Annotated in this window: 48 protein-coding genes and 1 rRNA gene; 39 read left to right on the forward strand and 10 right to left on the reverse strand. The window is 55.1% G+C overall.

Going from position 1 to position 56,513, the window contains the following annotated elements:
- Nucleotides 1-73 (reverse strand): 16S ribosomal RNA (locus ASD58_RS16585); the annotation flags it as partial.
- A 555-nt stretch (nt 74-628) separates the two neighbouring features.
- Between ASD58_RS16585 and ASD58_RS16590 the strand changes: the two genes are divergently transcribed.
- The 10 genes from ASD58_RS16590 to ASD58_RS16635 are packed head-to-tail and all read left to right on the forward strand — an operon-like array spanning nt 629 to nt 9,824.
- A complete protein-coding gene (locus ASD58_RS16590; RefSeq protein WP_229210010.1) occupies nt 629-2,023 on the forward strand; it encodes a B12-binding domain-containing radical SAM protein in 1,395 nt (464 codons plus the stop codon).
- A gap of 46 nt (nt 2,024-2,069) precedes the next feature.
- Nucleotides 2,070-3,191 (forward strand): ABC transporter permease, encoded by a 1,122-nt coding sequence (locus ASD58_RS16595; RefSeq protein ID WP_057262285.1) that lies wholly within the window; start codon nt 2,070-2,072, stop codon nt 3,189-3,191.
- Nucleotides 3,191-4,030, forward strand: a complete 840-nt coding sequence (locus ASD58_RS16600) for an ABC transporter ATP-binding protein (protein ID WP_057262286.1) — start codon at nt 3,191-3,193, stop codon at nt 4,028-4,030. The genes ASD58_RS16595 and ASD58_RS16600 overlap by 1 nt, the downstream gene beginning before the upstream one ends.
- Nucleotides 4,031-4,040: 10 nt before the next feature.
- Nucleotides 4,041-4,979, forward strand: coding sequence for an MlaD family protein (locus ASD58_RS16605; RefSeq protein WP_057262287.1), 939 nt, complete (start codon nt 4,041-4,043; stop codon nt 4,977-4,979).
- Between the two features lie 9 nt (nt 4,980-4,988).
- On the forward strand, nt 4,989-5,591 hold the full coding sequence (locus ASD58_RS16610; RefSeq protein ID WP_057262288.1) for an ABC-type transport auxiliary lipoprotein family protein: 603 nt from the start codon (nt 4,989-4,991) through the stop codon (nt 5,589-5,591).
- A 3-nt stretch (nt 5,592-5,594) separates the two neighbouring features.
- The gene (locus ASD58_RS16615; protein WP_057262289.1) at nt 5,595-6,785 is read left to right on the forward strand and encodes a VanZ family protein; all 1,191 of its coding nucleotides are present in this window, start codon (nt 5,595-5,597) and stop codon (nt 6,783-6,785) included.
- Between the two features lie 27 nt (nt 6,786-6,812).
- Nucleotides 6,813-7,133 carry a ferredoxin gene (locus tag ASD58_RS16620; protein WP_055932001.1) on the forward strand — a complete coding sequence of 107 codons (321 nt, stop codon included), beginning with the start codon at nt 6,813-6,815 and terminating at the stop codon, nt 7,131-7,133.
- Nucleotides 7,133-7,765, forward strand: a complete 633-nt coding sequence (locus ASD58_RS16625) for an alpha/beta hydrolase (protein WP_057262329.1) — start codon at nt 7,133-7,135, stop codon at nt 7,763-7,765. Before ASD58_RS16620 ends, ASD58_RS16625 begins: the two co-directional genes overlap by 1 nt.
- 38 nt (nt 7,766-7,803) lie before the next feature.
- Nucleotides 7,804-8,949, forward strand: coding sequence for a D-alanyl-D-alanine carboxypeptidase family protein (locus tag ASD58_RS16630; RefSeq protein ID WP_057262290.1), 1,146 nt, complete (start codon nt 7,804-7,806; stop codon nt 8,947-8,949).
- A complete protein-coding gene (locus ASD58_RS16635) occupies nt 8,949-9,824 on the forward strand; it encodes an aldo/keto reductase family oxidoreductase (protein ID WP_057262291.1) in 876 nt (291 codons plus the stop codon). The genes ASD58_RS16630 and ASD58_RS16635 overlap by 1 nt, the downstream gene beginning before the upstream one ends.
- A gap of 68 nt (nt 9,825-9,892) precedes the next feature.
- Here the strand turns inward: ASD58_RS16635 and pssA are convergent, their stop codons facing one another.
- Nucleotides 9,893-10,675 (reverse strand): CDP-diacylglycerol--serine O-phosphatidyltransferase, encoded by a 783-nt coding sequence (gene pssA, locus ASD58_RS16640; protein WP_057262292.1) that lies wholly within the window; start codon nt 10,673-10,675, stop codon nt 9,893-9,895.
- 113 nt (nt 10,676-10,788) lie between these two features.
- Here pssA and ASD58_RS16645 point away from each other — a divergent pair, with 113 nt between their 5' ends.
- The gene (locus tag ASD58_RS16645; protein WP_057262293.1) at nt 10,789-11,751 is read left to right on the forward strand and encodes a CAP domain-containing protein; all 963 of its coding nucleotides are present in this window, start codon (nt 10,789-10,791) and stop codon (nt 11,749-11,751) included.
- A gap of 48 nt (nt 11,752-11,799) precedes the next feature.
- The gene (locus ASD58_RS16650) at nt 11,800-12,399 is read left to right on the forward strand and encodes an Hpt domain-containing protein (RefSeq protein WP_082565464.1); all 600 of its coding nucleotides are present in this window, start codon (nt 11,800-11,802) and stop codon (nt 12,397-12,399) included.
- A gap of 449 nt (nt 12,400-12,848) precedes the next feature.
- On the opposite strand, the gene mnmE is transcribed toward ASD58_RS16650, so the two are convergent.
- The 5 genes from mnmE to rpmH all read right to left on the reverse strand — a co-directional run bounded on the left by mnmE (nt 12,849) and on the right by rpmH (nt 16,939).
- Nucleotides 12,849-14,228, reverse strand: coding sequence for a tRNA uridine-5-carboxymethylaminomethyl(34) synthesis GTPase MnmE (mnmE, locus tag ASD58_RS16655; protein ID WP_057262295.1), 1,380 nt, complete (start codon nt 14,226-14,228; stop codon nt 12,849-12,851).
- A gap of 169 nt (nt 14,229-14,397) precedes the next feature.
- On the reverse strand, nt 14,398-16,134 hold the full coding sequence (gene yidC, locus ASD58_RS16660) for a membrane protein insertase YidC (RefSeq protein WP_057262296.1): 1,737 nt from the start codon (nt 16,132-16,134) through the stop codon (nt 14,398-14,400).
- Between the two features lie 8 nt (nt 16,135-16,142).
- Nucleotides 16,143-16,376 carry a membrane protein insertion efficiency factor YidD gene (gene yidD / locus ASD58_RS16665; RefSeq protein WP_057262297.1) on the reverse strand — a complete coding sequence of 78 codons (234 nt, stop codon included), beginning with the start codon at nt 16,374-16,376 and terminating at the stop codon, nt 16,143-16,145.
- A complete protein-coding gene (rnpA, locus tag ASD58_RS16670; protein ID WP_082565471.1) occupies nt 16,373-16,780 on the reverse strand; it encodes a ribonuclease P protein component in 408 nt (135 codons plus the stop codon). The genes yidD and rnpA overlap by 4 nt, the downstream gene beginning before the upstream one ends.
- Nucleotides 16,781-16,801: 21 nt before the next feature.
- The gene (gene rpmH / locus ASD58_RS30585; protein ID WP_078035393.1) at nt 16,802-16,939 is read right to left on the reverse strand and encodes a 50S ribosomal protein L34; all 138 of its coding nucleotides are present in this window, start codon (nt 16,937-16,939) and stop codon (nt 16,802-16,804) included.
- A gap of 449 nt (nt 16,940-17,388) precedes the next feature.
- Between rpmH and dnaA the strand changes: the two genes are divergently transcribed.
- From dnaA to ASD58_RS16705, 7 genes are all read left to right on the forward strand, one after another.
- Nucleotides 17,389-18,780, forward strand: a complete 1,392-nt coding sequence (dnaA, locus tag ASD58_RS16675; protein WP_055931971.1) for a chromosomal replication initiator protein DnaA — start codon at nt 17,389-17,391, stop codon at nt 18,778-18,780.
- 167 nt (nt 18,781-18,947) lie between these two features.
- Nucleotides 18,948-20,054: a DNA polymerase III subunit beta gene (dnaN, locus tag ASD58_RS16680; RefSeq protein ID WP_057262299.1), complete on the forward strand. Its 1,107-nt coding sequence runs from the start codon at nt 18,948-18,950 to the stop codon at nt 20,052-20,054.
- Between the two features lie 132 nt (nt 20,055-20,186).
- The gene (gene gyrB / locus ASD58_RS16685) at nt 20,187-22,682 is read left to right on the forward strand and encodes a DNA topoisomerase (ATP-hydrolyzing) subunit B (protein WP_057262300.1); all 2,496 of its coding nucleotides are present in this window, start codon (nt 20,187-20,189) and stop codon (nt 22,680-22,682) included.
- A 281-nt stretch (nt 22,683-22,963) separates the two neighbouring features.
- A complete protein-coding gene (locus ASD58_RS16690) occupies nt 22,964-24,307 on the forward strand; it encodes a hypothetical protein (protein ID WP_156401319.1) in 1,344 nt (447 codons plus the stop codon).
- Nucleotides 24,300-27,635 (forward strand): hypothetical protein, encoded by a 3,336-nt coding sequence (locus ASD58_RS31280; RefSeq protein WP_156401320.1) that lies wholly within the window; start codon nt 24,300-24,302, stop codon nt 27,633-27,635. The genes ASD58_RS16690 and ASD58_RS31280 overlap by 8 nt, the downstream gene beginning before the upstream one ends.
- Before the next feature lie 3 nt (nt 27,636-27,638).
- A complete protein-coding gene (locus ASD58_RS16700) occupies nt 27,639-36,908 on the forward strand; it encodes an RNaseH domain-containing protein (RefSeq protein WP_082565465.1) in 9,270 nt (3,089 codons plus the stop codon).
- Nucleotides 36,909-37,069: 161 nt separating this feature from the next.
- On the forward strand, nt 37,070-38,092 hold the full coding sequence (locus ASD58_RS16705) for a hypothetical protein (RefSeq protein WP_057262304.1): 1,023 nt from the start codon (nt 37,070-37,072) through the stop codon (nt 38,090-38,092).
- A 107-nt stretch (nt 38,093-38,199) separates the two neighbouring features.
- On the opposite strand, the gene ASD58_RS16710 is transcribed toward ASD58_RS16705, so the two are convergent.
- From ASD58_RS16710 to ASD58_RS16720, 3 genes are read right to left on the reverse strand one after another with little or no spacing between them, the layout of a single operon-like run.
- Entirely contained in the window at nt 38,200-38,871 is a 672-nt protein-coding gene (locus tag ASD58_RS16710) for a hypothetical protein (protein WP_057262305.1), read from the reverse strand.
- Between the two features lie 48 nt (nt 38,872-38,919).
- Nucleotides 38,920-39,735 carry a hypothetical protein gene (locus tag ASD58_RS16715; protein ID WP_057262306.1) on the reverse strand — a complete coding sequence of 272 codons (816 nt, stop codon included), beginning with the start codon at nt 39,733-39,735 and terminating at the stop codon, nt 38,920-38,922.
- A complete protein-coding gene (locus ASD58_RS16720; RefSeq protein ID WP_057262307.1) occupies nt 39,732-40,649 on the reverse strand; it encodes a ComEC/Rec2 family competence protein in 918 nt (305 codons plus the stop codon). The genes ASD58_RS16715 and ASD58_RS16720 overlap by 4 nt, the downstream gene beginning before the upstream one ends.
- Before the next feature lie 121 nt (nt 40,650-40,770).
- Here ASD58_RS16720 and ASD58_RS30590 point away from each other — a divergent pair, with 121 nt between their 5' ends.
- From ASD58_RS30590 to ASD58_RS16830, 20 genes are all read left to right on the forward strand, one after another.
- Nucleotides 40,771-41,730 carry a YafY family protein gene (locus ASD58_RS30590; RefSeq protein WP_082565466.1) on the forward strand — a complete coding sequence of 320 codons (960 nt, stop codon included), beginning with the start codon at nt 40,771-40,773 and terminating at the stop codon, nt 41,728-41,730.
- Between the two features lie 229 nt (nt 41,731-41,959).
- Nucleotides 41,960-42,241 carry a hypothetical protein gene (locus tag ASD58_RS16725; protein ID WP_057262308.1) on the forward strand — a complete coding sequence of 94 codons (282 nt, stop codon included), beginning with the start codon at nt 41,960-41,962 and terminating at the stop codon, nt 42,239-42,241.
- Between the two features lie 76 nt (nt 42,242-42,317).
- Complete coding sequence (locus ASD58_RS16730; protein ID WP_057262309.1) at nt 42,318-43,526, forward strand: hypothetical protein; 1,209 nt, start codon at nt 42,318-42,320, stop codon at nt 43,524-43,526.
- Nucleotides 43,527-44,538: 1,012 nt separating this feature from the next.
- Nucleotides 44,539-45,327 (forward strand): hypothetical protein, encoded by a 789-nt coding sequence (locus ASD58_RS31285; RefSeq protein WP_156401321.1) that lies wholly within the window; start codon nt 44,539-44,541, stop codon nt 45,325-45,327.
- Nucleotides 45,324-45,539 (forward strand): hypothetical protein, encoded by a 216-nt coding sequence (locus ASD58_RS16750; RefSeq protein WP_057262313.1) that lies wholly within the window; start codon nt 45,324-45,326, stop codon nt 45,537-45,539. Before ASD58_RS31285 ends, ASD58_RS16750 begins: the two co-directional genes overlap by 4 nt.
- Nucleotides 45,536-47,500, forward strand: a complete 1,965-nt coding sequence (locus tag ASD58_RS16755; protein WP_057262314.1) for a Mu transposase C-terminal domain-containing protein — start codon at nt 45,536-45,538, stop codon at nt 47,498-47,500. The genes ASD58_RS16750 and ASD58_RS16755 overlap by 4 nt, the downstream gene beginning before the upstream one ends.
- Nucleotides 47,497-48,507 carry a TniB family NTP-binding protein gene (locus tag ASD58_RS16760; protein ID WP_057262315.1) on the forward strand — a complete coding sequence of 337 codons (1,011 nt, stop codon included), beginning with the start codon at nt 47,497-47,499 and terminating at the stop codon, nt 48,505-48,507. Before ASD58_RS16755 ends, ASD58_RS16760 begins: the two co-directional genes overlap by 4 nt.
- Nucleotides 48,504-50,378 (forward strand): TniQ family protein, encoded by a 1,875-nt coding sequence (locus tag ASD58_RS16765; protein ID WP_082565467.1) that lies wholly within the window; start codon nt 48,504-48,506, stop codon nt 50,376-50,378. The genes ASD58_RS16760 and ASD58_RS16765 overlap by 4 nt, the downstream gene beginning before the upstream one ends.
- Nucleotides 50,368-50,781, forward strand: a complete 414-nt coding sequence (locus ASD58_RS16770) for a hypothetical protein (RefSeq protein ID WP_057262317.1) — start codon at nt 50,368-50,370, stop codon at nt 50,779-50,781. Before ASD58_RS16765 ends, ASD58_RS16770 begins: the two co-directional genes overlap by 11 nt.
- A 67-nt stretch (nt 50,782-50,848) precedes the next feature.
- The gene (locus ASD58_RS31850) at nt 50,849-51,238 is read left to right on the forward strand and encodes a hypothetical protein (protein ID WP_057262318.1); all 390 of its coding nucleotides are present in this window, start codon (nt 50,849-50,851) and stop codon (nt 51,236-51,238) included.
- A gap of 416 nt (nt 51,239-51,654) precedes the next feature.
- The gene (locus ASD58_RS16785) at nt 51,655-52,113 is read left to right on the forward strand and encodes a 3'-5' exoribonuclease (RefSeq protein ID WP_057262320.1); all 459 of its coding nucleotides are present in this window, start codon (nt 51,655-51,657) and stop codon (nt 52,111-52,113) included.
- A 43-nt stretch (nt 52,114-52,156) separates the two neighbouring features.
- Complete coding sequence (locus ASD58_RS16790) at nt 52,157-52,531, forward strand: hypothetical protein (RefSeq protein ID WP_229210008.1); 375 nt, start codon at nt 52,157-52,159, stop codon at nt 52,529-52,531.
- A gap of 39 nt (nt 52,532-52,570) precedes the next feature.
- On the forward strand, nt 52,571-52,915 hold the full coding sequence (locus ASD58_RS16795) for a hypothetical protein (RefSeq protein WP_057262321.1): 345 nt from the start codon (nt 52,571-52,573) through the stop codon (nt 52,913-52,915).
- Nucleotides 52,912-53,199: a hypothetical protein gene (locus ASD58_RS16800; RefSeq protein WP_200951619.1), complete on the forward strand. Its 288-nt coding sequence runs from the start codon at nt 52,912-52,914 to the stop codon at nt 53,197-53,199. The genes ASD58_RS16795 and ASD58_RS16800 overlap by 4 nt, the downstream gene beginning before the upstream one ends.
- Before the next feature lie 3 nt (nt 53,200-53,202).
- Entirely contained in the window at nt 53,203-53,445 is a 243-nt protein-coding gene (locus ASD58_RS16805) for a hypothetical protein (protein ID WP_057262323.1), read from the forward strand.
- Complete coding sequence (locus ASD58_RS16810) at nt 53,442-53,969, forward strand: HAD family hydrolase (RefSeq protein ID WP_057262324.1); 528 nt, start codon at nt 53,442-53,444, stop codon at nt 53,967-53,969. The genes ASD58_RS16805 and ASD58_RS16810 overlap by 4 nt, the downstream gene beginning before the upstream one ends.
- Nucleotides 53,970-53,971: 2 nt before the next feature.
- Nucleotides 53,972-54,325, forward strand: coding sequence for a hypothetical protein (locus ASD58_RS16815; protein WP_057262325.1), 354 nt, complete (start codon nt 53,972-53,974; stop codon nt 54,323-54,325).
- A gap of 51 nt (nt 54,326-54,376) precedes the next feature.
- Nucleotides 54,377-54,697 (forward strand): DUF6678 family protein, encoded by a 321-nt coding sequence (locus tag ASD58_RS16820; RefSeq protein WP_057262326.1) that lies wholly within the window; start codon nt 54,377-54,379, stop codon nt 54,695-54,697.
- 3 nt (nt 54,698-54,700) lie between these two features.
- Nucleotides 54,701-55,495 carry a DUF5984 family protein gene (locus ASD58_RS16825; protein ID WP_057262327.1) on the forward strand — a complete coding sequence of 265 codons (795 nt, stop codon included), beginning with the start codon at nt 54,701-54,703 and terminating at the stop codon, nt 55,493-55,495.
- A gap of 8 nt (nt 55,496-55,503) precedes the next feature.
- Entirely contained in the window at nt 55,504-56,022 is a 519-nt protein-coding gene (locus ASD58_RS16830) for a hypothetical protein (protein WP_057262328.1), read from the forward strand.
- Nucleotides 56,023-56,513: the final 491 nt, after the last annotated feature.

A 56,513-nucleotide genomic window follows, 5' to 3' on the forward strand; every position in this document is an offset into this window, starting at 1 on the left:
GCTGCCGTTCGACTTGCATGTGTAAAGCATGCCGCCAGCGTTCAATCTGAGCCAGGATCAAACTCTTCAGTTCAATCTCTGTTTTTCCGATATTGCTATCGGAGGTCACTCACTCAAAATACTGACGAAATCTCATAAGAGATTTACGTTTAATTTTGTGCGAGCGTTACAACTAATATTTTGAGCTTCGAGCCCGAAGGCTCGTGGCAATATCGTCAAACGCCCACACTTATCGACTGTTGATTTTTAAAGATCGCTGCCTTGTTTATTCGACGAAGCGTTGTGTTCGTCAGCAGCAGAGAAGCGAGATTATGCGGTACAGCGTGCAACTCGTCAACCCCTTTCGACGAAGCGTTGTGTTCGTCAGCAGCAGAGAAGCGAGATTATGCGGTACAGCGTGCAACTCGTCAACCCCTTCTTTTTTCTCGTTTCGCTCTGCTGTTTTGTCAGCACTGCGTTGCGAGGGACAGAACTATAGCCGACCGTCGGCGGTCACGCAAGGGTAAAATGCATGGTTTCGTAATACCGTATTACCGCTTCCGCCATGACGATCCTGCTTTCCACCCTCAACGCCCGCTACACCCACGCTTCGCTGGGGCTGCGCTACCTGCTCGCCAATATGTGAGAGCTGCAGGCGCAGACGCGCATCCAGGAATTCGTGATCGGCGCGAAGACGACCGAGATGGTGGAACGCATCCTGTCGGCACAACCGAAGATCGTTGGTTTCGGTGTCTATATATGGAACGTCGAAGAGACCTGCCGCCTGGTGGCGACGCTGAAGCGGGTTGCGCCGCACCTCGTCATCGTTCTGGGTGGACCGGAAGTCTCTTACGAAACCGGTGAGCAGGAGATCGCGCGCCTGGCCGATTACGTTGTGACCGGCTGGGGCGACGTCACCTTCCCTAAGCTGTGCAGCGAGATCCTGAACGGCCCGAAGCCATTGATGAAGGTCCATGCTGGCGTGCAGCCGCCGATGGCGGAGATCAAGCTGCCTTACTCGATCTACTCGGATGAAGACATCGCGCACCGCACCTTATATGTAGAGGCGTCGCGCGGCTGCCCGTTCAAGTGCGAATTCTGCTTGTCCTCGCTGGACAAGACCGCGTGGCCATTCAATATCGATGCCTTCCTGGCGGAGATGGAGGCGCTGCACGCCCGCGGCGCGCGCACCTTCAAATTCGTGGACCGCACCTTCAACCTGAACATCAAGACCAGCCTGAAGATCATGCAGTTCTTCCTGGATAAGCTGGCCGCGGCGCCGGATGACCCGGTGTACGCCCACTTCGAACTGGTGCCGGACCACTTGCCGGACGCGCTCAAGGAGGGCATCGCGAAATTCCCGCCAGGGACGCTGCAGTTCGAAATCGGCATCCAGAGCTTTAACCCTGTGGTGCAGGCGAACATCTCGCGCAAGCAGGATAACGCCAAGGCTGCGGACAATATCCGCTGGCTTTGCGAGCATTCGGACGTGCATATGCACGTTGACCTCATTGCGGGCCTGCCTGGCGAAACCGTCGAAAGCTTTGCCGAGGGCTTCGACAAGCTATGGGCGCTCGGCCCGCACGAGATCCAGTTCGGCATCCTGAAGCGGCTGCGCGGCACACCGATCATCCGCCATACGCAGGAATTCGGAATGGTGTACGACCCATACCCCCCATATACGATTCTGGCGAACCGGGATATTGACTTTTCGACCATGCAGCGCCTGGTGCGGTTCGCGCGCTATTGGGACCTGGTGGCGAATTCGGGGCGTTTCACGCATACCGTGCCGGTATTACTGGGCGAATCCCCGTTTAAATCGTTTATGGCGTTTTCCGATTGGCTTTATGCCAACACCGACGCGACCCACAGGATTGCGCTGGATCGACTTGCGGTCATGGTTGGACGTTGGCTTGCGGTTGCCGGCATGGACGCCGCAGCAGCTGCCGAGCTGCTGGCAAAGGACGGCCACGGTGTGAAACAGAAGGTAGCGGCGCCAGCGAGTGCCGCACCGGCACGGCAGGTGCGGCACCTGGCCGCCTGACCCGCGCTGAGTGGCGCTACAGGCGAAACTCTTTTACACTGGTGGCATGCCTATTGCTCAAGAGCCAACGTTATCCATCAGCCCAGACGGGCGCACCGTTTCAGCCGGGGGGACCTGGCAAGTCAGTGCACTCGCCAGCAAGCGGGTAATGAAGGCTATCGACGGTTGCCTGAAGCATGTAAAAGATACCCACGCGATCGAATGGGATCTGAGCGGCGTCGAAATGCTGGACCACGTTGGCGCTCAATTGTTGTGGAGCGCGTGGGACTACAAGCGCCCGGCCAAGCTGAAACTGGTCAACGGCCAGGAGGAAATCTTCAAGCGCATCGAGGCTGCCGGCAAGCTGGAAATGCCGCGCGCGCGCAAGGAGCGTTTCGGCTGGGTGACGACGCTGGGCTTCGGCATCCTGCACTTCCTCGAACATATGCGGGGCTTCGTGCAGTTGATTGGCTCGGTAGTGCAGGATGTGGGGCTCTTTGCCACTCGTCCGCGGCGCGGGCCATGGCGCGAAATTTCGGCGAATATTTTCCATGCCGGGTTCCAGGCGCTGGGCATCACCGCGCTGGTGGGCTTCCTGATTGGCGTGGTGCTGTCTTACCTGTCGGCGCAGCAGCTTCGCAATTTTGGCGGCGACATTTACCTGGTCAACCTGCTCGGCATGTCGATCGTGCGCGAACTGGGACCTTTGATGGCGGCGATCCTGGTGGCAGGACGTTCGGGGTCGGCAATCACGGCGCAGCTGGGCGTGATGCGGGTGACGGAAGAACTGGATGCGATGCTGGTAATGGGCATCTCGCACGGCTACCGCCTGATCATGCCAAAAGTGATCGCGCTGGCGATCTCCATGCCGCTGCTGGTGATCTGGACCGACGCGGCAGCGCTGATCGGCGGCATGATCGCGGCGAAAGTGGAATTGAACCTGTCAATCCGCTACTTCATCATGAAGCTGCCGCAAGTGGTACCGCTGGCGAACTATTACATTGGCCTGTTCAAGGGCGCGGTGTTCGGCATGCTGATTGCGATGGTGTCCTGCCACTTTGGCCTGCGCATCGAACCGAATACGGAAAGCCTGGGCCGCGGCACCACGACCTCGGTGGTGACGGCAATTACCGTGGTGATTCTGGCGAACGCTGTATTTGCCATCGTGTTCAATGGAGTGGGTTACTGATGAATGACCTGCCAGAGCAAACGGACGAAAGCTGCGGCTGCCCCGAAAGCGAGAGCAAGCTGACGCTGGACGGCAGTGTGCCGGCGGTGGAAATCACCAACCTGCAAACCAAATTCGGCCGCACGGTGATCCACAATGACCTGAACCTGACCATCAACAACGGCGAAATCCTGTCGATCGTGGGCGGTTCCGGCACTGGCAAGACGGTGCTGCTGCGGCAGATGCTGGGCCTGGAGCGTCCGACCAAAGGCTGCGTGCGCGTCTTCGGCGAAGACATCACCGTTGCTTCGCAAGGCCACCTGCAGGAATTGCGCAACCACTGGGGCATGCTGTTCCAGCAAGGCGCGCTGTATTCGGCGCTGACCGTGTTTGAGAACGTAGCGCAGCCGATGCAGGAACTGGGAACCCTGCCCGCCCACCTGATCCGCGATGCTGTGCTGCTGAAAATGAATATGGTGGGCCTGGGCCCGGAGCATGCGAACAAGATGCCGAGCGACCTGTCGGGCGGCATGATCAAGCGCGTGGCGCTGGCACGGGCCTTGGCGCTGGAACCGAAGCTGCTGTTCCTGGACGAGCCGACCGCCGGCCTGGACCCGGACCTGTCGGAAAGTTTCGTATCGCTGATCAAGTCCCTGCACCGCGAGCTGGGCCTGACCGTGGTGATGGTGACGCACGACCTGGATACGTTGTTCGCCCTGTCCACGCGCATTGCGGTACTGGCGGAAAAACATGTGTTGGCGATCGGGCCGACCCGCGAGGTGATCAAGGCCGATCACCCGTTTATCAAGGAATTCTTCCTGGGCGACCGCGGCAAGCGCGCGCTGGAGGCCCTGGAATAAGGAGCAAGGCATGGAAAACAGATCACACGCTTTGATGACCGGCATCTTCACGATCACGCTGCTGATCGCGGCGATCGTGTTCGGCATCTGGTTCAACCGCGACCGGGTGAAGTATGACCCCTTCCTGATTGCGACCACGCAGTCGGTGCCCGGGCTGAACCCGCAGGCTGCGGTGCGCTATCGCGGGCTGGAAGTCGGCAAGGTGGACGATATCGATTTCGATCCGAAGCTGGCCGGCCAGATCCTGATCCACCTGAGCATTGACCCGGCTACGCCGATCACCAAGACCACCTATGCAACGCTGGGTTACCAGGGCGTGACCGGCATCGCCTACATCCAGTTGGACGACGAATCCGTCGGTTCGCCTGCGCTGGAGACCACCAAGCAGAATCCAAGCCGCATCCCGCTGCAACCGGGCCTGTTCGACCAACTGGAGAAGCGCGGCACGGCGATCCTGGAAAAGGCCGAGGAAGTCACCAAGAAGCTGGATACCCTGCTCAGTCCCGCCAACCAGAAGGCGATGCTGGGCGCTTTCAGCGACGTGAGCGAGGCAGCCCAGTCATACAAGGACCTGGCGGCCAAACTGGACCCGGCCGTGCAGAAGATCCCGGCGCTGGTCGAGCACGGCGACCGCGCCCTGCAATCGGTGGACACGCTGGCCAGTGAAACGAACAAGGTGGTACGCACCCTGCAGGGGCCGAATGGCGCCGTACAACGCATTACCGCCTCCGTCGATCGCGCCACCACGTCCGTCGAGGCGGTGGCCAGCGGCGTTGAGCTGGAAACCCTGCCTGGCGTGACCGGGCTGGCGGATGAAACCAAGTCTTCCATGCGCGCCATTCGTCGCACCATGAATAATATTAGCGATCGTCCGTCGAGCATCCTGTTCGGCGCGCCCGGGACGCCACCGGGGCCGGGTGAACCGGGCTTTGACCCTTCTGGCAAATAAGGACCAGCAATGAAGAAGAACATTCTCCTGATCGCCGTTGTTGCTGCCGCCGCCGCGCTGGCGGGTTGCGCCAGCAAGGGGCCGCAGCCGACTTCCTACGACTTCGGCCCGATGGGTGCACCGCTGCCGGCAGCCGGCCCGGCGGCAGGAACGCCGGCCCTGGTCGTGTCGGACGTGAGCGGCCCCGCCTCACTCGACACGCAACGCATGTTCTACCGCCTGATGTACGCCGACGCGCGCCAGTCGCGCCCTTACGCCTACAACAACTGGTCGGTGACGCCCTTGCAGCTCATGTCTCAGCGCCTGAAAGCCCGCATTGCCCAATCCGGCGTCAAAGTAGTGTCGACCAGCGACGCGGCAGGCGGCCTGCCGCTGCTGCGCCTTGAAGCCGACGAATTCTCGCAGAACTTCGATACCGCCACGCAGAGCAGCGCCAGCATCACGCTGCGCGCCTCGCTGTTCCGCAACCACAAGCTGGTTGACCAGCGCACCTTCAGCCGCAGCGCGCGCGCACCGAGCGCCGACGCCGCAGGCGGCGCCAGTGCGCTGGCCGAAAGCACCGACGGCATCGCCGCCGACATCCTGGCCTGGCTGGCAACCATGCCGAGGTAAATCATGAGCGAAGAAGCGCCCGCCCCAGCCCATGCGCCGCCTCCCGCCCCGGCTCCCAAGCCGCCGGTGCGTACCGGCTCACCGGTGGCGCGCGCGACCCTGCTCGCGTACATGGTGCTGATCGTCTATGCGAGCTGGTTTCCCTTCTCGGGCTGGCAGAACCAGGGTCTGTCGCCGCTGATCTTCCTGGAGTGGACGTCGCTGCCGCGCTACTGGACGGGCTTCGACGCCAGCATCAACGTGATCGGCTATATCCCCTTCGGCATGCTGCTGGTATATGCCATGCGGCCCAAGATCACCGGCTTCTGGGCCTTCCTGCTGGCCAGCATCGCCGGCATGCTGGTGTCCGGCACGATGGAAGCGGTGCAGACTTACTTGCCGACGCGCGTTTCGTCCAACCTGGACTTCTACACCAATTGCGCGGGTTCGATCATCGGCGCCTTCATCGGCGCGCTGACCGCTCGCAAGCTGATGGACACCAGCAATGCCTACAAGCTGCGCCAGCGCTGGTTCGCCCAGCACGCCAGCCAGGGCCTGGTGCTGGTGGCGCTGTGGCCGTTTACGCAGATCTACCCGCAAGGCTTCCTGTTCGGGCTGGGCCAGTTGCTGCCCATCCTGTCCGAGTGGCTGAGCGAATTGCTGGACATGGACATCGACCTGGCCGCCATGGTGCGGCCCGACGTCACGCTGACAGTGGAGCAATACTGGCTGTCCGAAACCATCGTTACCGCCTGCGGCATGGTGGGCGCGGCCCTGACCCTGCTGTGCATCCTGCGCAAGCCGGCGCCGCGCGCACCGCTGGTGGCCCTGCTGGTGGCGGCTGCCGTGCTGGTGAAATCCCTGTCGAGCGCACTGCAGCTTGGCCCTGATGCCGCCTTCGTGTGGATCACCCCGGGCGCCCAGGGCGGCTTCCTGATCGGCGTGATCATGCTGGGCGGCCTGATTTTCGCGCCGCAGGTGGCGCAACGCCGGCTGGCAGTAGCCACACTGCTGCTCTGCCTTTTGATCGTCAACACGACCCCGACCAATCCTTACTTCAGCGAAACGCTGCAGACCTGGGTGCGGGCCAAATTCCTTAACTTCTACGGCGCGGCCCAGTTCCTGTCGCTGGCGTGGCCATTGGCAGCCCTCTGGTACCTTTGCCTCCCATCGCACAAGCTGAACAAGGAAACCCGGGAAACCCCGGTAAAATAAGCGCCTGCATGACAAAAGAGGCTTCAGATGAGCGACAACCAATACTACAAGCATCACGTGTTCTTCTGTACGAACCATCGTGATGACGGCCGCGAAAGTTGCGGCCCGCGCGGCGCAGAAGCCGCCCAGAAGCACGCCAAGAAACGCTGCAAGGAATTGAACCTGAACGGCGAAGGCAAGGTGCGCATCAATTCCGCCGGTTGCCTGGACCGCTGCGAACACGGCCCGGTAGCCGTGGTTTACCCCGAAGGCACCTGGTACACCTACGTTGACACCGCCGACATCGACGAAATCGTCGACAGCCACCTGGTCAACGGCAAAGAAGTAGAGCGCCTGAAAATCAAATGATGAACAAGTTTTCCGAGAAGTTTACGCTGCAGGGCGGCGCCGGCCTGATGGAGGGCCTGATCGACATGCCGTCCGGTACCCCGAAAGGCATTGCCCTGGTGGCCCATCCGCACCCGCTGTATGGCGGCACCATGGAAAACAAGGTGGCACAGACCCTGGCGCGCACCTTTGTGACGCTCGGCTATGTGGCCGCACGCATCAACTTCCGCGGCGTCGGCGCATCCGAAGGCGTGCATGACCACGGCCACGGCGAAACCGACGACATGATGATCCTGTACCAGCACATGGTGCAGCGCTACCCCGGCTTGCCGGTGTCGCTGTCGGGCTTCTCGTTCGGCACCTTCGTGCAGTCGCACCTGGCGCAACGCCTGGCCGAAGCCGGCACCCCGGCGGAACGCCTGGTGCTGGTCGGTACTGCCGCTGCCAAATGGCAGATCGCCAACGTACCGGCGGACACCATCCTGATCCACGGCGAAAACGATGAAACCATCCCGTTGATCGACGTGCTGGATTACGCACGCCCGCAGGACATTCCTGTGATCGTGATCCCCGGCGCCGACCATTTCTTCCACCGCAAGCTCGGTCACATCAAGAATTGGGTGATCGCCTTGTGGGGATCGAAAGCACAATAATTTCCCCCGCAACCCCCTAATAGTAAGAACAAGCACCAATGAAAAAGATCATCGCTGCACTGGCAACCAGTGTGCTGCTCATGACTTCCGCGGTGGCGCAAACGCTGCCGCCGCCGACCATCGCCGCCAAGTCCTGGCTGCTGCTGGATTCCTCCAGCGGCCAGGTGATTGCCGCCCAGGACCCTGATTCGCGCGTGGAACCGGCTTCCCTGACCAAGATCATGACCGCCTACCTGACCTTCCAGGCGATCAAGGACAAGAAGCTGACCCTGGACCAGAAGGTGAACGTATCGGTCAAGGCATGGAAAGTGGATTCCAGCTCGTCGAAGATGTTCATCGACCCGGCCACTCCTGTTTCGATCAACGACCTGCTGTACGGCCTGATGGTCCAATCCGGCAATGACGCCGCCGTGGCACTGGCGGAAGCGGTGGCCGGCGACGAGTCGACCTTCGTCACCCTGATGAACCGTGAAGCGCAGCGCATGGGTATGGCCAATTCCCACTTCGCCAACGCGCACGGCCTGCCTTCGCCGGAGAACTACACCACCGCACGCGACCTGTCCGTGCTGGCGCGCCATGTGATCCAGGACTACCCTGAGTTCTACAAGATCGATTCGGTGAAGAGCTTCACCTACAACAAGATCACACAGCAGAACCGCAACCGCCTGCTGTGGCTCGACCCGACCGTGGACGGCATGAAAACCGGCCACACCGAGTCCGCCGGCTACTGCATGGTGGCTTCGGCCAAGCGCCCGGCCGGCAACCTGGAACGCCGCCTGATCTCGGTGGTGATGGGCACCAATTCCGACGGTACCCGTACCGCGGAAAGCCAGAAGCTGCTGAACTGGGGCTTCCAGAACTTCGACACCGTGAAGCTGTACTCCAAGGGCCAGGCTGTCTACACCCCGGAAATCTGGAAAGGCTCGCAGGCCACCATGAAAATCGGCTTCACCAACGACGTGCTGGTGACCGTGCCGAAAGGCGTGGCCGCCAAGATGAAGCCTGTGCTGGAGCGCAAGGACCCGCTGGTAGCGCCTATCGCGGCCAATACCCGCGTTGGCACCCTGAAGATGATGGTGGATGGCAAACCGCTGCTGGAACTGCCGGTGGTGGCGCTGGAAACCGTTGACCAGGCTTCAATCTTCGGCCGCGCCTGGGATTCCGTGCGCCTGTGGATGAAGTAATGGCAAAGTTGAACCTTTCCCGCATCGTCGCGGGCATGTGGCGCATGACCGAATGGGACATGACGCCACAGCAGCGGCTGGCCTTCATCGAGCAGTGCATTGCGCTGGGCGTGACCTCCTTCGACCATGCCGACATTTATGGCGGCTATGGCGTGGAGGGCTTGTTCGGCGAGGCGCTGGCCCTGAAGCCTTCGCTGCGCGAACAGATTCAGATCGTGAGCAAGTGCGGCATCAAGTTGATTTCCGGCCGCCGCCCGACGCATACCATCCAGCACTACGACACCAGCGCTGCGCATATCGTGGCGTCGGCGGAGAATTCGCTGAAGGAACTGCGCACGGATTACCTGGATTTGCTGCTGATTCATCGTCCGGATCCCTTGATGGATTTCGATGAGGTGGCGAATACCTTCCAGCGCTTGCGGTCCGAGGGAAAGGTTCGGGAGTTTGGTGTGTCGAACTTTTCGCGGCATCAGTTTGAGACGCTCAACAAGCGTGTGCCGCTGGTGACCAACCAGGTGGAGTTTTCACCGCTGCACCTGGAGCCGATGTTTGATGAGACTTTTGATGGGCTGCAGGACCTGGGCGTGCAGCCCATGATCTGGTCACCTTTGGGCGGCGGGCGCCTGTTCACTGCCGGTGACGAGCAGGGCGAGCGTTTGCGCTTGAAGATCAAGGAAGTGGCGGATGAACTGAATCGTCCGTTTGCCAGTGTGGTGTTTGCGTGGATTATGCAGTTGCCGTGCAAGCCGGTGCCGTTGACTGGCTCTGGGCGTATCGAGTCTATCGAGGTGGCGGTGCAGGCGACGCAGTTTGCGCTGAGCAGGCCGCAGTGGTTTGAGATCCTGCGCGCGGCGCGGGGACATGAAGTCGCCTGAAACCGGCTTGCGGCTGCCGCGTATCGGTGTCAGACCCTGCGGGTCTGACAGCGGTTTACCGGTACTGGTCAGTCATCAGCAAAAACCTGCGGCGGCGCAATCCCCCGCCAGCCACCGCGCCAGGCCAGGTTCAGCCCCACGGTAAACGCGATATACACCACAAAGAACAACACAAAGTAGTAAGCCCGCAGCCAGACCAGCAGCCCCACATTCACCGCCAGCAGCACCAACGCCGCAGTGCTCTTCTTCTGCTTCGAGCTGGGGAAGCGAATGGTCGACACCATCAAGCTGCCCACCACAAACAGCAGCGCCACGACGTAGTACCCCTCAATACTCGAATCCGGGAACTCCGGCCACGCCACCACGACCGAAGCCACGCAAGCCGCCCCCGCCGTAATCGGCATCCCCACAAAGTACTTCGGATCGGTACGCCCCACGTTCACATTAAAGCGCGCCAGCCGCAACGCACCGCAAGCCACGAAGAAGAAGGCCGCAATCCCGCCTACCCGCAGCAGGGTCGGATCGGCCGGCCCCATTTGCACGAAGCCATAGCAATACAGCAGCACCGCAGGCGCACAGCCGAAATTCATTACGTCGGCAATCGAATCAAGCTGCACGCCGAAGTCGGAGCCGGTACCGGTGGCACGCGCCACGAAGCCATCCAGCGCGTCGAAGATCCCGGCCAGCACCAGCAAGGCCGCAGCCAGGCGGTAATCCTGTGCGAGCCCGAGGTGGGCGTTGTCGACGGAGATCACAATGCTGGCAAAGCCGCAGGCGATCGAGAGCAGCGTTACCGTGCTTGGTAAGGCAAATTTGGCGCGTTGGAGTCGCTGATGTCGTTGAGTGTTCAAATTAAGGCAATGATGGTCAAAAGAGAAAGGCTATTTTACCTCGCCCGGGGAATTACAAAAGAAACACATGTTGCCTGAAATTGGCATAGAATCGCGCCATAAAGGAGTTCACTATGTATACGCTCAAGAAATGGCACCATAAGTTGCCAGCCCTGTTAATCGCCGCCCTACTCTCCGCATGCGGCGGTGGCGGCGGCGGTGGCGGAAGCGGTTCCACGACCGTACCGCCAACGACACCTCCGGTCACCTCATGTGTCGTCTCGCCATCCGGCGTGCCTGGCGCAACCGGCGACACGGCGATCGATGGCTTCAATTGGTTCAATTACCGTCGTGCCGATATCGGCCTCGCCATGCTGACCTGTAACGACCTGCTGAACAAGGCTGCCGTTGGGCACTCGAACTACCTGCGTTTGAATAACACCGTGTCGCACGACCAGGTGGCCGGCAACCCCGGCTTTACCGGCGCTACTCTGGCGGACCGCCTTGCCAATGCCGGCTACACCCTGGGCTCGCAGTACGCCTACGGCGAAGTGATTTCCGCCGCCAGCGACCAATCCGGCTTCTACCATGCGGAAGAACTGATCGCCGCGATTTACCACCGCTTCGTGATCTTCGAACCGATGTTCCGCGAGATGGGCACCGGTGCCGCCAGCTCCGGCAGCTATACCTACTTCACCGCCGACATGGCGACCCGCAACGGCTTTGGCGCCGGCCTGGGCAAAGGCAATATCGTCGCCTATCCGAAGAACGGCCAGACCGCGATCCCGACCTCCTTCGACAGCGACACCGAATCGCCGGACCCGGTACCGAACCTGAACCGCGTCGGCTACCCGGTCAGTGTGCACTCGGACATTACCGGCAGCCTTACGGTGACCAGCTTCACCATCCGCCCGCGCGGTGGTGCGCAATTGACCACCCGCCTGCTGACCAAGGCCACCGACGAACATACGCCGGTGCACGCTGCCGCCATTGTTCCCCTGTCAACGCTGATCGGCAACACGACGTATGACGTGAGCTTTGTCGGCACGGTCGACGGCATCGCCGTGACGAAAAATTGGTCATTTACGACAAAATAGCGTCCCGCCCCTAGCCCACATCGGGACAGAGTGCTAAATTCTGTCCTGATGAGCAACCTTCTTTCCAGCGCACCAATACGCCAGCGCCTCGACATCGAGGAGGGACTGGATCGCCTGATGGGCGAACGTGCACTGTATCTTCAAATCCTGCGCCGCTTCCTGCAGGACTATCGCGGTTCCTGTGAACGCATCCAGTCGCTGCTCACGCAGCAGCAGGAGGCCAAGGCGCAGCTTGCAGCACACTCCCTGAAAGGTTCCGCAGGCCTGATCGGCGCGCAGCTTGTGCACGACCAGGCGGTGCTGGTGGAAAACGCGATTGCCGATGGCGCCGATCCGGCGGCGCTGGTGGAGCAACTTGCGACGCTGCTGCGCGAGACCTGCGGCAGCATCGACGATCTCCTGCGTGAACACGGCGACAATGCCGCTCCCGGCGAAACGCCGGCAGTCGATCCCGCGCAATTGCGCGCACTGATCGAAGAACTGGTGGGACTCTTGCGTGAAGGTGATGGCGCGGCCATCGACCTGGTGGAGAAATCGGCGACGATGCTGGCTACTGCGCTAGGCGTGCCGACCTTCCAGATGATTGCGGCGGCGACGCATGCATTCGATTTCGAAACTGCGCTGGACGTGCTGGAGATGGAACTCTAGCCGCCATCAACCCGAGAAGTGCGCCTCTTCATCGAAAGAATCCGCGCACTCTTTTCCACAGAAGCGCCGCACGGCGTCCAACGGTTTTTCGCAGTACCAGCAGGAGCCCTTTGGAGGCAACGACTGGCGCACGCCGCTTGGGCGCTGGGCCGTTGCGACACTTTCAGCGGGTGGAATTTCCTGTTGCGTCTCCACGATATTCCCCTTTACAGACAAGCCCTGGAACCAAGGTTACTGCATTACCCGGACAGGAACATGACCTGCCTCAACAAAATAATAGCAGGATTAAATCAGTGGCATGGGTGACTCAACGTGCGCCAGCGTACCAAAAGAAACAAAATTATTCCAATGGGAAGCACAGGCGCGATAGGACTTAGTTCCGTGTCATCTCAATGTTCACGCTCCCTGTATGCGGTACTCACACCGCACTGCAGGGTTAAGCGCCAACCTTACTTGCCGATGCAGAAGCGCGAGAAAATCACGCCCAGCAGATCGTCGGAAGAGAACTCGCCGGTGATGGTGGAGAGCTGCACTTGCGCCAGGCGCAGTTCTTCCGCGAACAGGTCCAGCGACTGGTCGGTTTGCGCGGCATGCTGGCCGGCGTAGTCGAGGTGTTTGGAAGCGTTGCGCAAGGCAATCAGGTGGCGTTCACGCGCGAGGTAAAGTGACTCGCCGGTCTGCTGCCAGCCGGCGATGCGCAGCAGTTCGGCGCGCAGCAGGTCGATGCCGGTTTTCTCGTTGGCGGACAGGTAGATGTGGGTGGCATCGTGCATCTCGTCGACCGATGGCTTGTGGCCGGACAGGTCGATCTTGTTCCAGATGCGCAGCACCGGCACGCCTTGCGGGAAATTGGCGACGATGGCTTCGTCATGGCGGGTCGGGCCATGGTCGGCGTCCAGCAGGTGCAAGATGACGTCGGCCTTGCCCACTTCGCCCCAGGTGCGTTCGATGCCGATGCGCTCCACCACATCCACCGCTTCATCGTGGCCGCGGATGCCGGCGGTGTCGATGATGTTGAGGGGGATGCCTTCGATCTGGATGGTTTCGCTGACCTTGTCGCGCGTGGTGCCGGCGATCGGCGTGACGATGGCGACATCGGCACCGGCCAGTGCATTCAGGAGTGAGGACTTGCCCACATTCGGCTGGCCGACCAGTACCACGTTCAGGCCTTCACGCAGCAGCGCGCCTTGCGAGGCTTGCTTGAACACCTGGTCGAGGGCTTCGACGATGCCTTTCAACTGGCCGCGCGCATCGGACTTTTCGAGGAAGTCGATTTCCTCTTCCGGGAAGTCGAGCGTGGCTTCCACCAGCATGCGCAGGTGGGTGACGCGTTCCACCAGGGCGTGGATGGTTTGCGAGAAGGCGCCGCTCAGCGAAGCGGATGCGGACTTGGCGGCGGCTTCGGTGGAGGCGTCGATCAGGTCGGCCACGGCTTCGGCTTGCGCCAGGTCCAGCTTGTCGTTCAGGTAGGCGCGGCGGGTGAACTCGCCTGGTTCGGCCAGGCGCAGGCCTTGTTCGGCGCCGGCTTCCAGCACGCGCTGCAACAGCATCTGCAGCACGATCGGGCCGCCGTGGCCTTGCAGTTCGATCACGTCTTCGCCGGTGTAGGAATGCGGGGCCTTGAAGTAGATCGCGATGCCCTGGTCGATGACAGTGCCGTCGGCTTGCGTGAAGGGGATGTAGGTGGCGTGGCGCGGCTTGAGTTCCGTGCCTTTGAACAGCGCTTGCGCCAGCGACTGCAGGTTCTTGCCGGACGCGCGCACGACGCCGATGCCGCCGCGGCCGGGCGCGGTGGCAATTGCTGCGATGGTGGAGGAGTCTAGGTTCATGGTCTGGAGATTTTATGCTTTAAACCGGAAAACCAGTGTCTGACCCACAGGGTCAGACACTGTCAGTGCTTCGGCCACTGGCTTCGGCATACTGGTGTCTGACCCTGTGGGTCAGACATCGGGTTACCGGTTTAAAAAAAGCCCGCGGCTGGCGCGGGCTTTTCAGTAATTACTTGGCGGTGCCAACTTCAAGTTTTTTGGTGATCACCCACTGCTGCGCAATCGACAGCAGGTTGTTCACCACCCAGTACAGCACCAGGCCGGATGGGAAGAAGAAGAACATGACCGAGAAGGCGATCGGCATGAACATCATCATCTTCGCTTGCACTGGATCCGCAGGCTGCGGGTTCAGGCGGGTGGTGATGTACATCGAGATTGCGTACAGGATCGGCAGGATCGCATATGGATCGTGCTGGGTCAGGTCGGTGATCCACAGCGCCCATGGAGCGCCGCGCATTTCAACCGAAGCGTTCAGCACCCAGTACAGGGCGATAAACACTGGCATCTGCACCAGGATAGGCAGGCAGCCGCCGAGAGGATTGATCTTCTCGGTCTTGTACAGCTCCATCATGGCCTGGTTCATCTTCTGCGGGTCGCCTTTGTAGCGCTCGCGGATGGCAGTCATCTTCGGCGTCACGGTCTTCATCTTCGCCATCGAACGGAAGGAAGCGGCGGACAGCGGGAAGAACAGCAGCTTGATGGCCACGGTGAAGGCGATGATGGTCCAGCCCCAGTTGCCGACCACGGAGTGGATGGCGTCCATCGCGGCCCACATTGGGCGCGCCACGATTGCCAGCCAGCTGTAGTCCTTCACCAGGTCCAGACCTTCTGTCACTTGCTTCAGGGCCTGGGTGTTCTGCGGGCCGGAATACAGGCGGGCATTGTTGGTCACGGAAGCGCCTGGCGCCAGGGTGCCCAGCGGCTGCACCACGCCGATCGAGTACAGGTTGTCGCCCGGCTCTTTCTTGGTGAAGATGGTGCGGTCCAGCTTATCCTGCGGCACGAAGGCTGACACGAAGAAGTGCTGTGCAATCGCGATCCAGCCGTCTTTTGCCTCGGTCACGTGGTTAGGCTTGAACTTCGGATCTTGTGCCAGCGCCTTGGCATCCTTCTCGATCTGCTTGAACTCGTATTTCGTGTACTTCGACTCCGAGGTGAACATGGTCGGAGCGATGAAGCCGCCCGAGCTCATGAAGCCGGAGCTTTCAGGCTGGGTGCCGTCGTGCTTCAGTTGCAGGTAAAGCTGCGGGGACACTGGCGCGGTCCCGATGTTGGTGACGGTGTGCTGCACGTCCACCACGTAGTCACTCTTCTTGAAGGTGAAGGTCTTGGTCAGCTTGACGCCGCCCTGCTCCGCCACCAGCACCAGTTGCACCTGGCTGGCGTCGTTCAGCATGCGCGCGCCCGGCTGGGCCACGAATGCGGTCTGGTGATTAGGCAGGCCAGGCGCGCCTACCAGGCCGGTTTCGCCAAGGTAGGTATGCTTGCCGTCCTGGTTGAACAGGACTTCGGTGTTCTGGCCGCCTTTTGGCTTGCAGAACTCGAACAGGCCCCAGCAACCGCCCAGCCAGCCCGGATCGCTGCTGCCTTTGTGCTGCAGCAGTTCCAGGCGCTTGATGGTGCCGCCCAAGGTGTCGATATCGACGCGCATCACGTCGGTGGTGATGGTCACCACTTCGGTCTTGATCGGTGCAGCGACCGCGGTGCCATTCACCGCAGCGGCGGAGCCGGCGGCTGGAGCAGGCGTGCCGGCGGCAGTCGCAGAGGCCGAAGCCACGGCGGCTGGCTTGGCAGGAGCCGGAGCAAACATGGACGGCTTGCCGGTCGAGATCATCCAGTTATTCCACAGGATAACCAGCGAGACCGCGAAGACGATCCACAGGATTGAGCGTTTATTGATATCCATTCGGTTCTTCAGGAGTGGTTGAAGTGCTTGGGCGGCACGGGGTCGACCCCGCCCGCGTTCCAGGGATGGCAGCGGCATACCCGGCGCAATGCCAGGTAACTGCCTTGAGCCGCACCATGTTCGCGCAGGGCTTCCAGCGCGTAGTTGGAGCAGCTAGGGTAAAAACGGCAATTCGGCGCCCCCATCAGCGGACGGATGACCCATTGGTAAAAGCGCAGCAGGATGGTCAGCAGCGTTTTCATTTTGCCGGCCTGGCCTTGTTGGCTTGTGCAAAGAGGCGCGTGAGTTCCTGGCGCAGTTCGGCCTTCAGCTTGGCGGTGGTGGCCGGGCCGTCCTTGCTATTGACGGGGCGCGACAGGCGTACCACGCAATCAATGGAAGGAAGGCTGGTAACGCGGAACAGTTCGCGCGTGACGCGCTTGATGGTATTGCGGGTAACCGCGCGCGGTGCGAAGCGTTTGGCAACGACAATGCCCAGCCGCGCATTCGGCAGCTGGTTCTGGCGGGTATAGAGCACGAAGTGCGCGCTCTTCTGCGTTGGGCGCAAACTAAAAACGGATGAAAATTCATCCGTTTTTATGATGCGCCGAGCGCGAGCGAAGTCGTGTCTGCCTTCGCCTGTCGAGCTGTTAGGACAGCTTTCCACGCGATCAGCTAACAAGCGTGCTTAAACTACAGCCAGACGCTTGCGGCCTTTTGCACGACGTGCGTTCAGGACTTGACGGCCACCACGGGTAGCCATACGGGCGCGGAAGCCGTGGGTGCGCTTGCGACGCACAACGGAAGGTTGGTAAGTACGTTTCATGTTGGTCTCGCTAAAAAATACAAAATCGGGACGGACGGTGTCCCTAAAAATGTTGGTGCCAATGACATTTCGCGCACTGCGCCAATCTCACTGCCCGCTAAATCCGCGCGTCGTATCTGAAAAATCACGGACTACGGGCGGGGAACCCAGAATTATCAGGATTTTTCGGTTCAGTGTCAACCACTTAAACCGCTGCAAACCGGTAAAACGGTGTCAGACCCGCAGGGTCAGACAGCAGCCTGCGGCGGCCGCGTATTGGTGTCTGACCCTGCGGGTCAGACACCGGTTTACCGGTTTTGATAAGTTTGGTTGCAAAAAACCCAACCTCCGCACGGTTGTGCAAAATTTCTGGTTAACCTGTGGATAACTTCCGACTTAGCGGCTAGAATAGCGCGTTACGTGTGGCGATTACGAACGCCCTCCCACACTTTTTGCATATAGATAGATTCATGGAAAATTTCTGGCAGTCCTGTTCCCAGCAACTGGAACTTGAGCTGACGCCGCAACAATTCAGCGCCTGGATTAAGCCGCTTGTGCCCCTCGATTTCGAGGACAACAAGCTGCGCGTTGCTGCGCCAAACCGGTTCAAGCTGGATTGGGTAAAGACCCAATTCGCGAGCCGCATCACGGCCCTGGCCTGCCAGTATTGGGAAACCGTCATCGAGGTGCAGTTCGTCCTCGACCCGCGCACCCACGCCCTGAAAAAGCCCGCCGCACCGGCCGTGGTCTCCGGCCCGCTGAGCGACATGCGCCCGGAAAGCCCGGCCGCCGCCGCCGCCCCGACCGCCGCCGCCGAATACCAGAACCCGAAAACGCGCGAAAACAGCCGCATCAACCCGGACCTGACCTTCGACTCCTTCGTGACCGGTAAGGCCAACCAGCTGGCGCGCGCCGCTGCTATCCAGGTAGCGAATAACCCTGGCGTTTCATACAACCCGCTGTTCTTCTACGGCGGCGTGGGCCTGGGTAAAACCCACTTGATCCACGCGATCGGCAACCAGGTGATGGCCGACCAGCCAGGCGCCCGCATCCGCTACATCCACGCAGAACAGTACGTTCGCGACGTAGTGACCGCTTACCAACGCAAGGGTTTCGACGACTTCAAGCACTACTACCACTCGCTGGACATGCTGCTGATCGACGATATTCAATTCTTCGGCGGGAAGTCCCGCACGCAGGAAGAGTTCTTCTATGCGTTTGAAGCGCTGATCGCGGCCAAGAAGCAGATCATCATCACCTCGGATACCTATCCAAAAGAGATCACCGGCATGGATGACCGCCTGATCTCGCGCTTCGACTCCGGCCTGACGGTGGCGATCGAGCCGCCGGAGCTGGAAATGCGCGTGGCGATCCTGCTGAAAAAAGCCAAGTCCGAAGGCGTGACCCTGAACGACGACGTCGCCTTCTTCGTGGCCAAGCACCTGCGCTCCAACGTGCGTGAGCTGGAAGGCGCCCTGCGCAAGATCCTGGCTTACTCCCGCTTCCACGGTAAGGACATTTCGATCGATATCGTGAAAGAGGCGCTGAAGGACCTGCTGTCTGTGCAGAACCGCCAGATTTCTGTGGAAAACATCCAGAAAACGGTGGCGGACTTCTTCAACATCAAGGTGGCGGACATGTATTCCAAGCGCCGCCCGGCCAACATCGCCCGCCCACGCCAGATCGCCATGTACCTGGCCAAGGAGCTGACCCAGAAATCGCTGCCGGAAATCGGCGAACTGTTCGGAGGACGCGACCACACTACCGTGCTGCACGCCGTGCGCAAGATTGCGGCGGATCGTACCAAGAACCCGGAGTGCAACCATGAGTTGCACGTTCTCGAACAAACGCTGAAAGGCTAAAACCGGTAAAACGGTGTCTGACCCACAGGGTCAGACACCGGAAACGCGACAGCCGCAGGCCATGGTGTCAGACCCTATGGGTCTGACACCGGTTTACCGGTTCTAACTTGCTATACTGTCGAGTTAACAAAAGAACCAACGTACCAACCCATTAACTGAGGATATTTATGCAACTGGTCAAAACCACCCGAGACACGCTTCTCCGGCCACTGCAGATTGTGAGCGGTATTGTCGAGCGTCGGCACACTATGCCGATTCTGGCCAATATCCTCATCCGCAAGGAAGGTGAAAGCGTCTCTTTCCTTTCCACCGACACGGAAGTCCAGATCACGACCCATGCAGACATCGGCTCGGGTGCCGACGTCACCGGCACCACGGTCGCCGCGCGTAAGCTGCTGGACATCCTGCGCGCGCTGCCGGAAGCCGGCGACGTGACCATGACCCTGCTGAACAAGCGCCTGACCGTCCAAAGCGGCAAATCGCGCTTCGCCCTGCAGACCCTGGCCGCCGAAGAATTCCCGACCGTGCAGCAAGCCGAAAGCTTCACCGCATCGTTCCAGCTGCCGCAAAAGACCCTGAAGCACCTGTTCAACATGGTGCACTTCTCGATGGCGCAGCAGGACATTCGCTACTACCTGAACGGCCTGCTGCTGGTCCTGGACGGCAACAAGGTCATCGCCGTAGCGACCGACGGCCACCGCCTGGCCTTCTGCCAGGTAGAGACCGACCAGAACTTCGCCCGCGAAGAAGTGATCATCCCGCGCAAGACCATCATCGAGATGCAGCGCCTGCTGGAAGAAAGCGACGACGCAGTCTCCCTGGACATCGCAGCATCGCAAGTGAAGCTGACCTTCGCCGACATCGAGCTGATCTCCAAGCTGGTGGAAGGCAAGTTCCCTGACTACACCCGCGTGATCCCGAAGGGCTACACCAACAACTTCACCATTGGCCGCGAAGAGCTGCTGCGCTCCCTGCAGCGCGCCGCGATCATGACCAGCGATAAGTTCAAGGGCGTGCGCTGCATCATCACCCCAGGTTCGCTGAAGATCTCGTCCACCAACGCGGACCAGGAAGAAGCGGTTGAAGAACTGGAAATCGACTACGGCGGCGACAGCGTGGACATCGGCTTCAACGTGACCTACCTGCTGGACGTGCTGAATAACCTGAAGTGCGACCAGGTCAACGTAGCACTGGGCGACAGCAACAGCTCCGCGCTGATTTCGATCCCGGAGAACCAAGACTTCAAATATGTAGTGATGCCGATGCGCATCTAAAACCGGTAAGTCGGTGTCTGACCCGCAGGGTCAGACACCGGTCTGCGACCGCCGCGTGTCAGGTGTCTGACCCTGCGGGTCAGACACCGGTTTACTGGTTTTAAAAAGAATTCGTTAAAGAGAAAGCAGTCCATGTCCGAAAGCCACAACGAACAACCCAAGGCCAAAGCAGAAGAATACGGCGCCGCCTCGATCCAGATCCTTGAAGGCCTGGAAGCAGTCCGCAAGCGTCCCGGCATGTACATCGGCGACACGTCCGACGGCACCGGCCTGCACCACCTGGTATTCGAGGTGCTGGACAACTCGATTGACGAAGCCCTGGCCGGCCACTGCTCCGAGATCCACGTGACCATCCACAGCGACAACTCGATCTCGATCACCGACAACGGCCGCGGCATTCCAGTCGGCCTGAAGATGGACGACAAGCACGAGCCAAAACGCTCCGCAGCCGAAATCGTGCTGACCGAACTGCACGCCGGCGGCAAGTTCGACCAGAACGCATACAAAGTCTCCGGCGGCCTGCACGGCGTGGGCGTCAGCTGCGTCAACGCGCTGTCCAAACTGCTGCGCGTGACCATTCGCCGCGACGGCAAAGTGCACCAGATGGAATTCGTGCGCGGCGCAGCCCAAAACCGCGAAATCGAATACATCGACGGCGTGGCAGTGTCCCCGATCAAAGTGATCGGGGAAACCGACAAGCGCGGCACCGACGTGCACTTCTGGGCCGACGAAGAGATCTTCACGCACGTCGAGTTCCACTACGAGATCCTGGCCAAGCGTATCCGCGAACTGTCCTTCCTGAACAACGGCGTCAACATCAAGCTGACCGACCAGCGCAACGGCAAGGAAGAAATCTTCGCATTCGAAGGCGGCACCCGCGGCTTCGTTGAATACATCAACAAAGCCAAGACCGTGCTGCATCCGACCGTGTTCCAGGCCACCGGCGAACGCCAGTCCGACCAGAACACCACCATCACGGTGGACGTGTCGATGCAATGGAACGACGCCTTCAACGAACAGGTACTCTGCTTCACCAACAACATTCCGCAGCGCGACGGTGGCACCCACCTGACCGGCCTGCGCGCGGCAATGACCCGCGTGATCAACAAGTACATCGACGAAAACGACTTCGCCAAGAAGGCCAAGGTTGAAATCAGCGGCGACGACATGCGCGAAGGCCTGACCTGCGTGCTGTCCGTGAAAGTGCCGGAACCGAAGTTCTCGTCCCAGACCAAAGACAAGCTGGTATCGTCCGAAGTGCGCGGCCCGGTCGAAGAGATCGTCGCCAAGACGCTGACCGACTTCCTGATGGAAAAGCCGAACGACGCCAAGATCATCTGCGGCAAGATCGTGGAAGCAGCGCGCGCCCGTGAAGCAGCGCGCAAGGCCCGTGACCTGACCCGCCGTAAAGGCATCATGGACGGCCTGGGCCTGAGCGCCAAGCTGGCCGACTGCCAGGAAAAAGACCCAGCCCTGTCCGAACTGTACATCGTCGAGGGTGACTCCGCAGGCGGCTCCGCCAAGCAGGGCCGCGACCGTAAGTTCCAGGCGATTCTGCCGCTGCGCGGCAAGGTGCTGAACGTGGAGAAGGCACGCTTCGAAAAGATGCTGTCTTCCGAGCAGATCACCACCCTGATCGCCACCCTGGGCACCAGCATTGGCGCCGACGAATTCAATATCGAAAAGCTGCGCTACCACCGCATCATCATCATGACCGACGCGGACGTCGACGGCGCCCACATCCGCACCCTGCTGCTGACGCTGTTCTACCGCCAGATGCCGCAGCTGGTTGAGCGCGGCCACATCTACATTGCGCAGCCACCGCTGTACAAGGTAAAGGCCGGCCGCGACGAGCGCTACCTGAAGGACGACCTGGAAGAAGCCGGCTACATGATGAACGTAGCGCTGAACACCGCCGCCCTGACCCCGCGCGAAGGCGCCGACATCATCCAGGGCGAAGCGCTGGGCGAACTGGCACGCACCTACAACATGGCCAACGCCATCATGACCCGCCTGACCCGCGTGATCGACCGCGCCGCGCTGACCGCCATCATGACCGGCGTAACGCTCGACCTGACGACCATCGACGCAGCCCAGGCATCGGCCAAGGCGCTGGAATCGAACATCAACGACAGCGCCGTGAAGGTTTCCGTGACCACCGACGAACTGTCCGACAAGCACACCCTGCGCATCGAACGCCTGCACCACGGTAACGTGAAGGTCTCCTTGATCGACGCCGACTTCGTGCAAGGCGCCGACTACAAAGTGCTGGCCGACGCCGCTGCCACCTTCACCGGCCTGATTGGCGAAGGCGCCGTGATCCGCCGCGGCGAAGGCGAGCGCACCAAGGAAAGCGCCGCGGTCGACTTCCACCACGCCATGCAGTGGCTGCGCGACGAAGCGGAACGCACCGTGAGCAAGCAGCGCTACAAAGGTCTGGGCGAGATGAATCCAGAGCAGCTGTGGGAAACCACCATGGACCCAACCGTCCGCCGCCTGCTGAAAGTGCAGATCGAAGACGCGATTGCCGCCGACCAGATCTTCACCACGCTGATGGGTGATGATGTGGAACCACGACGGAACTTCATTGAGACCAACGCGCTGCGTGCGGGTAACATCGACGTATAACGCTCTGTAGGTGGTTCCAAAAGCTGGCAAATTGCGAACCTTAATCTGGCACAGAATTGAAAAGTGGCCCATGGATTACCATGGGCCACTTTTTTTGTTGCTCCTTTGTTCATAACTGACGAACTCATCGATTGGAAAAAACTACGAATCGCAGATTGTGATAATTGGTGACAATTTTCCGGGTGGCAATCGGCTATGCTTGAGTAATGAAAAAGATGGCGTTGAATAAATATTCTTGCAACTAAATCAACGCCACACATCCCTCTCTATTTCGAAGCGTCATGGGTGACGGACAAAGCCAAAAAGCATGGTTGTCTGCTACAAAAAAGCAGCTGTCGGTTGCATATCCCGGCCTTACTTGGGATGCATTAGCCAGCATGCTTGGAGTCGACACTGAATCCTTTAAGGCCTACCGGTTGCCCACAACAGCTACGGGCTTCAGCGCATTGCCACAATGCCTCAAGGACGCCATTGCTTCGCTTCTTGAATCTTCATCGTCCCCGGCTTCCAAGCCTGTCGAACAGGCCGAAACAAGTGCGCTCCTAATCCCAGCTTTGGCTGGGATGGTTGTGCGCAAAGCGAGGGCTTCACTTATCGATGGCGCTATGGTGGCGGGGATTAGTAGGCTCCCCGGTATTCCCATCGGCTTAAATCAAGAAGATAGAAATGCAATGGCGCTCGTGTCAAAGGCTTGCCTCTCAAATGGCCTTCCTGACCACGGCGCCGAGATTCACGAGTTACTTTGGCGCTGTACCCTTCCATTTGACCACTGGCTGGACATCCCCGAGGTCAGAGCCGCTGGTCTAGGGCGAACGAATCTTATCCATGGCGAAGATGGAATTCCGACTGTAGAAGCCGAAGAGTTGGCTCAGAAATTTACTGGCTTGAGTGCCGGACTCGAGGAGCAGCTTTTCCTCAAGTTCCTTGAGCTTTTACGCAAGCAGCCTACCTCAATCGCGAACGAGTATTACACCCGAACAAGGGAATTCGTCGTTCGCCATCCAGTATGTTCCAGTGAGGAACTCCGTAAGTTTGGTAATGAAATCCATCTCCAAATTTGGATGTTACTCAACCAAGAATTCTATGAACCTGTACCTAGCGCATGGGAGATCGACGGAACCGTTCCGATTTGTGCGCACTGCGGAAACGCTATGAAAAAGGGTAAGGCGGGACTCGTGTGCCGGACAACGGCATGTGCAATCTCCAATCCAGCTACACAGGGAAGTACCGCAAATGCGTCCGACATTCTTAGAGCCAATCGCGGTATCCGACAGTATTGGATCGAGCCAGGTCTCGATGAAGTCCGTTTGTTTGACACTCTCAAAGCGATGAGCTTTACCGTTGAACTTTATCCCGATCGTGATCGAGTGGATATCGCCATAGGTGAAATTGGCATTGATTTAAAAAGCTACACAAGCCCCGAAACACTGGGCAGAAAATTCAAAGCCAGCATTGGTGGACTTGCGCATTACGAGACCAAACTCCTGGTTATACCTGATTGGATTCTCAAAGCGACACCCTCATATATCGATCGGTTGAAGTTGGCCATGGATCGCAAGAACATTCTCTGTCTGACCGTTGGCCAAGCAATCGAATACTTCAAGAAGAGACACGCAGATGCGTGAATACCTAAAACCTTATGTAGGCTTCGATAGGATCAATTACCTCTGCCTAATCGCAAGTGAGCTACTGAATACCGACACGCTTGCTGATATGCCAGCCCTGCTTGCAGGTTTTGAAAGTATTCGAAGAACGCTCCCCCCTGAAGTAGCTCAGGCACTTCGCAATATCCGAATGGCAGGGCTGGCTCCCGGTACGATTCGGGAGTTGATGCTCATGGCGGATGGCTATCGAAATCACCATCGTCGTATGTCTGCTCGACGCCGCCGAGGTGAAACGATTAAGAACGACGTTGAACAGCGCTTTGTAATAGATGAAAACCTATCCATTGAAAAGCAATGGCAACACCTTGTTCCGGATGACGTTACTCAAGCGCTACAGGCACTTTGCACACCTCTTCCGATTCGTAGGCGCACTCTTGCGAATCTACACCTCGCATCTGATTCCGCAGAAGTGCACGTTGAAGGTGGATATGCCGGATACGTTGAGCCACTTGGCTTCACGCCGCCTGAGCCGCCGCTTTACGAGTTGACTAGAGTTGGGAAGGCCCCCGGCTTCATTGCATGGAACGATTTGATCGAAGTAGCTCACCAATTCGACGAGATCGACTTATTAGCCGGCCGGCAGCAGCCCGGTGAGCGGCGTTGGTTCAGGCGACTTCACGACTTATCGGGCACTCCTACCGCTGTACTATTAGAGCCATCAGCCACCGGCCTAGTCCGTTCAAACGGCATTACCTTACGCGACCTAAAGCATCTGATAGGCTTGCCCGGATCAGGCAAGACAACGCTTAATTACTTGTTAGCGGGATACCTGGCAGAAAACGATTTTGCGACCTGCTTCCTCTTCCCTTCCATTGAAGTCGCGCTGAACTTCATCGAGACTCTTAACCGCTACGGTATTAATGTTGGCCTTCTATCTGGGCAAGGCGAAACATCGCGGAATCGCCACGTACTAAATTTTGCAAGTTCATTGGCGAATCAAAACAAGGGGTTTGGAGTCACTCGATCGACGGCGAGATTCTTCGCGACCAATTGTGCCTTGGCCGGCTTTTCGAGTAACGAGGACTCGTTGTTTCCTCATAATGCGCCTCCCTGCTCGAGCATTTTTCAAAAGGAAGCACCTAAACAACGAGCCAAACCTCACAGATGCGCGTTGGCATCTGTCTGTGGCTACCAGCATTCCGAACGCGAACTTGTAAATGCGCGCCTATGGGCTGGCCACGTACTTTCGATGGATCGATCAGTCTCTCGTCTGTATTCGGATTTTGACCTGCGGCACTTTGAATTCATATCCAGGACGTTTGATGTTCTCGTAATCGATGAGTGTGACGGAGCTCAAAATAGTTTGGACAATCGTGGTACACCAGTCATGAAACTGGTAGGCGACTCCGATTCTCTTTGGAGCACCTTAATCCGCGACATTCATCAACCAGCAGCCGGCGGAAGCAACGCATTCGTGGCCGGAGAGACTCTCCCAAGATTGCTGGAAATGACAGGCCGATTTGGTCGAGCTTCGGAACGTCTGGTAGGTCGCATTACACACCTCCCACCTCAATTTCGCAAGGATAATGCCAACCTTTTGCTAACCTCGCTATCAATTCTCGCGGACATGTATCCGGACGAAAATGACAGCGACGCTGATAGCGATCGACACTTCGAGTTGCGGCAAGCGCTTGAACGTATCTGGGATTCGGCAATCAAGCGCGTGGCATTCCGTCACGAGAACCTAGCGGAAGATGATGAAGACGATAGTGATACGGGTCGCGTAATCGAAAATTCGGCAGCAATCATGAACATCGAAGCGGCTATCGCTCAAGATTTCCATGACCGACTCTTAGCCGCCCTTGAGGTTTGGGAGCGAGATGGCAACGATACCGCTATTCATGGGGTCGCCGCTGTTTTCCGATCCTTCCCATCCCTGAATTCGCCATTGGACGACGAAACTTTCTTCGCGTGCGTATCGCTCCTTACCTCTGTGTCCCTCGTAGTTCTACAGCACTTTGGTCTCGCACCACATTTGCGCTTAATGAACGCCGAGGGACTAGTTAGTGACGGGGTATTCGAATCTCGACTATCACGCGATCAGTTAGCAGCGCTTCCAGAGTCGCTCATTGGTCGATTAAGTGGAGTCCGATATACGCTAAGCGATGAGGGAAACGTCGACATTTCGCATGTTGGTTTTCTCGGTACACCCCGAACTTTACCGGATAGGATGATGCGATTGTCTCAGGAGGCCGGAGGCGAAATGGCGGTTCTGCTTACAAGTGCGACATCGATGCTAGAGCAAAGCCCCAGCTATCACATATCCATGGGGCCTCACTACGTTTTGCAGAGACCGAACGCGGGGACGGGGTGGGATAAGTCCCGATATACATTCTTCCCAAAGATGAATCCGCAGGAACCAACATCGCCGTTGCGCTTCAGTGGTTCCAAGCTTTCGCAGAGGGACGCGATCTTGCGATCTATCGTCGACGAGCTACTTCGCGGCGGAGCATTATCCGATGTTGCTACTGCAATATCAGAGAATGATGTAATTGAAGGAGAGCATCGAAGAGCGGCGTTCATTGTGAATTCGTATGACCAATGCGAAAGCATATACAAGCACATCGCAACCGCGCATCCGACTTGGCGCGGTCGAGTTCGTTATTTAGCAAAGGCCACAATTCACGGCAGGATAGATGAGCATGCAATTTCCGCAGCCGAGGTGGAACAGCTAGGCGGGGACAAAGGTTGGGACTTGCTCATTTTCCCAATGAGTGCAATCGGACGCGGCGTGAACATCGTATTTCACGATGGCCCTCGAATGAACAAAGCGATGATCGGGTCACTTTTCTTCCTTACGCGCCCTCACCCTCGTGGTGATAGCCTTCAACTAATTCAAGGTCTTGTTGGGCAGGCCTCCGAGAAATTTGACTCTCGTAATTTTAGCTCCACTGGTGACGCGCTGAGCGCCTTGCGGAGTGCTCGCAAAGATGCCGTTTCGATGGCGGAATATTTGCTACGAATGCCGCTCATTGCCCAAGCACTTGGAAAGTTCGCCGAACCATTTGTAGCAGATCAAATGATCATAATTTTGCAAACAATAGGCCGCGCAATGCGAGGAGACTGCCCCGCCTTCGTCTACTTTGTGGACGCAGCGTGGGCACCAAACTCCGCGAAAGGCATTGCCGACACCGAGCGTACTTCGATGCTGGTAATGATGCAAACAATCCTAGAAAAGTGCCTCAATCACCCAGAGCCTTCGACCCGCGAGTGCTATCACCAGCTTTATCAGACCTTCGCAGTGCCATTGGGCGCGATTTCCAATTTACTTACAGCAAAAAGCCATTGAGATATGACCACTGAAGAAAAAATCGTATGGCGGCGCGTCGATAATAGTCGACAGCGCGAACCGATCCTTGTCGGTCGTCGAATCTCACCCGACTGGCTTTCCGGAAAAATTCAGCTACTTGAAGTGCGCCTCAGCGGAAAAATGCGACAGGCTTTTGATACCTTACGCACAGCCGCAAAAGAGGCAAAGCTGAATCTTCCAATCGCATCGTTGCGCACGTCGATGATCGTCGCACTTGATTCCATCGGCAGCGTAATCGGGGTCGACCGCGATCTTGGATTGACGTCAGCACTTTCGGGAGAGTCTCCACCCGCAGTTCAAATTTCTTCCTACGCCGCTGAAGATGACCTTGGGAAAACTTCACTGATCCGCAAAGAATTCAGTGAGACCATTCGTCGTTGGCTTATCGATGACGTTTTATCTTGGGCTGAGGCCAAAGGCATTGGTGAAGTCGCGGCAAAGCTGTTGAAGGCAATTGATTACGCAGATGTCAGCCTTGAAACGCCTGAACGTCCCTATGTAACAACCAATGGTCGCCCCAATTATTCGCTAGTGGCGCAAGTGCTAGGTCGGCGCCTCGCTGGAGAAGTTCTTTTTGAAGGATTAGGACCATGTGAAGTGGTCGCATTTTCCGAACCAGGTAGCAGCATGGTCGAACTTATGACTCGACCATTTGCCTCAGGGCGCGACATGTTTTCAATGGTGGCCCGAGTGAGGATAAGTAGTGTGCCTTACTCAAAGGACGTCTATTTATCTGTGACAGCGATGAAGCGCGTCTGGGCACGGAAAACGCCAAAAGCATATGCGAGTATGCCGCGTAGTGTTCTCGGTTACGTGATTGCAACCGGACGACCAGTCACGCCAATTTCAATCCGACGGACAGATGAACGGTGGACTTTTGGCGATGAGTATGCATCACTGTACCGAGCCTCCGACGAAAGACTTCCGCTCACGCTTGAATCGGCAATCAGTCAACGTGAATTCAACCCCGAGATAGGTTGGTGGGTTGGTCTCCCAGAATTGCCTTCGCTATTCTCATCCCTGTCACCTCGCACCGTATTCGAAAGCGACGAGATTGATCTGCTAACGACTGTAGCGAAGATCCTGAATCCGATTGTCACAGAACAGCCCATAGCGGTACGTGAAATTCGTCGGTCGCAATCATTGGCTAGGCCATTACAAGAAATGCTGCGAATGGCAGATTTCGGCGTTGCAGGGGCTGGTCTTCTCAATTCTGATCCGGACGAGGATGACCCAGAAGATCAAATTGCGCAGCGGGCGATCGTTTCACGTGATGAGCGTATAGATGCTTATCGTAACCAAAACGTTCTGGCATTGAAGCTTGGTCGCGCTACGGCAAAGCCGATTGTTTGGATGATTGGTGGACAAGCGAATGAGGCAAGTCTAGCCCAGCGCGCCGCCAATTTGTTGTTCGGCGATGCCATCGACTTCGTGCATGAACCCATGCCTGCAAACGTTCACGGCTTAAGGATAAATTTGGACGGCACGGAGCGTCTTCCTGCTCGCGCTAGATTCGAAAAGCGGGTAGCGGCGTGGGAACCGCATACTCGAGTCATTCGTGAAAAGAGCAAAGAGCGCCCAACCATTGTCCTGGTGTGTGCACGTGATCGCTATGACAACAAGCCTGAAGACCCGGTGAATTACTATGCCGGCATACATGCCATGTCATTGATCGACGCTAATGTGCATTATGTCCTTCCAATGGAGTCTGAGGACGACATTGACGAACAACAAAACTTTGTTCATCGATTGCAGAGTGCTTTACTAGATGTCTTGTTAGCGCATTCCGGGGTGGTTTTCGGAGTAGAGGATTTCATCAAAGGGTTGCTGCCAACGGCTACGCCGAAATCAATCTATGGTATTCAGGCCATCAGATCCCGTGCTCGAGCAATGTCCGGTGAAAGCAGCGTCTGCTTTGTTCTGCTCACTAGACTAATTGTGAGCACCGGAATTACTGAAATTCGCATCGTCTACCGATCCGGCAAAAACAAGGTAACTGAATGGATGCCTCTATCCTCCGGATTAAACTGGATCGGCCGTATGCGCACGCTTCAAGAAAGCGATGATCGCTGGCTACGAGCAAATTTTAGCAGTGTAATTCGCGATGAACTTGTTGCCGTGCAAAGCGAGGATCCCAACGCAGTCGTAATGATCGATTGGCGAACAGTATCGGGACTGTGGAAAGGCATCCGGGACGAGGACTTGACATTTGGTCCTCCAATGTTAGATGCACTACCCCTCACGAAGTTGAGAGGGATGACGTTCATCCGCCTCCGTCGCGGCGACGACACGATGTCATTAAGGGGAGCGAAAACCTCCATTTTCAAAGCCTGGAAGCAGTTTCCAGATGGTTCACGCGATCAGTTAGGCGAGCAAACGGCAGAATCTTATTACACGACGGAGCGAAACATCGTCGAAATCGTTTCGCCTAAGTCCAACGACTCGTCGCAACAGCGTCATTTCATTGCGTCAATGGGATATGCAAAAACAGTGCAAATTCCGCGTGGCCTTTCATGTTATCGCCAGATGATGCGTATGAAGAACGTTGGATCCGGGTTCTTTGCGCAGGATCGTAAGGCGGCGGCGACGATTGATGCTGCCTTACCTGCGCCAATGGACATCACAGTAATGACATGCCCTGAAGGTGCTTCGCCAGATTCATATGCGGCCATGGTGACTGGCTTACGCCTCGGATATGCACATTACAACGACTGGACTGCGCTTCCCGCACCACTTTTCTTCAGACGAAAAGTCGATGACTATATCATTCGCTATGCCGACGAAGGCGATGCTCCTGACACACCAGATCGTAACGAAGTTGTAATGCCTGAAGGGACGCTAGTCTCTCAAGATGTGGTGGCTGAGGTCATTGGAAACGACCTACAAAAAAACAGGGCATCCGACGAGGCACCTTTAGCGGTCCATCAGCCCACGGAAGACTACTCTCCTTCCACGGAGAGAGGTAAAAAGGACTTCGACATCAGTGTTGAGAATACCTTCGCATCAATATCTGACGAGGAGGAACTAGAGGGCCTGAAGGACCAACTTCTTGAACAGGTAAAGACCGTCCGTCCCGCTCATCTAATGGTGGTTACGGCGAAAGAGCAGCGACTCTTTCGCGCATACCATCGACTAATTTCAGGAGTCACGAATCCACACGAGACGGTTCGAGTCCGTGTTTTGCCACCACCATGGGTTGACTTGCCGTCTGCGTTATCGACAGAAAATCCCATTTCCAAGAAGCCAGCTCGTCGGAGTTGGGACTTCATGCTGGATTATGGCTACGTGCGCAGCGGTATTAAGAAGCCAGCTGATGACTCCTTCTTAGCCTGGCTAGGACAATTTCTTGTCGTCCCTCAGTCCTGCTTGGCGCTTTGGACTATCACGCGAAATATCGGCACGTTAGCTTTCAGACCGATGATTGATCTTATCTCTCGCGATTACATTCCAAGCCTCGCCGATGGCAAGAACTTTGATCCCTACGGAATGAACAGCCAAGAGATCGCCGAAATTACGAAATGGGCCTGCGCCACTAATCACGATAAGCTAATCGGCTGGCTGATCTTCACAGTGTCTCAATGGACTGACCCCGCTTGGGTGGATGCCGTAATGGACAACGTCTCTTGTATTCCAGGTCCACGCACCTGGGATGCCTTGACGTACTACGTTGAGAGTATCAAAGCTGTCGCAGAATTCATTGCATATGAGGGCAACCTGAACAAGTTCCCATCTATCAATGTTCGCCCTAACTATCCCGGTAATCGACTTTTCCATACTAGTAGCGAAAGCAGCTCGGAATCGTTCGACGCTACGACCACACCGCAGGCTATTCGAACAACTGCTTTGTCCGATAATTCTTCACACGATCCAGTCATGTCCGCCAAAAATAATCTGATTAAATTGATCGAAGCTCTATCTCCAGGCACTGACGGCTTCGAAGAAACTTACGAAATCATCCACCAGACTCTAAATGGACTTTGCTCTATACATGAGGAAATTGTGCAGGCTCGAATTGCTGAGTCCGCTGCAACTCAAAGGATCGAAGGACTGGTGGTCCGCCAGGTACGGCTTCTCGATAGTTTGATTGGCGAGCGTGTAGAACTCATGATCGACGATGTTCACCCTAAGATCCTTTCAGCCCATGCCGCCGACCAGATAGACCAGGAACTGACTTCCATCGAATCTGCTTTGGTAGAACTTGAATCGCTTCGCTCACAGGTAGACTATGAATCCAGCCAGCCCGCCAATACTCTAGCTGAGCGTCGACTGGCAATGGCAAAAAAAGCCGATGCTGAGGCAAAGCTGGTGGGGCACCTGGAAAAGATCCATGCCATGTTAACGCATAGCACTTGCTTCCAACTCTTTGTTCCTGGTGAGGACGCGAGTACGGACCAAGACATAGAGCCGGCTCCAATATTGCCTAACGAGTCCCCCTTCGTTGAACATGAACCCGATGCCACAATCGAAACTTCCAATTTGGTTATCGACAACTCCCAAAAAAACGATGTTCAGGAACTTGAGCCCGCAGTTGAAGTAGCCATCGATCATCGCCCCCCAATGCACGAGGATGCGCCATCTTCAAACGATGTCTTGAGCAAACTCGCCGCTCCGAAGAACGAAGAGCTTCATGTTCATCCGGCCCAATTGGATGAAGAAGTAGAGTCCTCGCCAGCCCCGATTGCTTCGATCGAAGACTTTGATCATTACGCTGAAGTCCTGCATCGTTTAATTAAACAACGTCTTTACGGTCTGGCCGCTGTTCATGTCGCAGCCTTAGGACGCATGGTAGAGGAAGTGGGTGATGAGCGCTTGGATGCACAGTACACGATCCTCCAAGCCTTAGTTGGCGCCCTTGATGGCATGGACTGCATGTTCTCCTTCGACAAGCGCCTCAATGACGAGTTGAGTTCTTTATTGTCTATCGAACGTCTTCCGGCAAGTTCGCATTGCGAACCTGCACCTATGGCACTTGGAATTCTGGCTGCCGGCATTGGAAACATGCTATTTGATGACTCTGAAGTAAATTGGCGCATAGGGAACGCGGTAAGCGCCAGGCTGCAAGAGCATAAAGCGCTTGCGGCGTTAGTTGAGCATCTCGACACCATCAGGCAGCGTGGCTTTGTTTTGACGCGTGATGCGTTTGTTGCTTCTCGAATCGGTGACAAGCAAGCGATTCAGCGAGAGCTCGACCGATGCCAAAAGCGGGCAGAAAACTGGAAGACCTCGCATGAAATTCATTCGAATTTCAACCACAAAGGGTTCAAAGCGCTCCACGAGGATATCTTCAGCCCCAAGAATCCAATTGGCGCGTGCCTCGCGGCGATGGCGAAAGGGGATTCGTTGAAAGTTCGCACCTTGTTCAACGAAGCCCACACCAAGTTCAAGAAGGCATCAGCGACTCTGGATGAAATGTGGAAGAAGTTAGGAGATCGGGGAAAAACTGAGGGCCCTTATCGAACTCAAGTAATTGAGAATATCGAAATCACGGGTAAGTTCATTCAGGAATACCTTGCACATGTGGATCGAAGCAAATCTCAGAAAAGTGAGCTTCCTAGGGACACGAACGACTTTCTCTCTAAGCTCGCCTCATTACTGAATGAAGCGATAGTAGAAATTCGTTCGATGAAACTTAGCTCCGCAGTCGAACAACTTTTTGCCTTTTCAGCGATCAAGGCTATGACCTGTGTGCTAAAGCTCTACGATGCTTCAGACGCAGAGGTATGTATTAGTAATGACAAACAGAGGCTTCTAGTCCAGCTTCCGTTGGGACGTGATCTGATGCCGGCGATGGGGTCCAAAGATGGAATGCATCCATCTCTTTGTTCGCCAGCTGAGGTTTTGGCGGAGACTTCGCACTGGGCTGATGCATCGCTAACGCTAAGTTCTAAGGAGGTTGGAGAAGACGTAGATTCGGCGCTGCGCGATGCGTTTGAGCGTCATGTCGAAGCAAAGCGCTTTCTACCCGCGTTCCTCATTGAGCGTCATATCAAGTCAATGCTTCCACCTGGAGGCAACTTGCTGAAGAAGTACAACCTTGAGCGGAACGCACTGCAGGCGGAACTGCAAGATGCTCGTCAACGCTTGACGCACGCGATGACGTTATCAGCGCTTCCCGTTGAAGCAGAAACGAATCAGATGCAGCGCAATATCGAAGAGCTACTCGCTTTAGTCAGGCAAGAGAAGACAATCGGACATAGTGATGGTGATTCGATTGCGTATCCTGACTTCGCCCAAGCGCGCGCTGCCCTAAGGACTTTCGTACTCAATCCGTTGGAAAGCAGGCTCGAAGCTGCGAAAGAGAAGTTGGTGAACGAGCTCAATGAAGTGGCTGACAATGACAGCATTTTGAAGGCAGACATTGATCGCGTCCGAAAAATGCTCGCATCAAATAACGCGGCGACGTTACGAACAGCTCATGACGCCCTCGGTATATTGAAGCAAAGCGGAAAACTACCGGCGTATGCACTTAGCGCTTCGTTCGACATGGCGAACGAATACGAGCAGTTCATGAAGGATGTTCATGACGTCACAGCCAATAGGCCGCTCCTTGATGGATTGAGTCTTGTTCTGAAAACTGCAAAAAGTGATGCCGAACCAGCTTGGCTTAGCGCTCTTGATATCGAACAGCGAAATTCGGCGAAAACCCTCATTGAACTCTGGGCAAAACTCTTCGAGCAACGTGCATTGACGGATCACGATTTAGTCGATCGTTTGTTCCGCGAAATGGGACTACCGCATGCACCGGCGCCTTTCCCCGAATCTGGCCGGCCAACTCGAGGCAAGTTGAGCTTCGTGGAGCGCGCTTTTGCGTTCCCAACAACTGCTGATGAACCTCTTTTCATCCCTCCTTCGTTAGGAAGTTGGGGGCTGCATATCGAAGGTTATGTCATGTATGGCGCGGTCAGCGACAACGACCTCAAGCTTGTGCTCCAGGAAACCGGCTCGACCCCGACGTTTATTTTTGCGCGCACTAAACTCGGGATGGCAAAAAGGGCTGCGCTCACCAGTAGCAAGCCCGCAATTATTGTTGATGACGAGTTGATCGCTTACATGGCGCTGCATCCGAATGAACGCTTCCAGTCATTGATGAAGGTTGGAGTGCTCACATATTCGACCAATCCGTATGATGACTATGATTCCCAACCAGTACCACCGGAAATGTTCTTTGGTCGCCAGGACGAGTTGAGTAAGCTGCGTAATGTGAAGAGCCTCGCCGTTCTTTATGGCGGCAGGCGTCTCGGCAAATCTTCTCTACTTGCGCAAATTGAACACGAAGAAAATCAAAAAACTGGCCATCGTGCTGTACTGATATCGATGCAAACCGTTGATATTATTGGCGATCATGTGCTATCTGCTTGGGAATTCATTTGTAGTCAGCTCGCCCGTCGGAAAATTGTGCCCCCCATGCCTTCGCTTGCACGGGACTGGCAACAAGTGCGCAAGCACATTGAAGCAGGACTCATGAACAAGTCAGACGTCAGGTCCTTGTATCTTTTGATTGACGAGGCCGATAACCTTATGGGCCGCGAACTTAAGGTACGTCATGGTGAGGCAGCGTTTATGCCAACTCTGGTTCAGTTCATCAATGATCTGGCCCATGTCTGTCAAGTTCGTGCTGTGATCACCGGTCTTCATAACGTTACACGAATGACGAATGAAGAGAATACGGTCTTTGGGAAAGCGGATCCTATCGCTTTGAAGCCTTTTTCGACCTCCGATGACATTGGTCGAGGCATTCGTTTGATAACCAAACCTCTAGCTGCGATGGGATACCTCTTCAACGAAGAGGCTCAAGACTTACCTCTGCGCATTCTTGCAGTCTGTAACTTCTACCCCGCCTTCGTTCAACTTTATTGCAAACGGCTTGTCGACCAACTGCAAAATAACAGGCAAACAACAAAACCGCCAATTTTCATCACTGCTGCCGATCTAGATGCAGTGGAGGCTGATAGTGCACTGCTAACCAACTTACGGCGAAAGTTTGAATATAACCTCGACCTTGATAAGCGGTATAAGGTCATTGCCCTCGCCTTGGCGGACGCCTACTACACAGAAATCGATACAGGTCACTATAAGGGCCTACTGGTCAGCGATATCCGTGATTATTGCGAAGTGTATGGTGGCCAGCGGTTTGAGAATGTATCGTCCGGAGTCTATGAGGCGTTACTCGACGAAATGACAAAACTGAATGTAGTTGAACGTGTTGGCACGCGTTACGTTCTACGCAATCCTCAAATTGCAATGATGATTGGTGATCGCGAACGAATTAAAGCGCTCCTTGATGACGTTTCTCGAGACCCTCCGGATCTAATCAGAAACCACGGCGAGCGCCGCATCAAGATGACTCACAACCGCCAGGCTCGGGAATTCCCAATGCCAATGGCTTGGATTCGTAGGCAAATGGATCCGTCTGATGGTGAGCTAGTGATTTTAGCGGGTAATGCGATGAGTGGCCTTCATGAACTAGTTCAAATGGAGCGTCATGATTGGAAGCTTCGCGATGATTGTTCGGTCATTCCAGTACCTGGCATCGGTCCGGGTGCGGCAATCGAAGAGCTTGACAGGTTGCGTCGTAAGCCGCCGGCATCCGTCGGCCGCATGTTAGTTGTACGTCCTGCTGGTTGGAAAATCGACCAGATCAAGGAATATGTTTCTGTTGCCAAGAAGAAGTCTGCTCGCATAGTGCTTTTGGCCGATACAGTTCGAGCCTACGATCTAATGTTATCTCTTGAAGATCCCAATTCTTTGCTCACGCAAGGATCGGATGCCGAGCGCGGCTGGCGCGTCATTCCGGTACCACCATGGACCGAAGATGCTGTCTATTTGCGAACTAGCGAAAGCGGGGAAAATCTCGCAGTTGCGGATTCGCGAGAAGCGTTATTCGCATTACTCAAAGCCACTTGCGGTTTCGGCCGGGAGCTTTCTAAACTTTGCACTTCCACTCTCAGCCTGGAGCAAGCATTGCGAATGCCTGCTACACATCAAAAGCAAATTGCGCCGGATCTCAGCACGTTCTATCTAAACGTCGGACTTCCTCAATCGTTCTTGGAGGCGAGGAAGACGCAAATGGAGGATTTCCTTTATATCATCAATGGCTTGGACAAGCATGGTGGCGGACTTGAGGAGTCTATGCATGAGTGCAAGATCTCAACTCAGATGTTTGACTACCTGCTCTGGATGGGCCTGGTCCAGGAGGGTCCTAAGAATTGCTGGGAGGTCCCTGAATTGTTTCTTGACTTGATGAAGAAGTAGGCCGCGAGATGAGCAGAGTAGACGCCCAACTATATTGGTCTCTGCCAGGGCCAAGGCAATTCGTAGCCGCGATCGCCTCGCGAATGCAAATGTCACGTCTTATTGCAATTAACTTGCCCCATGAAGTCGTACCTGGGACTTGGGAACGAGTGGAGCAAGGATTGAAAGACGGCTACTCAGATGACGTTATTTCGCTAACCATCCGCTCGGGAAGCGACATTGCAATTGATATCGGCCACCATTTTAAGCAATCAAGAGTGACGGCCGGGCAGCTTGCGGCGACAATTCATCACGAGAAGCGAGTAATCATTCTTCAGGCCGTAGGAGGTGAGGCATTGGAGCTTTGCCAGCAGTACGGCTCGGAATTTATGACTGCCTCTAAAGACACAAATGGCAACGTCAAACTCGTAATTTCGCTGAATGACTCTGGACTTGAGGATGAAGGGGCGGAGGACATCCAGATCATTAGTTTTGACGGAGGCCTTTCTGCCGACGAAATGGATGCCTATGTGGGGCTTCGCATGGTAGGTCGCGGTGGTCCAGGTACAACCCGCCTCTTAAAGTCCATCATTAGCGAATTTGCAGGCTTCGATGTACTGTTTGCAGAGCGCCTAATGGAATTGGATGACCTCCGGCTCATCTCTATCCGCGATCACCTTGAGACGCTAGAGAACGAGCAACAGGACCGCTGGCGTAGCGGGTTATGGGAGCGTGGATGCCGCTCAAAAAGACCTGGGGGGGAGACGCACGTTCTACACGACACATACTTGGCGAAAAGTGGTGGCGACTTTGTAAAAGAAGGCGCTCGCGGACGCATCGATCAGCGCTACTGGCGTTCATGTGTGAAGATCCTCACACCATGGATGGAAGAACGAAGGCAGCACGTGATTCGCTTCCTACAAAAAAAGCTAGATGGTCTGGCGGCACAAAACAATGGAAAGCTTCAAATTGTTCGCGGAGATGGCTACAGCAGGCAAGTCGATATTGACGAACTTGAGTACAACAATATCGTTGGACTTTCGAACAAAGGTACGCTTTTTGGCGACACCGACCATGAAAAGCGAGCTATCTTGGTTTGTAGATATGTGAAAAAGGTTCGTGATGAAATCGCTCACCTCCGTGCACCAAGAAGTGACGATGTCGTAAAGATGATCCGCGAGATGGATATTCTATTGGGCGAATAGGTCACCACTGTTCGCGCAGAAGCAAAATTCTGTTATGGCATGAAGGGATTTTGGAAACCTCATACGCATAGGCTACAGCGACCAAGTCATTGCGTCGGCGGCATGATCTATCGTTGCTGCCCGGTTCCACCATGCAATGAATTGGGGCTGCCGCAGCAATGCGGAGTTAGGTACTCCGACAGAAATGGAAATTGAGGTAGGCAAGCAATACGTAGATTGCTTGCCACACGCTCATCAGATTGCTGATGCGTCTCGATCGAAAGATAGTAGTTTTTTCCGTGCTGCTTTGCGAAGACGATCCATTCACCGGTCAGCTTTTGCGCGTTAGCCCGCTTCTCGAGAGATTCGGTAACTATCGCATTAGTTAAGGCATTCAACGCAGCTTCGGTCACCACTTCCCCAAGCGGTAGCATTTTGGCCACGAGTCTCTCTAAACCATGCTTGCCAAGATGATTCTGAATGTTGTGGGCCATCGCGCTTGGATGAACTACAAAAAAGTGCTGGTGCCATAGGCCCTTCAATTGAGAGCCTCGAAACTCCGTCGCAGGTTTCATTTGTAGCCCGTCCCCAAGACCTTCCAGCTGCATAATCTCCTTGATAACAGGGGAAGCATCGATCAGGAAAACCCGTTCGAGATTCATCAGGTTAAAAACGAACAACGAGCTATAGCGCCCTGGAATCAACTCTTCCAGGCCCTTAGCAGCGGCGTATTTTGCAAGCTCTTCCGGCTCCACCTTGATTTTGCTTCCATTCAGATGGAGGTTAAATCCTATACTCATTAAGGTCTTTCGATTTACGTTTCGGCTGACCGCTTCTGCGATGCGCCTTTAGTTTCGAGCGCCAGCCTCGAATGTCGCACGCGTTTTCCTTACGGGTTTCTTCGGGATTTTTTCCAACGCCTCCCAAAGCCTCCGCGAATAGCTAAGTCCGGAAATCCGCACCGTATCAGCGGTAAAGTGTACCGACCAGAGGAGTGCAACTCCAAACGCAATCAACAACACTACTGCATGCGCATTGCCAATCTGCGTCACGTTAAGATATGGAGAGTCGTGTCGTATGGCGTTCGCATGTGTCAAAGTAGCCCATGCGGAAGCAATGCAGACGCCAAGCCCGACCCAGCGGGCGCCATAAGCGTTGCGATTGAATCCGTACGCCACAAGCTCTTTGAAGACGAAGGGAAACTTTTTCTTGTCGTTTGTAAGCGGGCGCAGCGCGTCCGCAGCGGCCGCATAGCTTTGATCAGCCGCATCTGGATTAGATTCCTCATCCTGGGCACTTGGCATTGGAATACCCAACGTACCCAACGCCAACGCGTGATACTTCAACTTTGTCGGCTGAGACAAAGTTGAATCACGGTGACGTAGCATTATCGTTGATGGCTGTCCACCCCAGTCTCGGAACAGACGCTCCTGCACGCGCTGCCCCCAGGTTCGAACGAAGTTCGAAAGCAAATATGGACCACCGCACGTCGCCAATACAGTTCCCAAACTCACAACCACCGGGCTCTTACTCCCATGCAACAAAACGAAATACAGGATCGCAGGAAGCAGAACCAACAGACCTGGGAAGAGACGCGCCTTCACCTCATACGGATCCAGCAGCTTATCGAAGATGGCAGTCCAATTGATTTCGAACAGCTTCATGCTGCCTCCTTCATGGCTTCTGCTTGTTCGCCTTTCACCGTCAAGCTACCAATATAGTTATCAAAGGTATTCATGTTCTCGTTGACCAGCCCGTTGTGGCTGTAACCGGGCTCAGACACATAGAAGTGAACTTTGTCACCTACGCATTCCATCGTGATATCACCAGCCGAGTTCTGAGTGATGGTTTTGTAACCGGAGTAATAGTTAAGGTGCTGCGATGGCGCCTCACCTACGACGATGAGTTGTGGATCTAATTTCTTCAGCCACGATTCTGGAATCTTCCCGGACTTGCGGCCATGATGGGGAGCGAAAACGACCGTCGTTTTCGTCAAATCAACGTGGTCGGTGATTTTTTCCATAAAGTCCGTCTCCAGGTCGCCGAGCCACAAGAAACTGGCGCCGTCAGCAAGCTTGTAGCGGATGATCGAGGAAATATTGTTGTAGCTCTTACCCGCATTGCTTTCCTCCAGCGCTTCTTGGAAGTCTGCATTTTTGACATCGGGCCAGAGGATACTGATACCTGAGTTATCACGTTTCTCGTCGCCGATGTTCATCCACTTACGAGTGGAACCCTTTTGGATGTAGTACGCTTTTTCCGCGTCGTCCCGCAGTTTGCAATAGTGCTTGAACGATTCGGTCTCCTCCGGCTTGATTGCACCATTCTTGACGACGTAGAAGTTGCTGATCGGCATTTTTGCGTCCAGCAGTTCGATGCCACCAATATGATCTTGGTCCGGATGAGTCGAAATGAAGCGCGTGATGCCCTTGCCTTGCGACGCCTTTTTCAAATCCTTGATACGTTCTTCGACCGTGTCTGCATTGAGGTTGCAGTCGATAATAGTGAAGTTATCGGAATTGTGTTGAATGTAGAACATGTCGCCGTTGGCAACAGAGAAACTTTTTACGATAGACATAGTCACCCTTTTTGGACTTTATTGCGCACGCGACGGACTGAAGCTTGCGCTTGTTAGTGCTTTACCAGTACACTAACTATACGCATACTTTATAGACGCGTCAACTAACTATACGCACACCATGCCACGAAAAAGCAACATGCCAGTTGGGCAGATGCCTGAACTTAACGATCCCGTCGTCGCGACGGGGAATTTGCCTGGTCCAGTTGAAGGCGCAGATACAAGCACCGTGAAGTGGAGTCAGGAGCGGCGGCTTCAGTTCATAGACTTCCGCCTTCAGTGGGAAGGAAAAATCAATAGGAAGGACGTAACTGAGTTTTTCAAGATCTCTGTTCCTCAAGCCTCCGCTGATATTTCGCTATATACGGAGCTCGCTCCAAAGAACCTTGAGTACGATAAGAGCTCGCGCACGTATGTAGCTCTCCCTAGCTTCGCACCTTATTTTGATACCAGCGGGCCGCGCCAATATCTTTCCCAGCTATTGGCTTTGGAAAGAAGCATTATTTCCGACGACCAGGCCTTCCTTTCTTTTAGGCCGACTGTCGCATCAATACCGCTACCATCACGAACAATCGATTCGGGCACTCTCGCACTTACACTTCGTGCAATCGCTTGCCAAGGCAAATTAGAAATTAGTTACCAATCCATCGCACGGGAGGAAGAGCAAGTGCGATTTATTAGTCCGCATGCCTTCGGTTACGACGGCGTTCGCTGGCACGTTCGCGCTTTCTGCCACCTTCGAGGGGGATTTAGAGATTTCGTCTTAGGACGTATCCTATCTGCCGGTCATGTATCTGCGTCAGAGGTCAATCCGGAGATGGATCACGAATGGAATACGTTCGTTGATCTCGTCTTAGCGCCAGATTCGTCGTTAAGCCCGAATCAACGCCATGGTGTAGAAATTGACTACGGAATGATAAACGGGACCGTTTCAGTTTCCTGTCGCCGGGCGATGCTGTTTTATACGCTTAGGACATTAAACTTCGAAGCGGATGGGACACCCAAAAAGGGAGAGCGTCAAATCATGATTGCGAACCTTCAGGAAATTAAACATCTACTACCTAAGCCTGGGCAAGCATAAAAGCATTGTTCGCGCCAGCAATTCACGCGCCGATCAAGGGAAGTACCCCCATGACGTAGTGCAATCAAACGTACCTGCAGTCCAGATGACAGCCAACGAGCTGAAGGTATAAGATTGATAGACGCCCGCAGGTGGACTCGTGTTCTAGCATTGACCAAAGTTGCGTAGAAGCTAGGTTCATCGATTGGTATGGACATGCAAGCGCTTCACCAGAGTCAATGGAGGTCCTATGCAAACCCAGAAACCTAAGATGCCCAAGGCTGAGCGCGAGCTTATCCTGACTGGCGCCATCTCGCGGGCACTGAACGCGATGATGCTGCTTCAAGGAACTAGAGTGACCTTTGGACGGAAGATCGGATTCCTTGATTTCGAGAAAGAAATCTTCAAGCTGTTGGAAGCGCTTTATGTCATGGGCCGCGATATCCCAACGCCTGTGTTCCCGCAGCCGGAGCCGACCAAGTTGAAGTTACCTGAGTCGGTGCTCAAGGGGCGCCGCACGACGACTTCCTAAGCATCGTAGCCGCGCTCAGTTGGCCTTAGCCATGGTCTCGCGATCTGAGCTGTATGACCGGGTGTGGCAAGAGCCGATGCTCAAGATCGCGAAAGAGTTTGGGGTGTCATCCAGCTATTTGGCGCGTGTATGCACTCGCCTCAACGTGCCACGCCCAGAACGCGGCTATTGGGCGCGCATTGCGGCCGGCCAGCGAGCCCCTAAAGCAGATTTGCCAGAAGCTCTACCTGGCGACGAAATCTCCTGGAATCCAGGGGGTGGGGGCGAGGCAATTCAAGGACCAACTGATGCCCGGCTAGAAACGACGGTTGCCGCGAGGCGGACAGCCGCTAAGGCTTCGCTCAAAGGGCCGCATGATCTCATCGCCACGGCGAAACCTCACTTCTTGGCAGGAAACTTATCCAGGGAAGGCAACTACTTGAAGCCGGCCAAGCGCAACTTGGTCGACCTGGTCGTGACCACGGAATCACTTGATCCTGCGTTGTCGCTAGCAAACGAGCTCTTCAATGCCTTCGAGCGCAAAGGGCATCGCATCATCTTGGCGGCGCTGAACGAGTCCGTCTGCAGACCCGAAGTTGACACACGAGACGCCCCAACGAAGCAGCCCAGCTACAACAACCTGTGGGGACCGGCGCGCAAAACCGTCCTGTATGTCAACGGCACCCCGATTGGCTTGACGATCTTCGAGATCACTGAAGCCACTGCAATGCGATACAAGGGCGATGGCGTGTACGTCAAAGAGGCAGACTTCGTTATGCCGAAGGGCGCCCACTGGGAGCAATTCCATTGGCGGTCAGTTAAAGACATTCCTTCTGGCCGGCTTTGCCTGCGGGCCTATTCGTCCTACTACACTGCTCAATGGTCGCGCCAATGGAAGGAACGTCATCCCGGTGATTTCCTAAAGAAGGTCACTGCACTCGTCAAAGAGGTGATTGCCTGTGAAGCTGAAGCCGCCGAAGCCATCGCGACTGGCAAACAGCGCGCCGAGGCCGAAGACATGAGATGGAAAGCGCAGCAGGAGCAATGGCGAAGAGAAGAGCTGCAACGCAAGAGAGAAGAAGCGGAAAAGGCCAGCCGCAATGAACTTGAGACACTCCTGGTCCGGTGTGAAAGATGGGATCGTTTGGACCGGCTCATCGAAGCGGTTACTATGCAGGCAGCTGACGCCAGCGACGAAAGCAAAGCCCGGCTCGATATGCTCATAGACGCGGCTAAGAGGATCGAAGGGCGGCGGCCGACGCTCGAAGATTTCCTTGCTTGGAAGACTCCGCACGAACGAGGGTAGAAGTTGTGCCTTCTTGCACTCCCTACGCCTCAACCCGATCGAATCGGTTTCGTCCTTAACTCGTACGTTTTAGACGATGCCGTCTCACCGACTCGAGAGCATCGCTCACCTCACCATCAAGAACCAAGCCCAGTGCGCTGGACTAGCCGAAACTTTCTGACCATGCACACGAACAATGGCGAGCCACAACTGATGCGCAACATGGCGCTGGCTATTTGCGAAGACTGTCTCTCTTAGATGCCGATGCCTCCGTTCCCGCCCTTGCTTCACTATCGCTAGGTGAAATCCGTTGTAGCTCATCAAGCACGGCATTGATCGCACCGACTAGAGGCGCAAAGAACAAGCGAGGCCCTTGCTTGGCGGCAGCTATGAACTCGGAGTAGAACGTCGGCTTCATGCTCAGTTTTCCTAAACTTCCCAAATCTGATTGCCCCGTCGGATGCGGCTTCCACTATATCCAGTTTAGCACTCGCTGCACGTGCCAACCGTCATCCGGGCAACGCCCACCAGCCAACACAAGGTCACTCAGCAGCCGTTGGCGCGTCGTGTCATCGCGCTAAACGTGCATTCAGGCACTTTTCCACCGTCAAACTTTGGCGTTTACGCCACATGAAGGTGGCCTAAAAAATATTTTGCACGACGTGGCGAGCAATTGCCTTTTATGCAACTTTAAGTTTTATTGCGTTTTCTTGCCATCAAAAAGCAATCTCTTATTTTTTAAAAATAATTCCCTGAATTTTCATGTCATTTTTTCATGCTTAAAGTATATTTTTAGCCCGTTGCGCGCAACAAAAATACCATTAAATCAATGACTTAAGTCATCTTCCATTTTTATTGCTTTAGTGTTTTAATGCCGAAAAACGACCATAACCCAATGGTCGGCGGACGGTATAACTGCTGAGAATTTGCAGTTATACCCAAGAGATATGCGCGATTGCATAGGCCCTCGTTCGTCCAAAATTTTTAACACCTACTGCTCAGCACGCAGTCGTCACAGAAGGAAAGCAAGAAAGTGTTTACCCAAGCAACCACTCACAAGCGCAAACCACGGGGTTTCCCCAGCTCCGTCGAACAAGGAAGCCGGATCCTTGGACAGACTGGCGGACGCCCCGCACAGATGTATCTGTGCGAGAAAGCCCGCGGAATTTGCCCAGCAGAGAGTCCACTTGAAAAGACAATCGGTCAGCTCGCAGGACTCGACCCTTATGTTCTTTCCAATGCCCCTCAACCGTTCACCATTGACGTGGTCTCCGGAGAACTCCTGCACACGCCAGAGGAACGAAAACTTCATCGCATGACCCGCGATCGGTCTGACGCACGCCAGCGCGAATACACACCAGACTTCTGTTTCAACTTAATCGACGGACGACGAATCGTCGTGGAAGTAAAAGATCCGCGTTTTCCATGCAAGGAGGAATATTGGCGCAAAGTTGAAAAGGCCAAAGAACTATTTCGCGCCCGTGGTTATCACTTTCAGGTCATCTCCATGGTATACGCGCCAAGCGCACCGTTAGTGCACAACGCCGATCTCTTGGCGGCCTTCCAACGGAACTTCAAGAAGACCATTACGCAAAGCCAATTGAGCGCAATCGAGACCGGGCTGGGCGATGCAGTGTCGAGCCTTGGCCACGTTGCTCAGTTGGCGGGTCTGTCACTCCGAGAAGCTCCTGCACTTGTGCTGCATGGAGTGGTGGCCGCCGACATTTCCATCGCCCCGCTCGGTGCGAGCACGCCAGTCTGGTTGGCTCATGGGGACCTGGAGCACCTCGCGGTCCTGGAATTCATTGGAGACACGAAATGATCCATCGCCCCCGGAACAACACAAGCGCTTCGCATGCCCCCGCCACGAACCTTGCTATGGAAACCAAGCGTAACGGCCAATCAATAAACATGCGTTTGTCCGATGCTGCGATCCGCGTGCTGCTCAATCCCCGACCAATTCTATTCATCCATACCGCGAACAACGAACCGTCGCACATCACAAACTTTAGCAAAGAAGAGGCCGCCAAATGACACGACGACTGAACAAGAATGATGTGATCTCGCTCAACGGGGTCGAACTAGAAATCGTAAGTCTAGACCCTGGCCGCGACTCAGTCATTCTCTTTGACTTCGAAACTCAAACGATGCGATCCATGAGTTTGAAGCAGTTGCGCCGCAAGCTTTCGGATGGAGAAGCGACGTCCAATGCAGCCGCAGCTACACGAGGTCGGATAAAGAATTTAGAAGTAGATAGGCCTTCCTACGCCCAGTTTCTCTACTTTGATGCCATCAGAAAGGGAATCAACGACCTCGTCAATAAAGGAAACTCCATTCGCAAGGCGATCAATAAACTCAGCGAGTCACTTGTTACGTTAGCGACTGGTGAAACTCGGTCGATGTGCTCTGAACGGCAGGCCTATCGCATCGCAGGGATGGGGAACGACGAGCTGCTCGCCATGTTGCCAAACTACGCGGCTCGGGGAAATCGCACGGAGCGCTATCACCCGCGCATGAAGGAAATCGTTCTCCAGGCTATCCATGATCTCTATGCCGTGGTGCATTCCCGATTCTCCATTCCAAAGTTAACCGAGACTGTAAATGACATAGCTTGGGCAGAGGGAATTTTGGGCAGGGACAAGGCGGTTAGCAGAAAGTATGTCCGAAACTTCTTGGTGAACAACTGGAGCCCAGATCATGGGGACTACAAGCGGCTTCATCCTAGCATCGCTAAATCCAAGAAAGCCATCGCAAAAGTACGGATCAAGCCAGGTGCCCCACTCAACCGAGTTGAGATCGACACCGTAAAGCTTCCATTTGTCTACCTGCGTGGCCATAAGAAGTTTGAGCACTTATGGCTCATGCACGCTATCGATTGTGAGACCTCAATGGTACTGGGCTGGTGGCTAATGTCAGCATCACCGACGACAGACGACACCTATTCCTGTCTCGGTCGAGCAATTTTTTCCAAGGCGGACTTGCTTACCAAGATGGGCATCAACTTCACGGTTGATCCATATGGATTACCAATGAACATCGTGTTTGACAACGGTACGGAGAACGCGAAGCCACGCCTTGCAGGATTAACCATCCTCGGCTCCAACCTCCAATGGGCAGAAGTCCATGGTCCCCATCGCAAACCATTTGTCGAACGCTTGAACCGTTCGCTGAAAGAAGCACTGGAGACAATGCCCGGCTGCACTCGCTTCCAAGGCAAGGATGGCGAAAGGACAAAGAATGCCTTCAACGACGGCAGCCTCATGACCTTCGAAGAAATTGGTCATTGGATCGCACGTTGGTACTACGAATGCTGGGCTCACACTCCGCTCGAACGGTTCATAACAGCCGAACACGAGGTCGACAAGTGCCTAGGAGTCACGCCTGCGGAGCGTTGGGCAAAATTCGAAAGCGAAAACGTACTTCCGCTCTGCCCAACGCAGGAAGATTGGCGTCGTGCGCGCTTCATGAAGTCGACCGGTTCACTATCGGCAAGGACCGGAATCACGTTCGAGCGGTTCACGTTCCGGGGCGAGAATCTCCCTCACTTGATCCACCAGTATGGTCCTGATCACAAGGTAGATTTCTTTTACAACCCGCACGATTTCCGGACCATTTACGTTCCTGATAAAGAGACTCGGGAGTGGGTTGAATTGGTCAATTCCGAGGTGGATAGCAACACCCCGGCATATTCCTTTGACGTCGCAAAACAGCGCAAGAAAGAGAAGCGTGCCGCGCACAATCCGTCGCCATTCAGAGCACAGTTCAAGAGTGACGTTATTGCGCGATCGACTGGGAAGCCGTCCAAGAAACAGACCAAAGACGCTGATCGGAAAGCAACGTTTGACGACGAGCGTGAAAAGCAAGCGCAGGCACGGGCCGAAGAGAATCCACTCAAACGTAATTCCGCACTTGACCCATCGTTCGACACCTTTGTTGCTGCTGATGCAGTTGAACCACTCGTTAAACACAAAAAATCTGGAAGGGCCACCAAATGAAGCATGCAACTAGAGCCGGCGAGTTAATCCGCGAGAACGTCCAAACAACGATCTTCGATCACTTGATCTTTACTGACGTCCTGACGCAGGTTGACCGCTGTGTCCAGGATACGCTACGGGGCTTCAATCCGTGCTTCGAGATGCTCATTGGCCCGTCGCGCTGCGGAAAGAGTGAGGTCCTTGAAACGATAACGCGCAAATATCCTCCAGTTTCAGAAGGCGGCCGACGGAGCATCCCAGTGCTGCTAGTAGACGTGCCTTCCGGTGGGGGCGCTAAGGCCCTCGACAAAGCCGTTATCCGCGCAACTGGCGTTCCTGTCCCGGAAAGCATGAAAAACGAAGACAGCCTGAAGCAATTCATGCTTAAGCAGCTGAAGTTGGCAAACGTACGTGTAATTATCTTTGACGAAGCCAACCACCTAGTCGAGCGGGGCGCCAGGATTGTTTCTGCAGCCGCCTCAGATTGGTTCAAGGTGCTCTATAAGAATGCTGTGAACGTAGGCATTGTGCTGGCTGGTGTGCCACGATTGGCGCGTCTGATTGACGACAATCCGCAACTGCGTAACCGCGTCGGAAAACCCATCTTCTTCTCACCTTACCGATACGATGATGCAAAACATCGAAAGGCCTTTGCAAACTGCGTTGCCGCATACATTTCAGAATTCGAGGAGCACGGCTGCACTTTCACGATGCCGTTCGATAACATGGTTCGCCACTGCTACGCGGCCAGCGCCGGACATATCGGTCTACTCGCAGCCTTCTTCGCATCGCTTGCCACAATTGCGCCCGCACCTTGTGAAATTACTCGCGACCTTTGTCGCGAAGCTAGCTTGACACGAAATCTACCAGGCAACGGTTATGCAAAGCCGTTCCAGCAGGACAAAATTGACGACCATCATCTGATGGAGGTTTTCAGTTCAGAGCTTGCCCTGTACGACGTGATCTTAGATCAACTTCACCCTCACCCCGACCGTACGGGTGCTCATCCCCATCAAGAGGAGGCATGAGCGTGACCGGATTACTTTACGTTCCAGACCAAGTGGCAGGTGAAAGCCTGCGTGGGTATTTGCGCCGCCTTGCCATAGGTAACGGCTACCCAGGTTCACGCGAGCTAGTTCAAGCTGCAGGTTTCAAATTCACCAATGCAGCACTGGTGAACGACATTGACGCAATCTTAAATTCCTTGGGTGTCCCTGCAAGCAAAGTTCACTCCGCATCCCCAAAACAGTCGCAACAATTGGCGGAAAACTTCTACGAGCGCACGATGTATGAGCCTGTATGTGTCCAGTGCCTCCAGGAGGCAGAGCGTTTGAAGAAAGTATGGTCGCATTGCCTGGTCGTAGCGTGTCCAGAGCACCAATGCATGCTCATTGATCGCTGCCCACAGTGCCACGAAATGCTGAAGACGACTAGGGCGGGCATTGCGACCTGCGACTGCGGCTTTGATTTACGTAATGCCAGTCCAACAGAAGCTACACCGATTCAGAGCTGGTCAAGCGCCCGCATGGTTGGTGACATGCGGTCAATAAGGTTCGTAGACGAAATTGGCAATGAGGACGACTATCGCCACCTCGCTGATCTGATATTCCATATGTCGATTCGCTCTGACCCAAAAATCAAGATCAAACCTGGCTCCGCTATCCGGCCGAAGACTATCGACGATGCCGCTACGTTGATTCAGCCTATTCTCGAAATACTCGAGGACCTGCATCCTCGACTTACCACGCACATCAAGGCGCGCTTCGCCGCCGGCAATCAAGATGCGTTCAATCTGCATGGAAGGCTTGGCTCCTGGTACAGGTCACTCGAGCAAATCTGCAAGAAGTCTGGGGCTTTTCCTGTCATCTGGGAGATCTTCTCAGACGCCGTTTTTGATAATTTCGATGGTTTCATGCGCGGCCAAGCTGGCCTATCGCCTTCGCCGGAACGACGCCGGCAATATCTCGGGGTCGCTGAGGCAGCAAAGTTGATCGGCGTAAGTAAGCCTGCGCTTCAAGAAGCCATCGAGCGCAAACAAATCCACGTTCGGACGGGCTGCGAAGGCATCAACTACGCGGTGCACATGATTTCTCGCGAACAATGCGAAACAGCACGTCAGTTACGCGCCAGTTGGATGACTCCCGCAGATGCATGCGCTTTCCTGGGCGTTCCGAAGTCGGTTCTGCGACACCTCGTCAATGCGGATATCGTCACGCCTGACCAAGAATGGGCTCAGACCGTGTTCAAGGCCGGTCCATTCGATAAGGAGCAATTGATCGGCTTACGCGAATACTTGGGGGGCGCCATCCAGGCAAGAGCCACGCGGCGAACGTTCCGGCTTGACCAGATCGATGCGCGTAGGACGGTCGACTTGAAAGCCTTGGTTCGCATCTATCGGGCGATTTTCTCTGGCGATCTCAAACCGACCGGACGAAGTGAAAATGAGGGACTGGCAGGGTTCCTTTTCCCAGCTGACGAAGTGATGCAGTACCTGGGAGCAGCGGCATTGGACGAAGGCCTCACATTAAGCCAGCTGGCGCAGGCTACTGGCTGGAAGTATCACAGCATCGCCGGCTGGACCCATCAGAACTTGCTCGAGTCAGAAACTGTCATCTTGCAGGGGCGACGTTCACGTGTCGTGACTGTGGAAGGCCTGGCGAACTTCCGTCGCAAATGGATTCCGGTCTCCGAAATTGCAGCTGCAATGGGAAGCAAGGGTTCGGCCGTGACCAGACACCTGGAAAGTAAGGGAATTGTCATCGTCGGCCAAACGCACGAAGCAGATGGTGCGGCACGCGGCGGCCTGATTCGTATTTCCGACCTAGGGCGACTGGCTGGCCTGGTCGGTAGCATCTCGCGCAAATCCAATGAAACCTCGAGAGGCGAACATGTCGACTAAAGGCCCAGAAAAGCTGCGGACAACGCAGGATCTCATTTTTCATAGCGATGACTGGCTTACGGCCGAAGAACTTGACCGTCAGTTGCAGGACATGCGGTCTGGCCATTCTGCATATGAATTGGAACGGCAACGGCGCATCTTTAGCGTTGAGCGAGACGGCGCACATTATTTCGCACGTTACCAGTTCAATGCACATCTTGAACCATTACCTGTCGTCAGAGAGATTCTAGTGCGCCTGGTGCTGGTGGAAAGCTGGGCGATCGCAGCCTGGTTCCATTTCCCCAATGGCTGGATCCCACTTGACGATGCCGGCAAGTCTCCTGTGGCGCCGAAAGACGTATTGAATCGACGCGAAGAACTACTTCAGGCCGCCGAAAAGTACAGGAGCACCTATGTGGCCTGAGGAACTTTTGCGCACGTCCTGTGGAATGAGGGGACGGGCATGAGCACTCGACTCTTTCGGAGGCTTTATGGCGATTCCGACTCATAGCGAACGACTGGATCTAGCTATTCAGTTTTCGGACTCGGTGGAGCGTATGCGACGGTGCCTAAGTACCGCAGGCATCCAGGTCGACGATGACGAAATCGTATTGGCCTGGGCGCATTATTCCGACACCTGGTGCGCTCAATGGTTGGCATTGCCAGATGCAGATCACGAGCTCCTGGCGATCCTAAGAAAGCATTTGCCAGAACCGCGAAAAGTCTGGCAAGTGGTGATCGAGGATGCTGGCGATGGGACAGGAGATGCGATTATCGTTTTTCCAATCGACTTACTGGCTCGGATCGGATGGAACGTAGATGACGATCTTGAAATCATCACAGCCTCAGCGGGCACGATGATTTTGCGACGCAAAGAGTGATCGGTTGAAGCACTTCATGCCATCAAAAGGCTGGGAACATCATTGAAAAGTTTAAAGAATCAATCACACATGCCCATTTTCCATGGAACCATTTTTGACCTCTAAGCCAGCGCTTACATCATGCTGAGTGACCTAACCCCTACGCAATTGGAACTGGCAAATTACATGTCGTGTCTATCCGAGGCCGCCTATTGCGCTTCCTGGATGGACGGACTGGAATTCGCACTGTGGCGGTTGGTCCTCAATGGGCCCTTTAAGTACGGTCAGTTCCCACTCAGCTCAGAACACCGAGAAGACCTCATCGAACTAAGCAAAGCGTGCGGCGGCTGGATATATTTTCATGACCAGGCTGAGGAGACCTTTATCTCCATGGATGAATGGCTGCGACTCTTTCAGAACGAGGACCGGTCCTTGCTATGAATATTTTCATCGACACTGAGTTCACAGATCTTCTTGAACCTAGACTAGTGAGCCTGGGCCTCGTTGCAGAAACAGGGGAAGAGTTCTATGCCGAGCTGCCGTATCACAAGAAGGACTGCAGCCAATTTGTTCAGGAGGTTGTACTTCCATTGCTCGGTCATGACCCATATGCTCAAATGTCTGAAAGCGAGCTATTCAGGAGGTTGGATGATTGGCTGCGGCTAGTTAAACCGCGAAGCGAGGGCTTGGTAATTTGTTATGATTCGGCAATTGATTGGACTTTGTTGAACGAAGCACTTCAGGGGCAACTCCCTGCATGGTGTGAACCGCGCCTTGTCGATGACCGTATTAGCGAACTACTCCGGTACGACTACCATAAGCAAACAGGATTGCCTGAACACCATGCACTGAACGACGCAAAAGCAAATTGCTATGCGTTTAGGGAACGTGCATAAATTTTCCGATTCGAACGGACCGCCTTACTTCATTGGATTTTGCATGCCAGAGTTTTCTTGGGAACCGCTAGATTTTCTTGATGCCCTTGGGGTCATTCCCATCGAGGAGGAGGATGGAATCTCCTACAGTTATCAAGTCGATCGCAGCCCGTTGACCGTGTCACTGATGATTTGGCCGCTTGCCGGCGACGTTGAGCTTGCGGTTCGATGCGCAGGAGTGAGCACCCCCATTGTCCTTCTCAATCTTCTAAACAGCCCTGGGGCAAGGGTCGTGAGTGCTAAGGACGGAAAATTCATTGAGTTCGCAGCTGCCAATATGTTCTCCGGACGATACGACAACACCCGGCCGGCCCCTTACGGATTTCGTCTGTGGGTCGAGCCAGAGCTCCAGGTCACGACGTTCAGCTACGACGTGTAATTACAAGGAATTTTATTGCGCCGTATAAGCCCCCTGCGTATGCCACCTATTCCACAATTTGTCGCCGAGATCAAGTTCCATTTCGAGGAGCATGGAGAAGACCGTCGGAGAAATTTCGTATTCGACGAAACGCTGCACCGACGCGTCCCAATGCGGATGGACGGAGTAGATGGACTCAATACTGTCGGAATGTGGGTCGATTCCGCTGCAGTGTTTGAAAAGGATGAAGTAGCGGTCGTACGATGCGTCGTAATCGCTCCGGAGCTCTTCGTCGATGTGGTGATACCTGGCGTGAGGTTTAAACTATGGGATGGTGGATTTTTCGCCTCGGGGAAGGTCATCGAACGTATCGACGCCGGCTGGCAGGAAGCCCAGGGCCAATGAGCAACCAGACCCCATCATCAAGCAATCCAGAAACGACAACAACGATGCTGCACATAATTTTCACGGAGTCGAGCCTTCTTCTGTCGAAAAAGGACTACCAGGACTGGCGAGTCATACAGGAAGAATTTGAAGACTATAAGGCTTCGTTGGGGCCTTGGCCGGAGGCGGAAGTATCCGCCTACTTGGACGACGAGTATCCGAGCATCGTTCCGAATGCCCAGATACAGGTATCTAAGTTCCTGAAGTCAGACGCGCTCGAAGTTGAAGTCCAGTTTTCGAAGTAGGCAATGAAGACAAAGAAATTCGAACAGTATGATGTGGTCCGCGTGCTAGAAGTACGAGCGGCAATAGGTGCGCTTGATGATGCATTCAATTTGCGCGCCCCGGCCATTGGCGATGTCGCCACGATTATCGAAGTCTATACTTCGCCTCCCGGCTATGAGTTCGAATGCAGCGACGGTAACGGCATCACTCAGTGGTTAATGGCGTTTAGCCCGGAGGACGTCGATCTCGAACTGGTGAAGCAATGAAGCGCAAGCTACTGATTTTTGACCTGGACGAAACACTCATACATGCGAGGACTGAGTCGCTCCCACACCCAGCCGATTTTGTTTGGCATGGGTATCACGTCTACAAACGTCCTTTCCTGAAAGAGCTTTTGTCCCAGGTTTGCCAGGTCTACGACATCGCAGTATGGTCGTCGTCATCGCGTGAATACGTTGATGTCGTGGTGGAGAACGTGTTCGGCACTCAGGTCGAGGTGAAATTTGCTTGGGCCATCGACCGATGCGTCCAACGAGTTCATCCCCAGTCGAACGGCTACGTCTATATCAAAGACCTGCGAAAAGTTCAAAGCCAAGGGTACGAGGTCGAGCAGATCATTATTGTTGACGACTCCCCTGAGAAGATTGCGCGACAGCCAAGGAATCATCTTGGAATTGCACCTTTCATGGGGAAGCAAGATGACGTAGAACTTCTGGCATTGGCCGATGATCTGCTTCGTCGCGTAGGACAAGTAGCAGTCGCTGATGATTCTGAAGATTTTGGGGAATAGCCATGGGGCCGCATCGCGTCAACATCATCAATTTGCTAAACCTGATTGCTTCGAAAGTCGAACAACTCGAATACATACGAATGGCCCCGGTCAATGTCGCCCATGAATTGGTGAATCAATGGTTTGACGACTTTTACCACCCGAATGATGAGCACTTCGCTAGAGAATTTTCGATAGAGGAACTTAATTTAATGAAGCATTTCAATGACTTCTACGAGACGAAGTTGCCGCTCCTTCCCGACTCGGCAGATAAGCTAATGTCGACGCCTGCTTGGAATGAAGTTATGGCGCAAGCTGGTGAGGTACTCGACGCTTGCAGTTGGCGTGGCCTGGACGCATGCTATGAGGTTGAGTAGGGCTCAGTATAGCCACAGGCGAACCGCTCACAACATTGAGAAGAACATTCGATGCATCCTGTAATGAATAACACAAAATGGGACGAACTCCGCTTGGCGATGTTTGAACTAGGTGAGAACTCACCGAAGTGGAGGACGCTCGACGCCGAGAACGGTCATCTTTCTGAATGGGATGGCGAATGGTTCCATCACTTCCACGCTGGCGGTTATAAGTTCATAAAATGGGTCGAAATCGCGATTGAAAATCCCTTGCAAGAGCAAGCCGTTCTCGCCCAACTTGTGAAGGTTCACGTGCCGGGGACACGCGTTGAAGGCGGATTTCGGATCTATGGGTACATGGATGCTGGGGTCGAGATGCACTACCTGGGATGACCAATGCGAATTAATTTCCAATTGACTCCGCTCAAGGACGTGATTCCTTGGGGAGAACCGCACAATCTTAGCCTATCGTGGTTTGGTCTAACCGATGGTCAATATTGGATCGACCTCGGCAAGACATCGCTGTTTGAATATAGTGAACATGCCCGCACGGTAGGTGCAGGCCAATATTGCGATTACCAGATCGTTCGCCTTCATGAGGACATCCTCGACATGCTCCCATCAATCATGGAGCCAGTTCCGCCCGCATTGGTCCAGTACCTTTCAGGGGATTCTGGACATGCATGGGAAGCTAAGCGTTCTCGCTGGGCGAACGACCAGGCCAGTTGGCTTGATGAGGATGAATACTGGCGACTAACTGATCTTGCTGGCTCACTGTCGCATAACCGATTTCTCGACTCTGCATACTTGTCGCCATCAGCCAATATCTTGATGTGGTCTGACGAGAAAAACGTGCGCATTGAGTGGGATAACAGCCAAAAAGTCATTGATGGCAAGCTCGCTTGGACAGCAGTTCAGGGCCATCTCCAGATTCCACGCGATGAATTCATCAAGGAGATTGAGTCTTTCCATTTCAGGCTCATCGAACAGATGGCAGTTCGCATTAGCCAGGTGGTCTCAGGAGCACTTCCTCCAGAAATACGCATCGATCTTCAGCAACTGCAGGCTGAACATGAGGAACGTCAGAACGCATTTAAACTTGCCCTTAGCAATATCGTCAGCACACCGTGGGATGAAGTTGAGCGAGCAATTCTGGCAATTTCCGCTGCCAGGAACATCGAAACTGAATAGGAGTATCAATGTCGTTGAATGAAAATGATGTCTTGCCAGAGTTGGTGAGTCTGGCTAATCAACTGCCATTCGAATATGCGGACGGCGACGGCATCGATTTTGAGCCCCATGATACGTTCATGTCGATCGAAGATACGGCTCACTGGTTCCAGGCTTGGACCGGCAATCCAAATGCGGATGCTTCGAAGTTCCGTGTGTTTGGTCAAGATGGCACAGGTGGGTATGTCGCCTTCTGGACAGTGCGCCCCGGCTCTGACTTGTTAGCGCAGCCGGTTGTATTCTTGGGTTCTGAAGGTGAAACCGCAGTTGTGGCTCGCAATTTCTACGACTATCTTTGGCTTCTGGCAGCGGGGATAGGTCCCTACGAAGCTGCATCATATTCAGATGCGCCTCGCGTTTCGCAGCCCGAGTTGGAATCGTTCGCTCTTAGGAACGCACCTCCTGCCCGCACTGCTACGCAGGTGCTGCAAGACGCGCAAGCAGAGTTTCCGCTGTTTGTTCAGGGCATCGAAGCTCAATGCCGATAGCGGCACAAGCTGACCTCCACGTTGACAAGAAGTCTCCAATGAACCTAGATGCCCCCATCCTCCGCAGCGTTGAGGCCGCACTCCTGGACTGTGATGGTTCGTGCAGAGATATCAACTTCGCAGAGAACATATCTACATCCGGAGCCATTGGTGTTCTGGAGCTTCTGGAGTCATCTTGGACATTGGCGCAAGCGATAAAAGGTGATGGTGATGAAGTCCCAAGCGCCGCAATGCAAAGCATTCTTCGGCAGCCAATGGGATCACTGAGCACTGTCTGGAGTGGTGGTCGAAACCCTGAGCATATCCAAGCCTATTTTCACTGGGTTGAGACCGATCGAGTATTTTGTGAGCTTACCTTCTTCCCCCAAGACTTCGATAGCCAAACCCCCCCCGTGTCAGACTACTTGTCGGGTAATTCAATCGCTTTGATTGGAACCTGGCCAAGGGCCTGGCGCGTCGCGAAATGCAGTTGTCGCCTCGGAATCGACATC

Source organism: Duganella sp. Root1480D1 (assembly GCF_001427305.1).
Taxonomy (GTDB): Bacteria; Pseudomonadota; Gammaproteobacteria; order Burkholderiales; family Burkholderiaceae_D; genus Rugamonas.

Excerpts from the sequence above, each read along its gene's own strand:
- ASD58_RS16595 (WP_057262285.1), top strand. The coding sequence starts at position 2,070 with ATGCCTATTGCTCAAGAGCCAACGTTATCCATCAGCCCAGACGGGCGC.
- ASD58_RS16600 (WP_057262286.1), top strand. The coding sequence starts at position 3,191 with ATGAATGACCTGCCAGAGCAAACGGACGAAAGCTGCGGCTGCCCCGAA.
- ASD58_RS16605 (WP_057262287.1), top strand. The coding sequence starts at position 4,041 with ATGGAAAACAGATCACACGCTTTGATGACCGGCATCTTCACGATCACG.
- ASD58_RS16610 (WP_057262288.1), top strand. The coding sequence starts at position 4,989 with ATGAAGAAGAACATTCTCCTGATCGCCGTTGTTGCTGCCGCCGCCGCG.
- ASD58_RS16615 (WP_057262289.1), top strand. The coding sequence starts at position 5,595 with ATGAGCGAAGAAGCGCCCGCCCCAGCCCATGCGCCGCCTCCCGCCCCG.
- ASD58_RS16620 (WP_055932001.1), top strand. The coding sequence starts at position 6,813 with ATGAGCGACAACCAATACTACAAGCATCACGTGTTCTTCTGTACGAAC.
- ASD58_RS16625 (WP_057262329.1), top strand. The coding sequence starts at position 7,133 with ATGAACAAGTTTTCCGAGAAGTTTACGCTGCAGGGCGGCGCCGGCCTG.
- ASD58_RS16630 (WP_057262290.1), top strand. The coding sequence starts at position 7,804 with ATGAAAAAGATCATCGCTGCACTGGCAACCAGTGTGCTGCTCATGACT.
- ASD58_RS16635 (WP_057262291.1), top strand. The coding sequence starts at position 8,949 with ATGGCAAAGTTGAACCTTTCCCGCATCGTCGCGGGCATGTGGCGCATG.
- ASD58_RS16645 (WP_057262293.1), top strand. The coding sequence starts at position 10,789 with ATGTATACGCTCAAGAAATGGCACCATAAGTTGCCAGCCCTGTTAATC.
- ASD58_RS16650 (WP_082565464.1), top strand. The coding sequence starts at position 11,800 with ATGAGCAACCTTCTTTCCAGCGCACCAATACGCCAGCGCCTCGACATC.
- mnmE (WP_057262295.1), bottom strand. The coding sequence starts at position 14,228 with ATGAACCTAGACTCCTCCACCATCGCAGCAATTGCCACCGCGCCCGGC.
- yidC (WP_057262296.1), bottom strand. The coding sequence starts at position 16,134 with ATGGATATCAATAAACGCTCAATCCTGTGGATCGTCTTCGCGGTCTCG.
- yidD (WP_057262297.1), bottom strand. The coding sequence starts at position 16,376 with ATGAAAACGCTGCTGACCATCCTGCTGCGCTTTTACCAATGGGTCATC.
- rpmH (WP_078035393.1), bottom strand. The coding sequence starts at position 16,939 with ATGAAACGTACTTACCAACCTTCCGTTGTGCGTCGCAAGCGCACCCAC.
- dnaA (WP_055931971.1), top strand. The coding sequence starts at position 17,389 with ATGGAAAATTTCTGGCAGTCCTGTTCCCAGCAACTGGAACTTGAGCTG.
- dnaN (WP_057262299.1), top strand. The coding sequence starts at position 18,948 with ATGCAACTGGTCAAAACCACCCGAGACACGCTTCTCCGGCCACTGCAG.
- gyrB (WP_057262300.1), top strand. The coding sequence starts at position 20,187 with ATGTCCGAAAGCCACAACGAACAACCCAAGGCCAAAGCAGAAGAATAC.
- ASD58_RS16690 (WP_156401319.1), top strand. The coding sequence starts at position 22,964 with ATGGGTGACGGACAAAGCCAAAAAGCATGGTTGTCTGCTACAAAAAAG.
- ASD58_RS31280 (WP_156401320.1), top strand. The coding sequence starts at position 24,300 with ATGCGTGAATACCTAAAACCTTATGTAGGCTTCGATAGGATCAATTAC.
- ASD58_RS16700 (WP_082565465.1), top strand. The coding sequence starts at position 27,639 with ATGACCACTGAAGAAAAAATCGTATGGCGGCGCGTCGATAATAGTCGA.
- ASD58_RS16710 (WP_057262305.1), bottom strand. The coding sequence starts at position 38,871 with ATGAGTATAGGATTTAACCTCCATCTGAATGGAAGCAAAATCAAGGTG.
- ASD58_RS16715 (WP_057262306.1), bottom strand. The coding sequence starts at position 39,735 with ATGAAGCTGTTCGAAATCAATTGGACTGCCATCTTCGATAAGCTGCTG.
- ASD58_RS16720 (WP_057262307.1), bottom strand. The coding sequence starts at position 40,649 with ATGTCTATCGTAAAAAGTTTCTCTGTTGCCAACGGCGACATGTTCTAC.
- ASD58_RS30590 (WP_082565466.1), top strand. The coding sequence starts at position 40,771 with ATGCCACGAAAAAGCAACATGCCAGTTGGGCAGATGCCTGAACTTAAC.
- ASD58_RS16725 (WP_057262308.1), top strand. The coding sequence starts at position 41,960 with ATGCAAACCCAGAAACCTAAGATGCCCAAGGCTGAGCGCGAGCTTATC.
- ASD58_RS16730 (WP_057262309.1), top strand. The coding sequence starts at position 42,318 with ATGCTCAAGATCGCGAAAGAGTTTGGGGTGTCATCCAGCTATTTGGCG.
- ASD58_RS16750 (WP_057262313.1), top strand. The coding sequence starts at position 45,324 with ATGATCCATCGCCCCCGGAACAACACAAGCGCTTCGCATGCCCCCGCC.
- ASD58_RS16755 (WP_057262314.1), top strand. The coding sequence starts at position 45,536 with ATGACACGACGACTGAACAAGAATGATGTGATCTCGCTCAACGGGGTC.
- ASD58_RS16760 (WP_057262315.1), top strand. The coding sequence starts at position 47,497 with ATGAAGCATGCAACTAGAGCCGGCGAGTTAATCCGCGAGAACGTCCAA.
- ASD58_RS16765 (WP_082565467.1), top strand. The coding sequence starts at position 48,504 with ATGAGCGTGACCGGATTACTTTACGTTCCAGACCAAGTGGCAGGTGAA.
- ASD58_RS16770 (WP_057262317.1), top strand. The coding sequence starts at position 50,368 with ATGTCGACTAAAGGCCCAGAAAAGCTGCGGACAACGCAGGATCTCATT.
- ASD58_RS31850 (WP_057262318.1), top strand. The coding sequence starts at position 50,849 with ATGGCGATTCCGACTCATAGCGAACGACTGGATCTAGCTATTCAGTTT.
- ASD58_RS16785 (WP_057262320.1), top strand. The coding sequence starts at position 51,655 with ATGAATATTTTCATCGACACTGAGTTCACAGATCTTCTTGAACCTAGA.
- ASD58_RS16790 (WP_229210008.1), top strand. The coding sequence starts at position 52,157 with ATGCCAGAGTTTTCTTGGGAACCGCTAGATTTTCTTGATGCCCTTGGG.
- ASD58_RS16795 (WP_057262321.1), top strand. The coding sequence starts at position 52,571 with ATGCCACCTATTCCACAATTTGTCGCCGAGATCAAGTTCCATTTCGAG.
- ASD58_RS16800 (WP_200951619.1), top strand. The coding sequence starts at position 52,912 with ATGAGCAACCAGACCCCATCATCAAGCAATCCAGAAACGACAACAACG.
- ASD58_RS16805 (WP_057262323.1), top strand. The coding sequence starts at position 53,203 with ATGAAGACAAAGAAATTCGAACAGTATGATGTGGTCCGCGTGCTAGAA.
- ASD58_RS16810 (WP_057262324.1), top strand. The coding sequence starts at position 53,442 with ATGAAGCGCAAGCTACTGATTTTTGACCTGGACGAAACACTCATACAT.
- ASD58_RS16815 (WP_057262325.1), top strand. The coding sequence starts at position 53,972 with ATGGGGCCGCATCGCGTCAACATCATCAATTTGCTAAACCTGATTGCT.
- ASD58_RS16820 (WP_057262326.1), top strand. The coding sequence starts at position 54,377 with ATGCATCCTGTAATGAATAACACAAAATGGGACGAACTCCGCTTGGCG.
- ASD58_RS16825 (WP_057262327.1), top strand. The coding sequence starts at position 54,701 with ATGCGAATTAATTTCCAATTGACTCCGCTCAAGGACGTGATTCCTTGG.
- ASD58_RS16830 (WP_057262328.1), top strand. The coding sequence starts at position 55,504 with ATGTCGTTGAATGAAAATGATGTCTTGCCAGAGTTGGTGAGTCTGGCT.